52 protein-coding genes (2 of these 52 cut by a window edge) are annotated in these 57,671 nt (G+C 64.0%); 33 read left to right on the forward strand and 19 right to left on the reverse strand.

Annotated features, from left to right (window positions below):
* The 3 genes in view from H4W01_RS20105 to H4W01_RS20115 are tightly spaced (at most 9 nt apart) and all read left to right on the forward strand, a layout consistent with a single transcriptional unit that may run on beyond the window.
* Positions 1-613, forward strand: partial view of a LysR family transcriptional regulator gene (locus tag H4W01_RS20105; protein ID WP_133722792.1) — the 3' portion only. It extends 236 nt beyond the left edge of the window; the window shows 613 of its 849 coding nt (coding positions 237-849); its start codon lies beyond the left edge, outside the window; the stop codon is at positions 611-613.
* Positions 610-1,095 (forward strand): DUF6306 domain-containing protein, encoded by a 486-nt coding sequence (locus H4W01_RS20110; protein ID WP_133722791.1) that lies wholly within the window; start codon positions 610-612, stop codon positions 1,093-1,095. The genes H4W01_RS20105 and H4W01_RS20110 overlap by 4 nt, the downstream gene beginning before the upstream one ends.
* Before the next feature lie 9 nt (positions 1,096-1,104).
* Positions 1,105-1,467: a DUF488 domain-containing protein gene (locus tag H4W01_RS20115; protein ID WP_137903131.1), complete on the forward strand. Its 363-nt coding sequence runs from the start codon at positions 1,105-1,107 to the stop codon at positions 1,465-1,467.
* A gap of 38 nt (positions 1,468-1,505) precedes the next feature.
* Here H4W01_RS20115 and H4W01_RS20120 read toward each other — a convergent pair whose 3' ends face one another.
* A complete protein-coding gene (locus H4W01_RS20120; protein ID WP_133722789.1) occupies positions 1,506-1,952 on the reverse strand; it encodes an Rrf2 family transcriptional regulator in 447 nt (148 codons plus the stop codon).
* Positions 1,953-2,043: 91 nt separating this feature from the next.
* Between H4W01_RS20120 and H4W01_RS20125 the strand changes: the two genes are divergently transcribed.
* From H4W01_RS20125 to H4W01_RS20160, 8 genes are all read left to right on the forward strand, one after another.
* On the forward strand, positions 2,044-2,448 hold the full coding sequence (locus H4W01_RS20125; protein ID WP_137903130.1) for a group III truncated hemoglobin: 405 nt from the start codon (positions 2,044-2,046) through the stop codon (positions 2,446-2,448).
* Positions 2,449-2,465: 17 nt separating this feature from the next.
* Positions 2,466-3,155 (forward strand): alternative oxidase, encoded by a 690-nt coding sequence (locus H4W01_RS20130; protein ID WP_133722787.1) that lies wholly within the window; start codon positions 2,466-2,468, stop codon positions 3,153-3,155.
* Between the two features lies 1 nt (position 3,156).
* Positions 3,157-3,426: a DUF1971 domain-containing protein gene (locus H4W01_RS20135; RefSeq protein WP_137903129.1), complete on the forward strand. Its 270-nt coding sequence runs from the start codon at positions 3,157-3,159 to the stop codon at positions 3,424-3,426.
* A gap of 45 nt (positions 3,427-3,471) precedes the next feature.
* Positions 3,472-4,683: an NO-inducible flavohemoprotein gene (gene hmpA / locus H4W01_RS20140; protein WP_137903128.1), complete on the forward strand. Its 1,212-nt coding sequence runs from the start codon at positions 3,472-3,474 to the stop codon at positions 4,681-4,683.
* A 14-nt stretch (positions 4,684-4,697) separates the two neighbouring features.
* On the forward strand, positions 4,698-5,171 hold the full coding sequence (locus H4W01_RS20145) for a hypothetical protein (protein WP_133722785.1): 474 nt from the start codon (positions 4,698-4,700) through the stop codon (positions 5,169-5,171).
* Positions 5,172-5,197: 26 nt separating this feature from the next.
* A complete protein-coding gene (locus tag H4W01_RS20150) occupies positions 5,198-5,512 on the forward strand; it encodes a hypothetical protein (RefSeq protein WP_133722784.1) in 315 nt (104 codons plus the stop codon).
* Between the two features lie 33 nt (positions 5,513-5,545).
* A complete protein-coding gene (locus tag H4W01_RS20155) occupies positions 5,546-5,896 on the forward strand; it encodes a cupin domain-containing protein (protein WP_209612920.1) in 351 nt (116 codons plus the stop codon).
* Positions 5,897-6,098: 202 nt separating this feature from the next.
* Complete coding sequence (locus tag H4W01_RS20160) at positions 6,099-8,426, forward strand: nitric-oxide reductase large subunit (RefSeq protein ID WP_137903127.1); 2,328 nt, start codon at positions 6,099-6,101, stop codon at positions 8,424-8,426.
* Positions 8,427-8,624: 198 nt separating this feature from the next.
* Here the strand turns inward: H4W01_RS20160 and H4W01_RS22945 are convergent, their stop codons facing one another.
* Positions 8,625-8,861: an SDR family oxidoreductase gene (locus H4W01_RS22945; protein WP_249340886.1), complete on the reverse strand. Its 237-nt coding sequence runs from the start codon at positions 8,859-8,861 to the stop codon at positions 8,625-8,627.
* A 77-nt stretch (positions 8,862-8,938) separates the two neighbouring features.
* On the opposite strand from H4W01_RS22945, the gene H4W01_RS20170 reads away from it, so the two are divergent.
* The 3 genes from H4W01_RS20170 (at position 8,939) to H4W01_RS20185 (ending at position 12,183) form a co-directional block, all read left to right on the forward strand.
* Positions 8,939-11,320 (forward strand): heavy metal translocating P-type ATPase, encoded by a 2,382-nt coding sequence (locus H4W01_RS20170; protein WP_137903126.1) that lies wholly within the window; start codon positions 8,939-8,941, stop codon positions 11,318-11,320.
* Positions 11,317-11,703 (forward strand): Cu(I)-responsive transcriptional regulator, encoded by a 387-nt coding sequence (cueR, locus tag H4W01_RS20175; RefSeq protein ID WP_137903125.1) that lies wholly within the window; start codon positions 11,317-11,319, stop codon positions 11,701-11,703. Before H4W01_RS20170 ends, cueR begins: the two co-directional genes overlap by 4 nt.
* Positions 11,704-12,006: 303 nt before the next feature.
* Positions 12,007-12,183: a PAS domain-containing protein gene (locus H4W01_RS20185; protein WP_140356317.1), complete on the forward strand. Its 177-nt coding sequence runs from the start codon at positions 12,007-12,009 to the stop codon at positions 12,181-12,183.
* 40 nt (positions 12,184-12,223) lie between these two features.
* Here the strand turns inward: H4W01_RS20185 and H4W01_RS20190 are convergent, their stop codons facing one another.
* Both H4W01_RS20190 and H4W01_RS20195 read right to left on the reverse strand, forming a co-directional pair.
* Positions 12,224-13,435 (reverse strand): MFS transporter, encoded by a 1,212-nt coding sequence (locus H4W01_RS20190; RefSeq protein ID WP_087978939.1) that lies wholly within the window; start codon positions 13,433-13,435, stop codon positions 12,224-12,226.
* The gene (locus tag H4W01_RS20195; protein WP_029622716.1) at positions 13,432-14,064 is read right to left on the reverse strand and encodes a recombinase family protein; all 633 of its coding nucleotides are present in this window, start codon (positions 14,062-14,064) and stop codon (positions 13,432-13,434) included. The genes H4W01_RS20190 and H4W01_RS20195 overlap by 4 nt, the downstream gene beginning before the upstream one ends.
* Positions 14,065-14,201: 137 nt before the next feature.
* Here H4W01_RS20195 and H4W01_RS20200 point away from each other — a divergent pair, with 137 nt between their 5' ends.
* On the forward strand, positions 14,202-17,171 hold the full coding sequence (locus tag H4W01_RS20200; protein ID WP_209612921.1) for a Tn3 family transposase: 2,970 nt from the start codon (positions 14,202-14,204) through the stop codon (positions 17,169-17,171).
* Here H4W01_RS20200 and H4W01_RS22950 read toward each other — a convergent pair.
* Both H4W01_RS22950 and H4W01_RS20210 read right to left on the reverse strand, forming a co-directional pair.
* Entirely contained in the window at positions 17,160-17,351 is a 192-nt protein-coding gene (locus H4W01_RS22950; protein ID WP_443024803.1) for a hypothetical protein, read from the reverse strand. The genes H4W01_RS20200 and H4W01_RS22950 overlap by 12 nt on opposite strands.
* Positions 17,352-17,426: 75 nt before the next feature.
* Positions 17,427-18,005, reverse strand: coding sequence for a TetR/AcrR family transcriptional regulator (locus H4W01_RS20210; protein ID WP_334685375.1), 579 nt, complete (start codon positions 18,003-18,005; stop codon positions 17,427-17,429).
* A 138-nt stretch (positions 18,006-18,143) separates the two neighbouring features.
* Here H4W01_RS20210 and H4W01_RS20215 point away from each other — a divergent pair, with 138 nt between their 5' ends.
* The 4 genes from H4W01_RS20215 (at position 18,144) to H4W01_RS20230 (ending at position 24,005) form a co-directional block, all read left to right on the forward strand.
* A complete protein-coding gene (locus H4W01_RS20215) occupies positions 18,144-19,133 on the forward strand; it encodes a zinc-dependent alcohol dehydrogenase family protein (RefSeq protein WP_209612923.1) in 990 nt (329 codons plus the stop codon).
* 201 nt (positions 19,134-19,334) lie between these two features.
* Positions 19,335-19,625, forward strand: a complete 291-nt coding sequence (locus H4W01_RS20220) for a metal/formaldehyde-sensitive transcriptional repressor (RefSeq protein ID WP_109462186.1) — start codon at positions 19,335-19,337, stop codon at positions 19,623-19,625.
* Between the two features lie 215 nt (positions 19,626-19,840).
* Positions 19,841-20,950 carry an S-(hydroxymethyl)glutathione dehydrogenase/class III alcohol dehydrogenase gene (locus H4W01_RS20225; RefSeq protein WP_043061438.1) on the forward strand — a complete coding sequence of 370 codons (1,110 nt, stop codon included), beginning with the start codon at positions 19,841-19,843 and terminating at the stop codon, positions 20,948-20,950.
* A gap of 394 nt (positions 20,951-21,344) precedes the next feature.
* Positions 21,345-24,005, forward strand: a complete 2,661-nt coding sequence (locus tag H4W01_RS20230) for an excinuclease ABC subunit A (protein ID WP_443024804.1) — start codon at positions 21,345-21,347, stop codon at positions 24,003-24,005.
* A gap of 292 nt (positions 24,006-24,297) precedes the next feature.
* On the opposite strand, the gene H4W01_RS20235 is transcribed toward H4W01_RS20230, so the two are convergent.
* Positions 24,298-25,427, reverse strand: a protein-coding gene (locus H4W01_RS20235; RefSeq protein ID WP_128082060.1) for an IS3 family transposase whose coding sequence is annotated in 2 segments (ribosomal slippage) — positions 24,298-25,166 and positions 25,166-25,427 — 1,131 coding nt in all. Because the reading frame shifts where the segments join, the coding sequence is not laid out codon by codon here.
* A 162-nt stretch (positions 25,428-25,589) separates the two neighbouring features.
* Between H4W01_RS20235 and H4W01_RS20240 the strand changes: the two genes are divergently transcribed.
* Positions 25,590-26,615, forward strand: coding sequence for an IS110 family transposase (locus H4W01_RS20240; protein WP_159513066.1), 1,026 nt, complete (start codon positions 25,590-25,592; stop codon positions 26,613-26,615).
* A 589-nt stretch (positions 26,616-27,204) separates the two neighbouring features.
* Here the strand turns inward: H4W01_RS20240 and H4W01_RS23000 are convergent.
* Positions 27,205-27,420: a DUF6771 family protein gene (locus H4W01_RS23000; protein WP_443024805.1), complete on the reverse strand. Its 216-nt coding sequence runs from the start codon at positions 27,418-27,420 to the stop codon at positions 27,205-27,207.
* Between the two features lie 231 nt (positions 27,421-27,651).
* On the opposite strand from H4W01_RS23000, the gene H4W01_RS20245 reads away from it, so the two are divergent.
* Both H4W01_RS20245 and H4W01_RS20250 read left to right on the forward strand, forming a co-directional pair.
* On the forward strand, positions 27,652-28,557 hold the full coding sequence (locus tag H4W01_RS20245; protein WP_209609416.1) for a tyrosine-type recombinase/integrase: 906 nt from the start codon (positions 27,652-27,654) through the stop codon (positions 28,555-28,557).
* Positions 28,558-28,561: 4 nt separating this feature from the next.
* Positions 28,562-29,755: an IS91 family transposase gene (locus tag H4W01_RS20250; protein WP_209609414.1), complete on the forward strand. Its 1,194-nt coding sequence runs from the start codon at positions 28,562-28,564 to the stop codon at positions 29,753-29,755.
* Positions 29,756-30,116: 361 nt separating this feature from the next.
* Here the strand turns inward: H4W01_RS20250 and H4W01_RS20255 are convergent, their stop codons facing one another.
* The gene (locus tag H4W01_RS20255; protein WP_209612924.1) at positions 30,117-30,401 is read right to left on the reverse strand and encodes a hypothetical protein; all 285 of its coding nucleotides are present in this window, start codon (positions 30,399-30,401) and stop codon (positions 30,117-30,119) included.
* Positions 30,402-30,570: 169 nt separating this feature from the next.
* On the opposite strand from H4W01_RS20255, the gene H4W01_RS20260 reads away from it, so the two are divergent.
* Positions 30,571-31,566, forward strand: coding sequence for a polysaccharide deacetylase family protein (locus tag H4W01_RS20260; protein ID WP_209612925.1), 996 nt, complete (start codon positions 30,571-30,573; stop codon positions 31,564-31,566).
* A gap of 138 nt (positions 31,567-31,704) precedes the next feature.
* Here the strand turns inward: H4W01_RS20260 and lldD are convergent, their stop codons facing one another.
* The 3 genes from lldD to H4W01_RS20275 are packed head-to-tail and all read right to left on the reverse strand — an operon-like array spanning position 31,705 to position 34,449.
* Positions 31,705-32,856 (reverse strand): FMN-dependent L-lactate dehydrogenase LldD, encoded by a 1,152-nt coding sequence (gene lldD / locus H4W01_RS20265; protein WP_209612926.1) that lies wholly within the window; start codon positions 32,854-32,856, stop codon positions 31,705-31,707.
* Positions 32,853-33,617 (reverse strand): SDR family NAD(P)-dependent oxidoreductase, encoded by a 765-nt coding sequence (locus H4W01_RS20270; protein WP_334685376.1) that lies wholly within the window; start codon positions 33,615-33,617, stop codon positions 32,853-32,855. The genes lldD and H4W01_RS20270 overlap by 4 nt, the downstream gene beginning before the upstream one ends.
* A gap of 34 nt (positions 33,618-33,651) precedes the next feature.
* A complete protein-coding gene (locus tag H4W01_RS20275) occupies positions 33,652-34,449 on the reverse strand; it encodes an IclR family transcriptional regulator (protein ID WP_209612928.1) in 798 nt (265 codons plus the stop codon).
* A gap of 92 nt (positions 34,450-34,541) precedes the next feature.
* Here H4W01_RS20275 and rhmD point away from each other — a divergent pair, with 92 nt between their 5' ends.
* Genes rhmD through H4W01_RS20315 form a run of 8 tightly spaced genes read left to right on the forward strand, consistent with a single transcriptional unit; the run spans position 34,542 to position 42,946 of the window.
* Positions 34,542-35,726, forward strand: a complete 1,185-nt coding sequence (gene rhmD, locus H4W01_RS20280) for an L-rhamnonate dehydratase (protein WP_209612929.1) — start codon at positions 34,542-34,544, stop codon at positions 35,724-35,726.
* Between the two features lie 10 nt (positions 35,727-35,736).
* The gene (locus tag H4W01_RS20285) at positions 35,737-36,600 is read left to right on the forward strand and encodes a fumarylacetoacetate hydrolase family protein (RefSeq protein ID WP_209612930.1); all 864 of its coding nucleotides are present in this window, start codon (positions 35,737-35,739) and stop codon (positions 36,598-36,600) included.
* Complete coding sequence (locus H4W01_RS20290; RefSeq protein WP_209612931.1) at positions 36,597-37,346, forward strand: SDR family NAD(P)-dependent oxidoreductase; 750 nt, start codon at positions 36,597-36,599, stop codon at positions 37,344-37,346. Before H4W01_RS20285 ends, H4W01_RS20290 begins: the two co-directional genes overlap by 4 nt.
* A gap of 56 nt (positions 37,347-37,402) precedes the next feature.
* Positions 37,403-38,353 (forward strand): amidohydrolase family protein, encoded by a 951-nt coding sequence (locus tag H4W01_RS20295; protein ID WP_209612932.1) that lies wholly within the window; start codon positions 37,403-37,405, stop codon positions 38,351-38,353.
* A complete protein-coding gene (locus tag H4W01_RS20300) occupies positions 38,350-38,667 on the forward strand; it encodes an L-rhamnose mutarotase (RefSeq protein ID WP_334685377.1) in 318 nt (105 codons plus the stop codon). The genes H4W01_RS20295 and H4W01_RS20300 overlap by 4 nt, the downstream gene beginning before the upstream one ends.
* 43 nt (positions 38,668-38,710) lie before the next feature.
* A complete protein-coding gene (gene rhaT, locus H4W01_RS20305) occupies positions 38,711-39,784 on the forward strand; it encodes an L-rhamnose/proton symporter RhaT (protein WP_209612934.1) in 1,074 nt (357 codons plus the stop codon).
* Positions 39,781-41,373: a glycoside hydrolase family 43 protein gene (locus H4W01_RS20310; protein ID WP_209612935.1), complete on the forward strand. Its 1,593-nt coding sequence runs from the start codon at positions 39,781-39,783 to the stop codon at positions 41,371-41,373. Before rhaT ends, H4W01_RS20310 begins: the two co-directional genes overlap by 4 nt.
* Complete coding sequence (locus tag H4W01_RS20315) at positions 41,366-42,946, forward strand: rhamnogalacturonidase (protein WP_209612936.1); 1,581 nt, start codon at positions 41,366-41,368, stop codon at positions 42,944-42,946. Before H4W01_RS20310 ends, H4W01_RS20315 begins: the two co-directional genes overlap by 8 nt.
* A gap of 27 nt (positions 42,947-42,973) precedes the next feature.
* Here H4W01_RS20315 and H4W01_RS20320 read toward each other — a convergent pair whose 3' ends face one another.
* The 5 genes from H4W01_RS20320 to H4W01_RS20340 all read right to left on the reverse strand — a co-directional run bounded on the left by H4W01_RS20320 (position 42,974) and on the right by H4W01_RS20340 (position 51,624).
* The gene (locus tag H4W01_RS20320) at positions 42,974-44,248 is read right to left on the reverse strand and encodes an MFS transporter (RefSeq protein WP_209612937.1); all 1,275 of its coding nucleotides are present in this window, start codon (positions 44,246-44,248) and stop codon (positions 42,974-42,976) included.
* Positions 44,249-44,284: 36 nt separating this feature from the next.
* Positions 44,285-45,745, reverse strand: coding sequence for a mannitol dehydrogenase family protein (locus H4W01_RS20325; RefSeq protein ID WP_209612938.1), 1,461 nt, complete (start codon positions 45,743-45,745; stop codon positions 44,285-44,287).
* Positions 45,721-47,250: a UxaA family hydrolase gene (locus H4W01_RS20330; protein ID WP_209613481.1), complete on the reverse strand. Its 1,530-nt coding sequence runs from the start codon at positions 47,248-47,250 to the stop codon at positions 45,721-45,723. Before H4W01_RS20330 ends, H4W01_RS20325 begins: the two co-directional genes overlap by 25 nt.
* A gap of 93 nt (positions 47,251-47,343) precedes the next feature.
* Positions 47,344-48,402 (reverse strand): LacI family DNA-binding transcriptional regulator, encoded by a 1,059-nt coding sequence (locus tag H4W01_RS20335; protein WP_334685379.1) that lies wholly within the window; start codon positions 48,400-48,402, stop codon positions 47,344-47,346.
* A gap of 75 nt (positions 48,403-48,477) precedes the next feature.
* Positions 48,478-51,624, reverse strand: a complete 3,147-nt coding sequence (locus tag H4W01_RS20340; RefSeq protein ID WP_334685380.1) for a TonB-dependent receptor domain-containing protein — start codon at positions 51,622-51,624, stop codon at positions 48,478-48,480.
* A 204-nt stretch (positions 51,625-51,828) separates the two neighbouring features.
* Between H4W01_RS20340 and H4W01_RS20345 the strand changes: the two genes are divergently transcribed.
* On the forward strand, positions 51,829-53,109 hold the full coding sequence (locus H4W01_RS20345) for a glycoside hydrolase family 28 protein (protein ID WP_209612939.1): 1,281 nt from the start codon (positions 51,829-51,831) through the stop codon (positions 53,107-53,109).
* A gap of 20 nt (positions 53,110-53,129) precedes the next feature.
* Here the strand turns inward: H4W01_RS20345 and H4W01_RS20350 are convergent, their stop codons facing one another.
* Together H4W01_RS20350 and uxaC are read right to left on the reverse strand one after the other, a co-directional pair.
* Positions 53,130-54,281, reverse strand: coding sequence for an endo-1,4-beta-xylanase (locus H4W01_RS20350; RefSeq protein WP_209612940.1), 1,152 nt, complete (start codon positions 54,279-54,281; stop codon positions 53,130-53,132).
* Positions 54,278-55,732 (reverse strand): glucuronate isomerase, encoded by a 1,455-nt coding sequence (uxaC, locus tag H4W01_RS20355; RefSeq protein WP_209612941.1) that lies wholly within the window; start codon positions 55,730-55,732, stop codon positions 54,278-54,280. Before uxaC ends, H4W01_RS20350 begins: the two co-directional genes overlap by 4 nt.
* Positions 55,733-55,828: 96 nt before the next feature.
* Between uxaC and H4W01_RS20360 the strand changes: the two genes are divergently transcribed.
* A protein-coding gene (locus H4W01_RS20360; RefSeq protein ID WP_334685381.1) for a hypothetical protein crosses the window boundary here: on the forward strand, positions 55,829-57,671 show its 5' portion. The gene runs 365 nt beyond the window's last position; the window shows 1,843 of its 2,208 coding nt (coding positions 1-1,843); it begins with the start codon at positions 55,829-55,831; the stop codon falls past the right edge of the window.

Genomic DNA, 57,671 nt, shown 5'->3' on the forward strand with positions numbered 1-57,671 from the left:
CAGGTCGGTCGCATTGCCTCCCGGGCGCGAGAGCGTGGTGACCATCGGCGCTGAGCTCAGCTTGTGGAGCCCATTGCTACGTCACTGGCTGTTGTGGATGCGCCGCGAATGTCCCGAGTTCGCGGTAAGCACGCAGATCGATAGCGCGGAAAGTCTCATGGAGCAGGTCCAGGATGGCTCTCTCGATGTCGCGATCCTCTATGGCGCACCACGCCGCCCCGGTGTGATTGCAGAACTGCTTTTCGAAGAAAAACTGGTGTTGGTGCGCACCACGCCTACCGATCGGGTGCTAGGCGCTGAAGATCATGTCCTTATCGACTGGGGCGAAGAATTCGCTGCGAGCTATCAGGCGGCGTATCCCGATCAACCCAATTCCGTCGTTGCAATCAGCTACGGTCCGCTGGCCCTCGACTATATCCTCGCCACCGGTGGAACCGGTTACTTCCGCAAAGGCTTCGTACGGTCCTATCTCGAGGAAGGCCGGCTCGCGCTGGTGCCCGATAGTCCCGAGTTCTCTTATTCTGCCTATGCCGTGCATTCCACCAAGGCCGACGAAGGCGTCATGGCGCGCATTAGAACCGGTTTGCGGGCCGCTGCGGCTATTGCGTCATGAACGACGAGCCTGCCTCCCCTGTATGTTATGCATCCCAAGGCGATGACATCTACATGGGCTATGGTGGCCGTGACGAGATCGCTGCCGCGCTCAATGTCTTGCTAGAGGCCGAGCGCGCAGGGGCGCGTGTTACCCTCGAAAGCGCAAACGACGCCCGTCATCCGCCGACGAAGCATCTGATAAAGGCGGTCTATGAGGATGAAGCAAAGTGGTGCGGGATGCTGTCTGCCCAGATCAAGCGTATTGGGGTGATCCCATCTACGCATTGTGGCGCATTCTATGACAAGGCCATGGCCATCGCCGATTCACATGAACGACTCGCGTTCCTCAATCGCGGCCAGGCCTGGGTGGTGCGCAAGCTAGAAGAGCTGCTTCCACGCGTGCGCGACGATATTCTGCATGCTGCTCTGAGCGAGATGAGGGCCAGCCATGTCGAGAATATCCAGCGCACGGAAGAGTGCATCGCCGAGACGAAAACCTGAGCCGGGCCCATGGCTGTCCCACCCCCAGTCCGGATCAAACGCGTCTATGCTCCTCCCGCTGAAAGCGATGGTAGCCGGATCCTTGTCGACCGGCTCTGGCCCCGCGGTCTGGGACGAGACACGGCAGCTTTAACGTCGTGGTGCAAGAGTATCGCCCCGAGTACTGAACTGCGCAAATGGTTTGGTCATGATCCGCAGCGTTGGGCTGAATTCAACCGCCGCTATTGCCAGGAGCTGGATGCCAACGGCGCTGCGGTCACTGAACTGGCGTCACTGCTCGATCGGGGGCCCGGCATTCTGCTGTACGCAGCCCATGACGAGCAACACAATCACGCGATCGTCCTTGCAGACTATATGGCAAAGCATCGCTGAACCGGCTTGGCGGTTCGCAATGGCCACAACACCCCATTTTAACCGGTCTGGGGCAAATCCCGATTCCTTGCGGCGCTAAATAGCATCCCAAGTTCTGCCGGTTTTGTGATGAGATCTGCCAGCGTGTAACCGTCCAGCACGTTTAGAAACGCGGCCAGCGCCTGCCGCAAAGCGCCCGTCAGCCCGCAAGCCGGGGCGATGATGCACTCACCGCAATCGACCAGGTCGAAACCATCCTCGGTGTGCCGTATGACCGCGCCCACTTTGATTTCCACTGCAGGCCTGGCGAGCTTGATGCCGCCAAAGCGGCCCCGTGCACTGGCCAGATAGCCCGCGTTCACCAGATCGTTGACCACTTTCATCAGGTGATTCTGCGAGATGTCATAGGCGCGCGATATCTCGGCGATGGAGCACAACGCATCGGGCCGCGCGCCCAGGTAAATGAGCACCCGCAGGGCATAGTCCGTGTAGCGCGTAAGCCGCATGCAATCTCCTTGCATTCATATATGCATTTTTCTTGCATCTTTCAAAGCCGCCTTATAGATGCATTCTCGATACATGAATTGGAGTCGGTCGATGGACGACGGGAATGAGATCACGGAGGAAGGCCTCAAGCGGCTTGTCTCCCTGTTCTACGAGCGCGTCCGCGAAGACGAATCGCTGGGTCCGATCTTCAACGATGCGATCGAAAACTGGCCCGAACATCTCGACAAGCTGGTTACCTTCTGGTCGTCGGTGATGCTGACCACTGGCCGCTACAAGGGCAACCCCGTGGCCGCGCATCTCAAGCACCGGACGCGCATAAGTCCCGAGCTGTTCCAGCGCTGGCTGGCGCTTTGGAACAGCACCACGGCCGAGGTGTTGGAGCCCGGTGCAGCCGCTGCGCTGCAGAGCAAGGCCGCGCGGATCGCAGAAAGCCTGCAACTGGCGCTCTTCTTCAAGCTCGATACAAAAACCAAACCAGACCGCGCGGCGGCCTGACCGTCAAGGAATCCGTCATGCCAACCGCTCCCTTTGTTGACCTTAGCGTCCACTGCAAACCGCGCGGTCCGTCCGATCGCATCGCGCTGGCCTTCACCAAGATACTGCGGTTCACGGCCGACACATTCTTCGCCAAGCGCTACGGCCACCGTGCCATCGTGCTTGAGACTGTAGCGGCGGTGCCGGGCATGGTCGGCGCAACGCTGACGCACCTGCGTTGCCTGCGGCGCATGTGCGATGACAAGGGCTGGATCCGCACCTTGATGGAGGAAGCGGAGAACGAACGGATGCACCTGATGACCTTCATCGAGGTGGCCAAGCCGACGATGTTCGAGCGGCTCGTGATTCTGGCCGTTCAGTGGGTCTTCTACCTCGCCTTCTTCACGCTCTACCTGGTCAGCGCCAAGACCGCACACCGCGTGGTCGGATATTTCGAGGAAGAGGCGGTGATCAGCTACACGCTCTATCTCGCCGAACTTGACGAGGGCCGTTCCCCCAATGGCCCGGCGCCAGCAATCGCGCGGCATTATTGGAAGCTTGGAGACGATGCGACCTTGCGCGACGTGGTGCTCCTGGTCCGCGCCGATGAGGCACATCACCGCGATATCAATCATAGCTTTGCAAACGAACTAGCCGGATTGCCGGTCAACCATGCGGCGGTGGCGCCCTATCCGGACCACGCCGACGACATTCGGTTGGCAGCCTGACATGGCCGAACCCTATCGCTCAACCCCGGTGTTCGACGAGACCAGCCTCCCTGCGGCGCTGCGCGCGCGACACACGACCAAGGCCGGGGTCTGGGGCATGGTTCGCGTGCTCGAAGGCACAGTGAAACTGACCTATCTCGAGCCGACTTCCGAACATCTGCTTGATCCCGACACCCCGGGACCATTGCTTCCCGAACAGCCCCATTTTGTCGAACCAATCGGCGCGATGAAGATGCGGGTCGATTTCTACAGTGAACCGCCGGGCGGCTAACCCCGCCCGCCCCGGCCTACCCCATTATCACGACAGGAGACGTTGATGTCACAGACACTCAGCGAGCGCACGATCGCGCTCGTCAAAGCCACGGTTCCCGCACTCGAAGCCCATGGTCTCGATATTGTCCATGAGATGTACGCGCGGATGTTCGAAAATCCCGAGATTCGCGACCTGTTCAACCAGTCGCACCATGGTGACGCGGGGTCACAGCCGCGAGCCTTGACCGCCGCGATCCTCGCTTATGCGGCGAACATCGAGAATCTGGGCGCTCTTGCCCCAGCGGTCGAGCGGATTGCGCAAAAGCATGTCGGTCTGCAGATCCTGCCCGAACATTATCCCCATGTCGGTGAAGCGCTGCTCGGTGCCATCAAGGCCGTGCTCGGCGATGCCGCCACCGAAGAGATTCTCGCTGCCTGGGGCGAAGCCTATTGGTTCCTGGCCCATATCCTGATTGCACGCGAAGAGCGGCTTTACAAGGAGCACAGCACGGCCGACGGCGGTTGGGCGGGCTGGCGCACGTTCGCGGTCGACGAGGTCCGTCCCGAGAGCAGCGTCATCACCTCGTTCATCCTGCGCCCCACCGATGGGCGTCCGGTTATTCGCCACAAGCCCGGTCAATATCTGACCTTCTGGCTCGAGATCCCCGGGCATCCTCCGGTCAAACGCAATTATAGCATTTCACAAGCAGCCAATGGCGAGACCTATCGTATCTCGGTCAAACGCGAGCAGATGGGTCTCGCCTCGGGCTGGCTGCACGACCAGGCGAAGCCCGGCACCGTGCTCAAGGTGGCCGCGCCCGCAGGCGAGTTCTTCCTGACGGACAATCCCGAACGCCCGGTCGTGCTGATGTCCGGCGGAGTCGGCCTGACCCCGATGGTGGCAATGCTCGAAGCCATAGCGCAACAGCATCCTGACCTTCCCGTCCAATATCTTCATGGAACACTGGATGGCTCGACCCACGCACTGGCCAATGACGTCCACGCGCTCGCAACCGGTCACCCGAACATCCGCGTCACGAATTTCTACCAGACACCACGGGCAGAAGACGTTGCGGGCCGGGACTATGACCATGATGGCTTGATCGACGAGCCGTGGCTCACGGCCCATACGCCGATCGAAGAAGCAGACTATTACCTATGCGGCCCGCGACCGTTCCTGCGCGCGTTCGTCGCCACCTTGTCGCTCGCTGGCGTCGCATCGGACAGAATTCATTATGAGTTCTTCGGCCCCGCCGACGAACTACTCGCCGCCTGAAGGGACCGACCGACATGGATGACCTCACCATCGCGCGCATGATCCATATCCTGGCCGTCATTTGCTGGATCGGCGGGGTTGCGTTTGCAACCACCGTGGTCATCCCGTCGGTCAAAGCCCTGCCGTCATCGGAGCGGCTGACTGCCTTTCACCGCATTGAAAGCCGGTTCGCGCCGCAAGCGCGCATCTGGCTTCTCTTCGCGGGCGCAAGCGGCCTGTGGATGATCCAGCGCGGAGGAATGTGGGATCGCTTCGGTGATCTCCATTTCTGGTGGATGCACGCCATGCTATGCGTGTGGTCGATCTTCTTTGTGGTGCTGTTTATCGTTGAACCGCTGATCTTGCGTCGCCGGTTCGAGGTTTGGGCGGCAAGATCTCCGGATGGAGCGTTCAGGCTGCTCCACCGCGCGCATGTCCTTCTACTTGGTCTCAGCCTGGTTACCGTAATCGGTGCGGTTGCCGGAAGCCGCGGGTTTTCGCCACTTTAGATAGCCGATGAAGGAGTCCGACCGTTGTGCCTGATACCGAAAACAGATCGATAGATCCCGAACGCATCGAGGCGGTCGCGCACGCCGTCCATGCGCTTTGCCACGGACGATCCGATGTATCGCTAGCGGCGCATGTGGCGGCGGCGGTCGCCCAGCATTTTGCAGGCACCGCACCGATGACGGATTCTATTCTCGCGCAACGCGCTGCGCTGGAAACGGCCGTAACAAAGAGGGTGGAGCAGCTACAAGAGAGCCAAGCCGAGTCCGACGCAATCGACGAGGCATCGCGGGAATCCTTTCCTGCCAGCGACCCGCCCGCATGGATTTCAGGCCGACATTGACCGCTTCAGACAACGGTAGAAAGATAATTGATCATGGCACTTCATCACGCGCAGCACGGCGAGATCGTACATCTCTCAGGCTTGGGTGTGGGCGTAGATGATGCCCACACGACCGCCCTCGTCAAAACCGAGGCCTTCGAGGCGATCCACCTCCTCGTGCACGCTGGCGCCGTAATCCCGCCGCACCACGTTGCCGGGCAAGCGACGCTCCACTGCCTGCGTGGCAGAGTGCATGTATTGCTCGGAGACGCGAAGGCCATCCTGGAGATCGGCGACTGGATGTATCTCGATCGCGGCGAGGAGCATGGCATCGAAGGCATTGAAGATGGAGCCTTGCTGCTCACGATATTGTTCGAGCACCCAACTGTCTCAACCGTAAGCTGAGCGCATGCGAACTGCGATCATCATCAGCCGTTTTCGGCTGTTCTTTATGAGAGGCACCTTCCACTCTCCGCGCTGCCCTGCCTTCAACCGCCAATGGCGGGGCGTCTATCAGTCTACGGTCAGCTGGGCCCATTTCGGATGTTGAACGTGTGCCGGACCGTTCAACTCTTTCTAACCCTTCGGTTTCGCCAGGAGACGCGCAATGGACGAAGCCGCCCAACCCAAATTTGATCCTGAAGTCAGTCCCTTGTCGAAATGGTGGCTGCGATCGGTCCTGATGGTGATGATCCTTGGCTTTGCGGGGCTTCTGGCGATCACCATGCTCTCCTACCGGAACGCGCCACCCATCCCCGATACCGTGATTGATGCTCACGGAGAGACCCTGTTCACAGGTGATCAGATCCGCTCGGGACAGGCCATATTTCTGCGCTATGGCTTGATGGACAATGGCACGATCTGGGGACATGGGGCCTATCTTGGCCCTGATTTTTCAGCCGAAACGCTGCATCAGATTGGTGAGAGCCTAGCCACCTCCCTGGCACAACAACAATTCGCCAAGGCTTTGAACGCACTTACCCCTATCGAGACAGGGTCGATCCGCGGTCAGGTCGCCGTCACGCTGAAAACCAATCGTTTCGATCCTGCCAGCAACACTCTTCGCCTGACTGCGCCGGAGGCTATTGCCTACCGCGCGCAGACAGCCCGCTGGACATCCTATTTCATCAACCCAGCGCGCAACGGCGGTCTCGCGCCCAAGCTCATCACCGATCCGGCAGAATTGCGCGACTTGACTGCGTTTTTCTGCTGGACGGCCTGGGCGTCGGTCACCGATCGGCCTGGGGCGGATTATTCCTATACCAACAATTTTCCCTATGATCCCGGCGTTGGCAATGTCGCTCCGGCCGGGGCGCTCCTCTGGAGCACGCTTAGTCTGATCGCCCTGCTCGGCGGCATCGCGGCAGTACTGCTTGCATTCGGCAAATTCGATTATCTGGGCTGGATTACGCGGGGCCATAGCGCCACGCCGCAGGTGATCCCGGGACAGGCAAGCCCCGGCCAGCGCGCCCTCGTCAAATTCTTCGTTGTCGTTTCCTTGCTGTTTCTGATGCAGACGCTCGTAGGTGCTGCGGTTGCGCATTATCGCGCCGATCCAGGAAGTTTCTACGGCTTCCAGCTTGAGACTATCTTTCCGAGCAACCTGATGCGCATCTGGCACTTGCAGACCGCAATCTTCTGGATCGCAACGGCCTATGTAGCCGCCGCGCTGTTTTTGGGCCGCTCGCTGCGCGCCGACGAACCCCGCTGGCTGCCCGCAGCCATCCATCTTCTGTTCGCGGCTTTCGCCATCGTCATCGGCGCCAGTCTCCTTGGCGAATGGGCGGGCATCTCCGGGTGGCTTGGCGACTGGTGGTTCCTGTTCGGAAACCAGGGCTGGGAATATCTCGAGATCGGCCGCTTCTGGCAGTATCTGCTCGTTGTGGGACTATTGGCGTGGTTCGCGCTGCTCTGGCGGATTGCGCGGCCCAGCCAGGTCTCCAACGTCCATGCACGGCCGATCGCCCGGATGTTTCTGTTCGGCGCGCTGGCCATCCCCGTCTTCTACGTTCCCGCCCTCTTTTTTGGCGCCAAGACCAACTTTACCGTGGTCGATACCTGGCGCTTCTGGATCATCCATCTGTGGGTTGAAGGATTCTTCGAATTCTTCGCAACCACCGTAGTCGCGCTGATGTTGTTCCAATTGGGCCTCACGGGCCGGAACACAGCGCTGCGGGTAATTTATCTCGACGCGATCCTCTATTTCCTCGGCGGGCTGATGGGGACGGGGCATCACTGGTATTTTTCAGGACAGACCCAGATCAACATGGCGGCATCAGCGCTTTTCTCCGCGCTGGAGGTCGTGCCTCTGACATTGCTGACGCTCGACGCATGGGATTTTGTCCGCACGACGCGCAGCGAAACCGACAAAAGTGGCGTCGCCTCGGCGCTACCCCATAAATGGACGTTTTATTTCCTCATGGCCGTGGGATTCTGGAATTTCCTCGGCGCCGGAGTCTTCGGATTCATGATTAATCTGCCGATCGTGAGCTATTATGAGGTTGGAACCATCCTGACGCCCAATCATGGCCATGCCGCTATGATGGGCGTCTTCGGCATGCTAGCCCTTGCCCTGATGGTGTTTGTGCTACGCCAGACGACTGACGTCGCGCGCTGGCCGAGCATCGAGAGATACGTCCGCATCGGGTTCTGGGGGAGCAACATCGGGCTCGCCTTGATGGTAATCCTGAGCTTGTTCCCTGCCGGAGTTTTGCAGGTATGGGATGTGCTGCAACATGGCTATTGGCACGCACGAAGCATCGCTTACACTGGCAGCAATATCGCGCGGCAGCTCGAATGGATGCGCTTACCCGCCGATCTGATCTTCATCATTTTTGGCGCCATTCCACTGATGATCGCTGCGCTGAAGGCCTATTGGGGGCTCTACATCAGGCCGCTCGATTCTCTTCAGATTAAGCTGCCCCCTCCACACTGACAGTCACTCCATTTGCCGAGTGTCGGATTGGTTCTCGTGGAGCAGCCAATTCTGCTATCCAGCCAGCTGCTGAGCGCGCAGGCATCAATCAGACCTTACGGAGCAAATAATGCGGACCGCTCTGTGGGGAAGCCCGCCCAGGACCTTGAGAATGGCCTATGTGCTCTCGAGAACGCTATCAGAGTCGCCTTGTCGCGGTCAGAGCGACCGTCCGCCATCGACCGAGATAGATGCACCAGTGACGAACGCACCAAGGTCGGTGCTCATCCAGAGCACGGCGTCGGCGATCTCCTCCGGCTTGCCCAGTCGGCCAAACGCCGCGAGGTCGATCGCCAGTCCGTTGATCTGCAGCGCGATGCGCTGATCGCGACAGGGGCGTAGATGAGCGGTACGTGTATTCGGCCAGTTCGCCGCGATGACGCCCCTCGCCGCCAAATAGATAATTACTCGCGGCCCTTGACCCTGACACGATGTCAAACCCTAGATAGGGGGCGTCGATAAGGAGAACGGGAATGTCCGAGCCAAAATCCACGGCACATGACAGCCAAAATCATGTCTGCTGCGCGGGTCACGCGAAGAATGCGGTCGATCCCGCGGGTTCTCAGCAAGCCGTCGATCCTGTTTGCGGGATGACCGTCGATCCGGCGACGACTCAGCATCACGCCGAACATGACAGCACGGCCTATCATTTCTGCAGTGCCGGCTGCCGCGCCAAGTTCGTTACCGACCCGGCACGCTATCTTTCGAAGGGCGGGCAATCGCAGCCGGAAGTGTCTACGACCGCGATCTGGACCTGTCCGATGCATCCCGAAATCCGTCGGCCGGGACCAGGAGCCTGTCCGATCTGCGGCATGGCGCTCGAACCCGAGGTCGCGACGGCCGAGGCCGGACTCAGTCCCGAACTCGTCGATATGACGCGGCGCTTCTGGATCGCTCTGGCGCTCACTGCGCCCGTGTTCCTGCTCGAGATGGGCGGGCATCTGTTCCCGGCACTGCACCACCTCGTCTCCGAGCGGATATCGGGCTGGATCCAGTTCGCGCTGGCGACCCCCGTTGTGATCTGGGCGGGCTGGCCGTTTTTTGAGCGCGGCTGGGCATCGCTCCAGACGCGAAACCTCAACATGTTTACGCTGATCGCGATGGGAACAGGGGTCGCCTGGGCTTATAGCGTGGTGGCAACGCTCGCACCCGGTATATTCCCTGCGGCGTTCCGCATGATGGACGGTACGGTCGCGATCTATTTCGAGGCCGCTGCGGTCATCACCGTCCTTGTGCTTCTCGGACAGGTTTTGGAATTGCGCGCCCGCGAGCGCACCTCGGGTGCGATCAAGGCGCTCCTCAATCTCGCGCCGAAGACCGCCCGCCGGATCATGGCAGACGGTGGCGACGAGGAAGTCGCGGTCGACCTGATCGCCGTGGGCGACAGACTGCGCATTCGCCCCGGCGAAAAGGTGCCCGTGGATGCCGTGGTTGAGGATGGCCGCTCTTCGATCGACGAGTCGATGGTCACAGGCGAATCCATGCCGGTGACGAAAACTGTCGATGCTCATGTGGTCGCGGGAACGATGAACCAGACCGGATCGCTCATCGTGCGGGCCGACAAGGTTGGCCGCGATACGATGCTGGCGCGGATCGTCCAGATGGTGGCGGACGCGCAGCGTTCGCGCGCGCCGATCCAGCGCATGGCCGACAAGGTCGCGGGCTGGTTTGTCCCGGCGGTGCTCGGCGTCGCGCTGCTCTCGTTCGCAATATGGGCGATATGGGGTCCGGAGCCGCGACTGGCGCATGGCCTTGTAGCCGCTGTCGCGGTGCTGATCATCGCCTGCCCCTGCGCCCTGGGCCTCGCGACGCCGATGTCGATCATGGTCGGTATCGGCCGGGGTGCGGGCCTTGGCGTCCTGATCAAGAATGCCGAGGCGCTGGAGCGTATGGAGAAGGTCGATACGATCGTCGTCGACAAGACCGGCACGCTGACCGAAGGGCGACCTTCGGTGACAAGCATCGTGGCGATGGATGGCTTTTCGGAGCACGATCTTCTTCGTCTTGCGGCGAGCGTCGAGCGGGCGTCGGAGCATCCCCTGGCGCTCGCGATCGTTGCGGCCGCGAAGGATCGTGGCATCCCAGTTCCCGAGGTCTCCGACTTCGACTCGCCCACGGGCAAGGGCGCGGTCGGCACCGTGGACGGCAAGCGCATCTTTCTGGGCGGCGCGGCCTATCTCCAAGAGAGTGGCATCGACGTGTCGCCAGCGGCAGCAAGGGCCGATGAGTTGCGGGCGGACGGGGCGACGGCGATTTTTGCCGCCATTGACGGCCGGGTCGCCGGGATCCTGGCCATTGCCGATCCGATCAAGACGACTACGGCGAAGGCGCTGGTCGCCTTGCGGAAGGAGGGCGTGCGCGTGGTCATGCTGACGGGCGACAACCGGACGACCGCCGAGGCGGTGGCCCGGAAACTCGGCATCGACGCGGTTGAAGCAGAGGTGCTGCCCGAACAAAAGAGCGCCGTCGTCCTGCGCCTGCAACGTGAAGGCCATGTCGTCGCCATGGCCGGCGATGGGGTGAACGACGCGCCGGCGCTGGCGGCAGCGGACGTCGGCATTGCCATGGGCTCGGGCACCGATGTTGCCATTGAAAGCGCCGGAATAACGCTACTCAAGGGCGATCTCAATGGCATCGTGCGGGCGCGACGGCTGAGCGAGGCGACGATGGCCAACATCCGCCAGAACCTGTTCTTCGCCTTCATCTACAATGCGGCTGGCGTCCCCATTGCCGCCGGGCTTCTATACCCAGTCTTCGGCATCGTTCTGTCGCCAGTGATCGCCGCTGCCGCGATGGCCCTGTCATCGGTCAGCGTCGTCACCAACGCGCTGCGTCTCAATCGGGTAAAGCTGTGAACATCGGCGGCGCGGCGGCGGCGAGCGGGGTCTCGCAGCGGATGATCCGCCACTACGAGAAGATCGGGCTTATCCCGTCGCCACCGCGACGTGACAGCGGATATCGTGACTATTCGGAAGCGGACATACATCGCCTGCAGTTTATCGCGAATGCCCGGGATCTGGGATTTCCGATCGAGGAAATCCGCGTGTTGCTCGATCTCTGGTCCGATCGCGATCGCGCCAGCGCCGAGGTCAAGGCGCTGGCGGAATCGCGCGCCGCAGACCTCGGTCGGAAGGCGGATGCGCTCAACGCCATGCGCGGAGCATTGCTAGACTTGGCGAAAGACTGCCACGGCAATGATCGACCAGAATGTCCGATACTCACGCGTTTGGCTTCCTGACGCTCCAGCTCGTCGAGAAGCGTGCCAATCAGCATGGGGCCAGTCGCTCCGATCGGATGACCGAGCGCGGATGCGGGACCACCGATAGCAAGCTCGAAGATCCAATGTCGTCGCCTAAAATAGGGTAAGCATAGGCAAGGCGTCGGCAGCGTGGTAGGTTGATTTATCACCCGACCTCCTCTGCAGGCGTCCTGTGACAGAGGGATCATCGTGCCTTCGCCTGCAAGTGCAAGGCCGGACAATGACGTTTGCCGAATCCCTCAACATCGCAACGGGCTGACCGGAGTGCCGACAACACTTCCTGTGCGGAACCTCGAAGAGGCGAATCTGCTCGCTCATGCGATTGTGAACACGATCCCCGAGCCCTTTCTCGTCCTCGACGCCGATCTACGGGTGCTTGAGGCAAGCCGCTCCTTCTACGAGATTTTCAAGGTTGCGCCTGGGCAGACGCAGGGCTGCCTGCTCTATGGGGACCGGTGAGAAAAGGCCCAAAAACGTACGCTAAGCATCACGTCCAGCCTCAGCGGCTGCGGTGGCCAATGCTTCCCCCTCCGGCCGCCACCAGTGCGACGACACCCGACAGGATGTATGCGATGAGGACACGCGCTGGTCCAAGCAGGCCGCCAATTGCAAACCCGCTACCCTCGCTGATGCGGGTTCCAGCACCATAAAGCGCGGCGGCGCGGCCGTGGAGCTCGGGCCTCACAGTGGTATGTAGGATCGTGCGAACCGATACGTTGTAGATGGCATTGCCCGCACCGCCGATGAGGAACGCCATGGCGACGACCGCCAGGGGAAGCGATGGGGCGAGCGCACCGGTCAGACCTATTGCCAGAAATGAAGCCGCGATGCTTCCCAGTCCGACAAGGGCCGTCCAGCGGGCGTTACGTTCGACATAGCCACCCGCGGCCCATGCAGAGATGAGATAGGCTCCTGCCCAGACGGCAATGAACGCCCCGTATGCGAACGGACCTCGGCTGAGAACGTTGGTTACGAGAAACACATAGACACCGTCCGCAATCGCGAGCGCCATAATAACGACCCAGAAACTGGCGAGCAGAAGCATGATGCGTCGCTGGCGGGCAATCGGCGCATAGCCCCGGAACACGGCCACCGGCGTCCAGCCAGGATTGTCGGCATCGGGTGCGCCCGGCCGGCTGAGGTGGGAGAGTACGATGACGAGCCCAAGCAGCAGGAAGCTGGCTGCGTCGAAGAGAAGCGCAACTGCGGTACCGCCGGACGCGACCAGCAGCCCACCCGCGAGCGGCCCGAACACGGAGCCGCCGCCACTCGCGAACTCGGTCGCGGCATTAACGCGGGCAACCGAAAGCCCGGCCGCCCGGCCCACGATCGGTACCAGCGTGAACGTCGCGGCACCGCTAAACGCGAACAGGAAGCTGAGCATGGCCGCGCCGGTGAGCGCTGCGGTCACGCCTCCTGTGAACGCGATCACGCCCGAGACGAACGCCTGCGCCAACGAGGTCGCGGCGAGGATTTTTGCAGCATCGTGGTGATCGACCAGCTTGCCCGCGTACGGCGCGACCAAAGCACCGGGCAGCAGAAGCGCAATCAGCAGGGCTGCTATTTGCGGACCAGAGCCGGCCGGAGCTACCCGGAACACGAGCGCCACCTGCGTAATCTCATCGCCGATGGTGGATGCGAGAAGCACACCGAAGAGGAGACGTTCAAACCCTGGGCGAAGCGCAATTGTCTCAGAGATCGGTTGGCTCACGACGTGCGGTTTCGTCGAGCAAGCAGCTTCTCACCGTCCGGTCTAATCCGCCCATCGGGCGTGACATGCCGGTAGAGCGTCTGCCGAGTGACGCCCAACTCGGCACATAGCTCGGCAACTTTGGTTTCAGGCTTTCCCATAGCCGCCTGTGCAAGCCGTAGCTTGGCCGGTGTCATCTTAAACGGTCGTCCGCCCTGCCGGCCGCGGGCACGCGCGGACGCGAGCCCCGCCTTGGTGCGTTCGACGATCAACTCGCGCTCGAACTCCGCCAGCCCTGCGAAGATGGCGAAGATCAGTCGGCCGTTTGCGGTGGTGGTATCGATCGAAGCACCTTCACCAGTCAGCACCTTTAGTCCGACTCCGCGTTTGGTGAGGTCGCCGACTGTGTTCACCAAATGCCGCAAATCGCGCCCGAGCCGGTCGAGCTTCCAAATGACGAGTGTATCGCCAGAGCGCAGCGCCTTGAGACCGGCCGCAAGCCCGGGACGATCATCGCGGCGGCCTGAAGCCGTATCCTGATAGATGTGGTCGGGATCGACGCCAGCCACCAGCAGGGCATCGCGCTGCAAGTCGTGGAGCTGGCTGCCGTCGGCTTTCGAGACCCGCGCGTAGCCGATGAGTGTTGTCACATATACGTCCGTTTATAGAGCGCAGTTGCCAGCACCCTGCCACTGCATAGGATAGTGTCACATAATCCGTCATTTTGTCTATGGATGATAAAGGGTTCTCAATATGAATAAGTGACACGTGAAATCGGGAATCGCACATGGCGGGCAAAACCATCCTCACTCCCGGGCAGCGGGCTGCGCTGTTCGATCCCCCGACAGACCCTTCCATCATTGAGCGGGTCTACACGCTGGGCAGTGCGGAGCTGGCGGAGATCTTTCGTCGGCGTCGTCCCGCTAACCGGATCGGCTTTGCCGTCCAGCTTTGCTATTTACGAGAACCGGGGCGAGCCCTTCGTGGCGATGAGGCACCGCCCTTGCCGATGCTGGCGCTGCTCGCCGAACAGATCACCTGCACAGTCAGTGATTTTGACCTCTATGCAGATCGATCCCCGACGCTGCGCGAACATCGCGCTCAAGCAGAAGCGTGGCTGGGCATGCGCCCGTTCGTGGTTTCAGATAGGCGTGCCCTGTTCGAAATCGCCGTCGATGTGGCTGCATCGACAGACAGGGGCGAAGCGATCGTCGCGGCAATGATGCGGGCCATGCGCGACAACAATGTTACCTTGCCGGCAAGCGATACCTTTGAACGTATTGCTTTGGTCGCCCGCGCCCGTGCGCGAAAATCGGCCTATTCCGGAATTGCGCACGGCCTTTCGGGCGACCAAAAAGACAATCTCGCACAATTGCTGATCGCGGGCCCAGTTCTTGGCCGGACGACGTTGGCCTGGCTGCGCGAATATCCGGAAGCCCCGAGCGCCGGCAACCTCGCCGCAGTGATTGCAAGGCTGGAAATAACGCGGGGTCTGGCCATCGAGCCGGAGCGAGCCCGTACCATTCACGCCAATCGCTATGCCGTTATGGCACGCGAAGCGGCAATTATGAGCGCACAGCATTTGTCGAGGCTGGATGAAATCCGCCGTACCGCGACACTCTGCGCGTTCGCCATCGAAATTGAGGTGGCCCTGACCGATGCCGCCGTCTTCATGATGGAAAAAATGATCGGGTCGTTGTTTCGCCGCGCCGCTCGATCACGCTCCGACCGGCTTGTCGAGGAAGCTGGCCGCCTGAAGGAAATTGGCAAAATCTATGCAGCCCTCGGACGCCTGTTGATCGAAGGGCGCTGGAATCCCGAAGATCCCAGGGATGCAATTGACCGGGAAATTGGATGGACGAACATCGAGCGCAGCGTTCGCGAAACCGAGTTGCTCACTGGTGGGAGCGAAGATGGCCTTGAGGATGTGCTTGAACGCTATCCATCGGTACGACGTTTCGCCCCTTCTTTTCTGGCGGCCTTTACGTTCAGGGCAGCGAAGTCGAACGAACCCGTTCTCGCGGCACTCGCTATTCTCAATGACATGTATGCGGCCAACCGGCGCGCTCTTCCGCCCAACGTGCCCCTAGGGTTTCTTCGGGTTCGCTGGCGCAAGCTCGTTCTTCAGGACGGCACGGTGGATCGCCGGGCCTATGAGATCGCAGTCATTGTGCATTTGCGGGAGCGCTTGGCGTCGGGCGCGATCTGGGTCGAGGGCAGCCGGGCATATCGGACGCTGAGTGACTATTTGCTCCCAAAGTCCGCGTTCGAAACGATGCTCCTCGAGCAGTATGTCCCCGTCGCGGTCGATACCTCATTTGCTGCTTGGCTCGCCGATCGACGCCAAAGGCTCGGTGCGCGCATGGCCGAGGTCAACCGCAAAGCGTTGAAAGGCCAATTGCCCGACGTAACCCTCGACGCTGGCGGTCTCAAAATTTCCCCGCTCCGCAACACCGTTCCCGAAGAAGCCGAGGAACTCAAAGCCCAGCTTTACGGCCTATTGCCGCGGATCCGCATCACCGATCTGCTCTCCGAAGTCGCGGTATCGACAAGGTTTGGAGATCGCTTCGCTCACGTGCGCAGCGGCGAGCCGCCCCAGGATGGGCCAGCCTTGATGGCAGCCATCCTGGCCGATGCCACCAATCTCGGGTTGGGGCGCATGGCAGAAAGTTCGCAAGGGTTGACCCACGCCCGCCTGATCTGGACCGCGCAGTGGCACATCCGCGACGAAACCTATGCGGCCGCTCTGGCGGCTATCGTCGATTACCATCATGTTCTGCCTCATTCGGCGATCTGGGGACCGGGCACCGGGTCGTCGTCAGATGGTCAGTTTTACCGCGCCGGCGCCAAGGGCGAAGGCCGCGCCGACTACAATGCCAAATACGGCTCAGAGTCCGGGGTCCTATTCTACACCCACGTGTCAGACCGCTATGCTCCATTTTACAACAAGGTCATCGCCGCCAATGCTGGCGAGGCGGCGCATGTGATCGATGGGCTGCTCAACCATGAGAGCCAACTGGAGATCAAGGAGCATGCCACCGACACCGCCGGCGCTGTCGATCATGTGTTCGGGCTTTGCCATTTGCTGGGGTTCCGGTTTGCCCCGCGTATTCGCGACCTCAGCGAGCGACGGCTCTACACGTTTACGCCCAGCGCCGAATTCGCCGCGCTCGATCAATTGATCGGCGGGACCATCAATGTGAAGGCCATCGAGGATGACTGGAAGGAGGTGCTGCATCTGGCCGCGTCAATCCGCACCGGCACAGTCAGCGCGTCCGTCATGCTGAAGAAGCTCGCGGGCTATTCGCGGCAGAATTCATTGTCACGGGCGCTGCGGGAAATTGGCCGTGTAGAACGATCTCTGTTCATGCTCGACTGGCTTGATGACATCGATCTGCGCCGCCGCACCAACGCCAATCTCAACAAAGGTGAGGCCCGCAACGCCCTGGCCCGTGCCGTATTCTTCAATCGGCTCGGTGAGATACGGGATCGCACATTTGAAAATCAGCGGCACCGGGCCTCGGGCCTCAATCTCGTATCGGCGTCGATCATCCTGTGGAACACCGTCTATCTGGGGCGAGCGGCAGATTATCTTCGACGGCAAGGCCGCGATATCGACGATGCATTGCTCAGCCATGCGGCGCCCTTGGGCTGGGAGCACATCAGCCTCACGGGCGATTACCTCTGGAGTGATATGAAATTGCCGGAAGATGGATTCCGTCCATTACGCACACAAAACCGCCAGTCAGAAGCTTAGCGTACGTTTACGACCAGATTCTGCGATGCCCCCTGTATCGACGAGCGTCATACCCAGCTCGACACCGGCGCGCAGCGCGGCGATTTCATCGGATCGCCGCTCGGCACGCTCACCCATCTTCCAGGTGCCTTGACCCATTGAAGGAACCACTTCCCCGCCGGGCAATGTCACGTGTTTCATGTGCTTTCGTCCTATGAGATGAGTTCGACTGTTCGGTCGCGGGAGGCGGATTGGCAGATGACCACCATGTAACGATCATATCCCGGCCGGCCATCGATCGAGTGCCATTTTGGCGATGGAGAGCAGTTCGTTGATCGTAGCGCCGTCGCGCGCCTGAACGGACATGCCTTCCATGACCGTATTGATGAATTTGCCTAGCACGGCCGGATCGGTGTTGGCCGCAAGCTCGCCCTGCGCGGCGCCGCGTTGCAGACGCTCGATCAGGAGGGCCTCCGCCGCGATACGCTTGTCGCGCAGCAGGCATTCGATGGCGGCGGACGCCGGCGAAACGGCTACCGCTGCCGAATACATGAAGCAGCCGGCCGGCGTTCCAGGTTCCGAGAATGATGACGCCGCTCGTTCCAGCAGGCCTTTGACGGCCTCGTAGGTGGACAACGCCGGATCGTTGATGGGTGCATAGAGGTGGACGCTGAACGTCGCGGCGTAGCGCTCGATCACCGCCGCAAACAGCCCCGCCTTGTTGTCAAACGCTGCATAGAGACTGGCGGCGGCGACGCCAGTCTCCGCCACCAGATCGGCCATCGATGTCGCCTCGTAGCCGCGCTGCCAGAACAGCCGCACCGCCTTGTCGAGCGCAGCGTCAGTGTCGAACACACGAGGGCGACCTGCGCGGCGACGGGCTTTCGTCTCTGTCATCTCTGGTGCACGATATAGAACGATCGATAAATAATATCTTGAAACTGGTGGTCCGCTCCCTTACAGAACGATCATTCAATAATCAAGGAGTTTCCAATGAGCCGCATCGTCCGTATCCACGAATATGGCGACGCCAGCGTCCTCAGGATTGAAGATGTGGCAGTCCCCGCGCCCGCGGCCGACGAAGTGCAGATCGCGGTGAAGGCGATAGGCATAAACCGCGCCGAGGTGATGTTCCGCAACCATGCCTACCTTCAGGAAGCCGAGTTCCCGAGCCGCCTTGGCTATGAGGCTGCCGGCACTGTCGTTACGGTCGGCGCGGACGTGACCGGGTTTGCGGAAGGCGAAGCCGTCAGCGTCATCCCCCCGCTCGATATCGCGCGCTGGGGCACTTATGGCGAGGTCGCCAACGTGCCCGCCCGCCTCGTCGTCAAGCATCCGGCGGCGCTGTCGTTCGAGGAAGCGGCGGCCGTGTGGATGCAGTATGTCACCGCCTGGGGTGCGCTGGTGGAGCAGGCGAAACTCGGCGAGGGCGATTTCGTCATCGTCACTGCTGCCTCCAGCAGCGTCGGCCTTGCTGCCTTCCAGATTGCGCGGATGGTCGGCGCGACGGTAATCGCGACGACGCGTACCGGTGCCAAGCGCCAGGCCCTGATCGATGCCGGTGCACATCATGTCGTCGCGACCGGGGAAGAGGATCTGGTAGCGAGGGTGATGGAGATAACCGATGGTCAGGGTGCGCGCGTGGTGCTCGATCCGGTCGGAGGCCCGTCGTTCGAGCCGCTGACCGAGAGCATGACACGCGGCGGCATCCTGCTCGAATATGGCGCGCTCAGCGGCGAACCGACGCCGTTCCCGTTGTTCTCCGTGCTGGGCAAGAGCCTCACGCTCAAGGGGTATCTCTACAGCGAGATCGTCTCGGACGATGCCGCCCTCGATCGCGCCAAGGCGTTCATCGTGGCGGGTCTGGAATCGGGCGCGCTCAAGCCGCGGATCGCGCGCACTTTCCCGCTCGACGCCATCCAGGACGCTCACCGCTTCCTCGAATCGAACGACCAGATCGGCAAGGTCGTCGTTACGGTCTGACCGGCATACCGGGGGGAGTGAGCGATCGCTCCCCCCTTCCTCGACAGAGGATCGGACCCTCGGCGTCCATGCCAAGGCTGCTCGTGGCGCAGGCTTGAGAGCATGACCGGAACCTCGCCCGATTAGAAAACGCCCGGCTCTGTGCAGGATTGAAACTCCCCCCCTGTATAGTATGCTGGAGCGATTTCTCGGGGAAACGCGATGCCACATTCATCAGAGGACAAGAAGCGAGCCATCACACGCTTGCGGCGTATCAAGGGTCAGGCGGACGCTCTGGAACGCGCGATCGAAGCGGGAGCCGATTGCGCTCCCCTGCTGCAGCAAATTGTCGCCATGCGTGGTGCGACAAATGGACTGATGGCAGAAGTGATGCAGAGTCATCTCAGGGAAACATTCGGTGCGGGCGCAGATCGGGCCGTCGGAGGCGCAGGTGGCGATCACGATGACGGCGTGGAGGGCGTAATGAAGATTCTGCGTACTTATCTTAAATGACAATTTCAGGCTCAGTTTCTTGCCCGTGTTCTCCCGCACTTGGAAGCCAGCCCCTGCTGCCTTCTCTGGTTTGAGATCCTCGTTAGGACACCCCTTTTATACTGCTAGGGAGTATGATAAAAATACTCCCTGCCAGTATGAGAATGTCGACGAATTTGCGCTGACGCAACGGCCTCGCACCAGCAATCGGTTTAACTCAACGAGGGTATCCCAACATGAAATCTCGCGCCGCTGTAGCCTTCGAGGCGGGCAAGCCACTCGAAATCGTCGAGATCGATGTCGCCCCACCCCGGAAAGGCGAAGTCCTCATACGGGTGACGCACACCGGTGTGTGCCACACCGACGCGTACACGCTGGCGGGGAGTGATCCGGAGGGTGTTTTCCCGGTGGTTCTGGGCCACGAGGGCGCGGGCATCGTTGTCGAGGTCGGTGAAGGCGTCACCAGCGTCGGGCCGGGCGATCACGTGATTCCGCTCTACACCGCCGAGTGCGGCAAGTGCGACTTCTGCCTGTCGGGCAAGACCAACCTGTGCGTCGCTGTCCGCGAAACGCAGGGCAAGGGCTTGATGCCCGATGGGACCACCCGCTTTTCGTACAATGGTCAGCCCCTCTATCATTACATGGGCTGTTCAACCTTCAGTGAATATACTGTCGTTGCCGAAGTCTCGCTCGCCAAGATCAATCCCGAGGCAAACCCCGAACATGTCTGCCTGCTCGGCTGCGGCGTCACGACCGGCATCGGCGCAGTCCACAATACCGCCAAGGTCCAGCCCGGAGACTCGGTCGCCGTGTTCGGCCTCGGCGGCATCGGCCTCGCGGCGATTCAGGGTGCGCGCCAGGCGAAGGCGGGTCGCATCATCGCCATCGACACCAATCCGTCCAAGTTCGAGCTGGCACGCCAGTTCGGTGCGACCGAGTGCATCAACCCCAAGGACCATGACAAGCCCATCCAGCAAGTGCTGATCGAGATGACGGGCTGGGGCATCGATCATACCTTCGAGTGCATCGGCAACGTCCACGTCATGCGCGCCGCGCTTGAATCAGCGCACCGTGGCTGGGGTCAGTCGATCGTGATTGGCGTTGCCGGCGCGGGCGAGGAAATCTCCACCCGCCCATTCCAGCTCGTCACGGGCCGCGTATGGAAGGGGTCCGCTTTCGGTGGCGTCAAGGGACGGACACAGCTCCCCGGCATGGTCGAGGACGCGATGAGAGGCGATATCGATCTGGCCCCATTCGTAACCCACACGATGGGTTTGGAGGAGATCAACGAGGCCTTCGAACTGATGCACGAAGGCAAGTCGATCCGCACGGTCATTCACTACTGACCCGCCGATCCGAAGCGGCGCGAGACGCTCGAATCGACAACTCGGCCGTCATCATGGCCCGACCCCGGCCATGATGAAGCGCGGTCTGGCAAATGGGCAACGCGTCGCGATGCGGTAACAAGCGCCGAAGTGCGGAGTTTACATGCCGATAGCGGCACGGACCAGGGCCGCCTGGCCCAGGCGCTTACCAGCGGAGTGTGTGTGGCCTCGCCGCGCGACTGAAGGGGAAAAATGGTTTTGTCGTAACCTTTGTCTAATGCTGGAAAAATATTTCAACGGCGCCGAACATCGGGCCAGCCTGGCCGTTGGATGTATTGAGTCGGAAATGCATTCATCTGTTACCCAACTGTGATGAACCACAGGCCGCACGGGCGTATAGGGCAGGAAGACTGAATTGAAGAGCAAGGACATTCACGCGACGACGCCGGCCACCGATCATGGGCATACGGGGCCGCCCGCTTGCGTGCAGGTTCGCGGCGCGCGCCAGAATAACCTCAAAAATATTGACGTCGATGTACCGCGCGACGCCTTCGTGGTGTTCACCGGCATATCGGGCTCGGGCAAGTCATCGCTCGCGTTCGGCACCCTTTATGCCGAAGCGCAGCGGCGTTATCTGGAATCGGTTGCGCCCTATGCCCGTCGCCTGATCGACCAGGCCGGCGTGTCGGAGGTCGACGCGATCGACGGTTTGCCGCCTGCGGTCGCGTTGCAGCAGCAGCGCGGCTCGGCCAACGCGCGATCCTCGGTCGGCAGCGTGACGACGCTCTCCAGCCTGGTGCGGATGCTCTATTCGCGCGTCGGCGAATATCCGCGCCATCAGCCGATGCTCTTTGCGGAGGATTTCTCCCCCAACACGGTCGCCGGCGCCTGCCCGACCTGTCACGGCATCGGGCGCGTCTATGACGCGACCGAAGAAACGATGGTGCCCGACGACACGCTGACGATCCGGGAACGCGCAGTCGCCGCTTGGCCGGCGGCATGGCATGGCCAGAACCTGCGCGATATCCTCGTGTCGCTCGGCTATGACGTCGACACGCCGTGGCGCGATCTGCCGAAGAAGGACCGCGACTGGATTCTCTTTACCGACGAGGCGCCGACGGTGCCGGTCTATGCGGGCCTGACGCCCGAACAGACCCGCGTGGCGCTGAAGCGCCGCATGGAACCGAGCTATCAGGGCACCTTCACCGGCGCCCGCCGCTATGTGCTGGAGACCTTCGCCAACACGAAAAGCGCGCTGATGAAGAAGCGCGTCTCGCAATACATCATCGGACGCGATTGCCCGACCTGCGAAGGCAAGCGGCTGAAGCGCGAAGCCCTGTCCGTGAAGTTCGCGGGCCTCGACATCGCCGAGTTCGGCGATCTGACGGTGTTGAAACTCCGGGACTTGCTCACGCCCGTCGCGCATGGCGAATATGGGGGCGCCGCGGCGGTCCCGAAGGGCCATGTCCTCGGCAAGGCGGCCCGCGATGCGGCGGTCGAACGGCGGGTCGCGGCAGGAGGTTCGGCGCACAAGGCTGCGCCCGACGTGCGCCGCACGCCCAATCTTTCCGATGAAAAGCGGGTCGCCGCACAGCGTCTCGCCTGCGAATTGCTCGAACGGCTCGAGCCACTGATCGATCTTGGCCTTGGCTATATCTCGCTCGACCGCAGCACGCCGACGCTCTCCTCCGGGGAGCTGCAACGCCTGCGCCTCGCCACCCAATTGTCGTCGCAGCTTTTCGGCGTGGTCTATGTGCTGGACGAGCCCTCGGCGGGGCTGCACCCGGCAGACAGCGAAGCCCTGCTGACCATCCTTCAGCGGCTGAAGGCGGCGGGCAACTCGCTGTTCGTCGTCGAACATGATCTCAACGTCATCCGCCATGCCGAATGGCTGGTCGATGTCGGCCCGGGTGCCGGCGAAAAGGGCGGCGAAGTGCTTTACAGCGGGCCGATCGCGGGACTGGCCGATGTCGAGGAATCGATCACCCGCCGCTATCTGTTCGCAGAGCCCGTCGCCCATGATCGGACCCCGCGTGAAGCCAAGGCATGGCTTCGTCTCGAAGGCGTGACGCGCAACAATCTTCACAGCCTCGACGTCGAGCTTCCGATAGGCTGCTTCACCGCCGTCACAGGGGTCTCCGGATCGGGCAAGTCCAGTCTGGTCAGCCAGGCGCTACCGGAGCTTGTCGCGGAACAGCTCGGCAGCTCGGCAGCCGTTGAAGAGGATGAGGTCGATCCGCTGCTCGATGTCGCGCAGGACGATACCGAAGGCCGCATCGTGGCCGGCATGGAGCATGTCCGAAGGCTGGTGCGGGTCGATCAGCGGCCGATCGGCCGCACCCCGCGCTCGAACCTCGCCACCTACAGCGGCCTGTTCGATCATGTCCGCAAGATCTTCGCCGACACGCCGCTTGCCCGCCGGCGCCACTACAGCCCGGGCAGGTTCTCGTTCAACGTCGCACAGGGCCGCTGCCCGGTATGTGAGGGCGAGGGCTTCGTCATGGTGGAGCTGCTGTTCCTGCCGAGCGTCTATGCGCCTTGCTCGACCTGCCACGGCAGTCGCTACAATCCGCAAACGCTCGAAGTCGAATGGAACGGCCGCAACATCGCTCAGGTGCTAGAGCTGACGGTGGACGAAGCGTGCGACTTCTTCGCAAGCGAGGCATCCGTCATGCGCTCGCTCGATGTGCTGCGGGAAATCGGTCTTGGCTATCTGCGGCTCGGGCAGCCGGCGACGGAACTGTCAGGCGGCGAGGCGCAGCGCATCAAGCTCGCGACGGAGCTGCAACGCGCGCAGCGGGGGAACACGATCTACATTCTCGACGAGCCGACGTCGGGGCTTCACCCCTCCGATGCGGATCGGCTGATGCGGCACCTGCAGGGTCTTGTCGATGTCGGAAATACGGTCGTGGTGGTCGAACATGACATGCGCGCCATCGCACAGGTCGATTGGGTCATCGATCTGGGGCCGGGGGCCGGGGAAGATGGTGGCCAAATCATCGCCAGCGGCGTCCCTAGCGATGTTGCGGAGGCGGAAGGCAGTCTTACCGCCCCCTATCTCAAAACGGCCCTGTAGCCGCCTGTAAGCCCGCCACAGGGGAGGGGGTGGACATGATAAGCCTCGTGGGTTGGATCGCCACGATCGCGACGATGATCGCGGCCATGATGACAGCTTCCAATCTCGGCGCGCGCGTGACGGGTTGGGGCTTCGTCGTGTTCAGCGTCAGCTCGGTTTGCTGGACGACGCTCGGCTATGCGACGGGGCAGACGGCCTTGGTCGCCACCAACGGATTTCTGATGGTGACGAGAGGTGGCCCCGGTTGTCTGAACAGGCTCGCGGTCTGGATAAGTGGATCGCCGCTGGTTGATCATGCCGCTGCGAGAAGCGGCTGGTCGAAGTATACCTGGTCCGGTGTCCTGGTACCAAGGGCTGAATGTGGCCGGATGCTGTTATAAAATGCAAAGTATCGGCCGATGCCGGCGCGTGCTTCCGGGACTGAGGTGTATGCGTTGAGGTACACGTCCTCGTATTTCACCGAGCGCCAGAGGCGCTCCACGAACACGTTGTCGCGCCAGCAACCCTTTCCATCCATGCTAATGGCGATCTTCTCTCGGTGAAGGACAGCGGTGAAAGCCGCACTGGTAAATTGCGAGCCCTGGTCGCTGTTGAAGATCGTAGGCTTGCCATAACGGGCGAGCGCTTCCTCCAGTGCCTCGATACAAAACGCGACATCCATTGAGATCGACACCCGCCAAGCCAGCACCCGCCGGGTAAACCAATCGACGATAGCGACCAGATAGACGAAACCGCGCGCCATGGGCACATACGTGATATCGGTCGCCCAAACTTGGTTCGGCCGCGTCACCGCCAGCTTGCGCAGCAGATAGGGATAGATCTTGTGACCCGTCGCCGGTTTCGACGTGTTCGGACGGCGGTAGATCGCCTCTAGCCCCATCCGCTTCATCAGCGTCGCAACATGCCGTCGTCCGATGCTCACATCCTCCTGACGGAGCAGATCGCGCAGCATCCGGCTCCCGGCGAACGGATAGAGCAGATGAAGTTCGTCGATCCGGCGCATGATCGCCAGGTCAGCCGAGGATACAGGCCGCGGAAGATAGTAGATGCTGCCGCGGCTGATCTCGAGCTGCTGCGCCTGATGGGTCAGCGGCAACTCATGGTCACGGTCGATCATCGCTTTGCGCTCGGCAACAGACCGGCCTTCCCGAGCGCACCGGCCAAAAAATCGTTCGCCAGCGTCAGCTCACCAATCTTGGCGTGCAGCACGGTTATATCGACCGCTGGTTCGCTCGCTGCCGGAACCGCTCCGAACACGTCTGCCGCCCCCTCCAGCAGCTTGGACCGCCACTGGTTGATGAGGTTCGGGTGCACCTCATACTCCTGCGCCAGCTCGGCCAGCGTCTTCTCACCCTTCACAGCAGCCAGCGCCACCTTGGCCTTGAATGCCGGACTGTGGTTCCGGCGGGGTCGCTTGCTCATCTTGCTTCCTCTTCGCGGCCAGCATGGCCGCTGTCAGATCGGCAATCCACTTATCCCCGCTGTTCAGATTCCTAGAACCACCTCTCTTTATGGATGGCTCGCCCCTTATCCGAATCGTTGTCATCCTACGACAGCAGGTCGTTTGAGGAAGGAGCGAAGGTCATGGACGTATCGGTTCTGGGAATTGATCTAGGCAAGAACAGCTGCAGCGTGGTTGGGCTGGATGCGACCGGCAAGGTCGTCGTCCGCCGACGGATGCGCCGCGACACGGTCATCACATACGCCGCAGGTCTGCCGGCTTGCGTCGTGGCGATGGAGGCCTGCTGCGGAGCTCATCACATGGGACGGGCGCTGGCACGACAAGGCCATGCCGTTCGGCTGATGTCGCCGGAATATGTCCGTCCATACGTTAAGGCGCAGAAGAACGACGACCGCGACGCTGAGGCGATCGCGGAAGCGGCAACACGGCCGACCATGCGGTTCGTCGAGTTGAAAACCGAGGAACAACTCGACATGCAAACGCTGCATCGCATCCGTGACCAGCTTGTCGGTGATCGCACCTCGTTGATGAACCAGATCAGAAGTCTTCTTCTGGAGCGCGGCTACATAGTCCCGCAAGGACGCGCAAAGCTTGCCGTCCGGCTGGGTGAGATGCTCGATGGTGACGAGCCAGTGCTGGGCTCTCGTATCCACCGGCTCGTCAGTGATATGCGTCTGCGCTGGATTGCCCTTGATGACCGGATCGCAGATCTCAATGCCGAGTTTACCGAGGCTGCCCGCTCGGATGAGCGAACGCGGCGCCTCCTGACTATTCCTGGTATCGGCGCGCTGAACGCGACGGCGCTGGTAGCTGCAGTTGGCGACGCTCGAACATTCGGACGGGGCAGGGATCTTGCCGCGTGGCTTGGGCTCGTGCCGCGTCAAGCAACGACCGGGGGTAAACCGCGATTGCTCGGCATTACCAAGCGCGGAAGCCGCTATCTGCGGAAAAACCTGATCCAGGGTGCCCGGGCATCACTACCGACGATGAGCAAGAGCGACACACGACTTGGCGCCTGGCTACGCGGCCTTTTGTCGCGTTCCCATCACAACACCGTCGTGGTGGCGCTAGCGGCCAAGATGGCGCGCATCGTCTGGGCGCTGCTGCGTCATGAGCGTACTTACGATCCAGCCGCACAAGCGGCGTGAACGAGATCAGCCGATGCACCTTGCACCGGCTGGATGATGTCTGCGGGAGGTAAGTGAAAGATGGCCTGACAGTCGACCGGTGACCTGGAACCCTATGGCTTAAAATGGCACTCGATGCCGGCCCCTTTATGAGGACCAGGACGCGCGGATCTCCATCTTGGCCAACGACCTCGCGTCGAAAGGCCGGATACGTTTTCGCAGACTGCTCAGAACATCAGACACAAACCGCTTGCCGACGGGGCGAGCCATACGTTTATGCCCGGCAGCTGCCTTCCTCATTTATCCACGCAGGCGTTTTAGAAGCGCAACCCAAGCTTCTTCCGACCTCGGCCATCGCTGGCTTGAAGGTCCGTATGGAGCGTGGAACGTGACGCTGCATCGCTCAGGCCGGGCAAAGCACCTGCTGCATCTGAGATGGCCTCCAACGGACGCCAGGCCGCAGCCCCAGCGGTGGACCATAAACCATCGTTAGAGCGGCTCTGCGGCAATAATGGACTGATTGTCGCAGTGGAAATGACATCGCGCGTGGATGTTGGCCTTTCGAGAGACGACATCATCAAGCGAGTGGAACCTGATATTGGCGCCCACGTCACAGCGAAAGGTCGAGTTGGTCAGGATGGGAGTGACCGTGTTCGCCTGCGATCCTCTCGAAGATCGACTGTGCGATGAATTCTGCGGCGCTTGATCGCATGCGCTCATCAGGAGCCGATGGACCTACGCGAACCCAGCCGGGAAGCGTCGGGACGGTTGCAGCGAGGTCGTCGGGCGTGACAACCGGTTCGGATTGATGATCGAAGCGAGCCATCCTCGTATTAGAACAAATGAAGAACGCCTCCACAAGCCGATTCGCTGCGAGGCGATCAACGGACCGTAGATGACCGCAATCCTCACGACCGCTTCGTGGCCGGCACGGCCCAAAGCACGAAGCCGCTGCGCGGCAGTGGTGTTGGCGGTGAGGTAGCGCGCCGGCGCTGAGGTTTGGCCGCGCGGGAGCGGTGGCGGACGATGGAGTTCCTTCAACAAGAGGAACTTCGCTATGACGCCTCAACCGACCAAGCGACCCTTCACCCCGCTGCGTCAGCGCATGCTCGACGATATGGCGATGCGTGCCATGCGCGCGCGGACCCAGCACGACTATGTCCGTCACGTCCGCGCCTTCGCGGCCTTCCTCGGACGTTCGCCCGACACCGCGACCGCCGAGGATGTACGCCGCTTCCAGCTTCACCAGCGCGAGCATGGTGTCGGGGAAGGCTCGATCAACGGCTCGGTGTCGGCGCTGCGCTTCCTGTTCGAGGTGACACTCGAGCGACCTGATCTGTCGCGGCGGCTGGTGCTGGCGCGTCGTCCCAGGAAGCTCCCCGACGTGCTGAGCGTTGATGAGGTGGCCAAGCTGCTCGAGGCGGCACCGGGCATCAAGTACCGCGCGGCGCTGGGCGTTGCCTATGGCGCCGGCCTGCGCGTGTCGGAAGTCGCGCATCTCAAGGCCGACGATATCGACAGCAAGCGGATGCTGATCCGGATCGAGGAGGGCAAGGGGCGCAAGGACCGCAACGCGATGCTGTCGCCGCAACTGCTCGAGCTGCTGCGGCTGTGGTGGCGCGAGGGCAAGCGGCGCAGCGTCCTGCTGCCGCACGGCTGGCTGTTCCCCGGGCGCAGCTACACCGATCCGATCTCGACGCGGCAGCTCCACCGCGCCGTCTGCGAGGCAGCTGAGGCGGCCGGGATCCGCAAGCGCGTGAGCCCGCACACGCTGAGGCACAGCTTCGCCACCCACCTGCTCGAACAGGATGTCGATATCCGCGTGATCCAGGTGTTGCTCGGGCACAGCAAGCTCGAGACGACCGCGCTCTACACCAAGGTCGCCACCCGCACGATCCGCGCGGTCACCAGTCCGCTCGATCGGCTGATGGCGCTGATGGAGGGCAAGACACCGGCCGGTTGAACCGGTGCGCGCCTCGCTCGAGGTCGCCGACATCTTCCGTGCTGCCGGGCCTGCGTACCGGGCAACCCATGCCGGGCATCTGAGCCTGCACCAGCTCAAGGTCATGTCGGCGATCGAGCATTGTCGCACCGCCGTCATGGGCGGGCACGTCGAGGCCTGCACCGACTGCGGGCATTGGCGGGTTGCCTATAACAGTTGTCGTAACCGGCATTGTCCCAGGTGCCAGGGTGCCGCCGCGCGCGCCTGGCTCGCAGAGCGCGAGGCCGACCTGCTGCCGGTCGGATACTTCCATGTCGTGTTCACGCTGCCCGCCGAGGTCGCTGACATCGCGTTCCACAACAAGGCGCTGGTCTACGACCTGCTGTTCAAGGCCGCGTCCGAGACGATGCTGACGATCGCCGCCGACCCGAAGCATCTCGGCGCCCGCATCGGCATCACCGCGGTGCTGCACACCTGGGGGTCCGCGATGACCCACCATCCGCATGTCCACATGATCGTGCCCGGCGGCGGCATCGCGCGGGACGGCACGCGCTGGATATCCTCACGGCCGGCGTTCCTGCTGCCGGTCAAGGTGTTGGGCAAGCTGTTCCGCCGCCTGTTCCTGACCCGGCTGATGGCGCTGCACGCGGCGGGGCGGCTCGCGTTCTACGGCACCCTCGCGCAGCTGGCCGATAGGCGTGCGTTCCTTCGCCACCTGTCTCCGATCCGCAAAAAGAACTGGGTGGTCTACGCCAAGCCGCCGTTCGCTGGGCCGCAAGCAGTGCTCGCCTATCTGTCGCGCTACACCCACCGGGTCGCGATCTCGAACAGTCGGCTGCTCGCCTTCGACGGGGCCGGCGTCACCATGCGCTACAAAGACTATCGCCGCGACGGTGCCGATCGGCAGCAGGTGATGACGCTGGCGACGGACGAGTTCATCCGCCGCTTCCTGCTCCATGTCCTGCCGCGCGGGTTCCACCGCATCCGCCATTACGGCCTGCTCGCCGGCGCCACCCGCAAGGCGCATCTCGAACACGCCCGCCAGTTGCTCGGCGTCGCGCCGCCGCTCGATAACGAGACGCCCGACGAGCCGACCGATGTCCGCCCACCATGCCCCTGCTGTGGCGGGCACATGGTCATCATCGAGACCTTCGAGCGCTGGCGCCAGCCGCGCGCACCGCCACACTCCACCGCATCGACCGGGACCACCGCGCCATGACCCGGCATGGCTCAGCCCAACCGTGCTCCGAAAGTCCCGTGCTTCCGGCGGCGATGTCGCTCGCGCTGGCAACAACGCCAGCCGAGCCGGCGCCGATCTCAAGCCCCAACCCTGGTTACCAGCTACGCGGTACATCGCCCCTGCACCCTACGTTCCGACCGCCGATGCGAGTCCCGCACGCCGATGCGACCACCGCACGACAGGGCGAAAACCGAAATCCCCATAGGTAAGCGCTCGTGGTCCGCGGCTTCCTGCTTTGGAGGATATCGTTCGCCTGCCGGCATCCGATATCCTTCACAATCCCCGCCGTTCACACCGCCCATTCCATCTTCCGAAAACGGTCATTCGTTCATGCCGCCGATCAACCGCTTTTTGTGCTGCGAGCCAAGCGCTCGAAACGGCTTAAAGTGGGACTTTCCGGTCGTTCCACATGGTGCCGGCCAAGGGCCGCTTCCGTCAGAAGCGGACATCGTTGTTCGGCCGCGCCCGTAGCCGGAGAATCCACCACGTCGACGCGCCCGCCCAGCTTGATGGTGTGGCCATCGCCGCTGAAGGTGAAATGACCAGGGCTGCCTGTCTGCCGACGGGCCGCTTCTCCCTGAAACAGCAAGAGTCCCTTTTTTTGTGCGCAGGTTTCGAAATACACTTCCCACATTTCGCAGAATGAGCGGTTCGCGTTAGACCGACAGCACGACTCGGACTCCTTGCGCCGGTCGCCACGTCGCTGGCGACTGAGCCACCTTTAACATCAGTTGACTGCTCTGCCCGATCACCGATGTTAATCCTGAAACGATGCCAAAAAAAGAGATATTGGGATGGTCAAACAGAAATGGAGCACCGCAGCCGGACTGGCTGCGATGCTATGTTGCGCGCCCATCTGCGGCCTGACTGCGAAAACCACCAGCCAAGCGCGCCCGCAGTTGGGGCGGAACTTTGGGCTCGTCCATCAACTCGACAGTTCGGTCATGCGAGCGCCTCCGCAAATCGCACTGACCTTTGACGACATTCCTGCACACGGCCCTTTGCCGATCGGTGACAATCGCCTGGCGATCGCAAACGCGATCATAGCCGCGCTTGCTGCTCAACATGTACCTGCCTTCGGCTTTATGAACGCCAGTTTCGGACGGGGCGACCCGGACCGAGAGAAGGTGCTCGCGGCTTGGCACGCTGCAGGTCTGTCGATCGGAAATCACACCTTCAGCCATTTCAACCTTGATCTGGTCGGTGCACGCGCCTTCCTGTTCGACGCCAAGCGCAACGAGCCCGCGCTCTCCGCTACTGCCGGCATACGCAACTGGCACTGGTTCCGCTATCCGTTTCTTGCCGAGGGAAGTGATCCGACAGCACGCGAAAACGTTCGCGCCGGCTTGCGTAGTGCAAACTATCGCGTTGCGGCGGTGACGATGAGCTTCGGGGATTTTGCCTGGAACGATGCCTATGCCCGGTGTGTAGCTAAGCATGACGATGCTGCGATACGCGGATTAGAGACGAGCTACCTCGCCGCCGCCCATACACAGGCGCAGCGCTCGCGCGACATCGCCAGTGCCGCGCTGGGGCATGATATCCCCTATGTGCTTTTGATGCACCTCGGCGCTTTCGATGCGCGAATGCTGCCGCGGCTGCTTTCACTTTACACTGCAATGGGGTTTGGCTTCACGACGCTCCCCTTGGCCGAGGCCGACCCGTTTTATGCCGCAGCAGTCGATCTGTCGTTGCCGGGCCCCAGCCCGACGCTGGAAGCGGCCGCCGCTGCCAAAGGCATGCCGATCCCGCCCAACGCACCGCTGCCGGCCTCAAGCATCTGCGCGTGAGCACACGGATATGCGAACTGACTTTAGCGAGACTGTGCCCGGCCGTTGTCGTTGCGGACGGGAGATCGAGGCGGTCGATCTGACGGTGGTGGGTGCGGATGATCTAATCCGAGCGCGGGGCTTAAGGAAGCTTCGCTGCTAACGGTCGAACCCGACCAGCGCGGTCCGGTCGATCGCGGCGATGTCGATGCGGGCGGTCAGCGCCATCGCGACGCGCATTTCGGCCTCGACCAGTTGCAGCATGTGGGTCACGCCCGCCTCGCCGGCTGCCGCGAGCGCATAGACCCAGGCGCGGCCGAGCAGCACGCCCTTCGCGCCGAGCGCGAGCAGGCGCACGACGTCGAGACCGGAGCGGACGCCGCCATCGGCCAGCACGGTCAGCCGGTCACCAACCGCATCGGCGATCGCTGGCAGCGCGCGTGCGGTCGAGGGGACGCCGTCGAGCTGGCGACCGCCATGGTTCGACACGACGATGCCGTCGGCGCCGAGCGCAGCCGCGTTCTTCGCATCCTCGGCATCGAGGATCCCCTTGATGATCAGCGGGCCATCCCACTCCGCCCGGATGAAATCCAGGTCGCGCCAGCTCACCGTCGGGTCGAAATTGTTGCGCATCCACGCGAAGAAATCCTCGAGCCCGGTGTTCTTGCCGAGCACCGGCGCGACATTGCCGAGCTGGTGCGGACGGCCATGCACGCCGACGTCCCACGCCCAGCCGGGCTTGGTCAGCGCCTGCCAGATGCGCCGCAATGACCCCATCGGACCAGCCGCCCCCGCAAGCCCCGAATGATAATCGCGGTAGCGCGAGCCCGGCACCGGCATGTCGACGGTAAAGACCAGGGCGGAGCAGTGCGCCGCCCTGGCCTGCGCCAACAAGTCCTTCATGAAGCCGCGGTCGCGGATCATGTAGAGCTGGAACCAGAACGGCGCCTGCGTTCCGCGCGCGACTTCGTCGATCGGGCACGCCGACACGGTCGACAGGCAGAACGGGATGCCCGCTTTCTCCGCCGCACGCGCCGCCTGCACTTCGCCGCGCCGCGCGTTCAGGCCCGCGAGTCCGATCGGCGCGAGCGCGACCGGAAGGTGCATTTTCCGGCCGAATAATTCGGTCGACAGGTCGAGGTGGGAAACGTCGGTCAGCACGCGCTGGCGCAGCGCGATGTCCTTCAGATCGGCGATGTTCCGTCGCAGCGTTACCTCGGCATAGGAACCCCCATCGATATATTCGAACAGGAAATGCGGCAGCCGGCGCCGCGCGAGCTCGCGATAGTCAAGCGCCGACGCAGCCCTCACTGCAGGTTCACGAACATGCCGCCATCGACCAGCAAGGCAGCACCCGTCACGTATTTCGCCATGTCGGAGGCAAGGAAGACGATCGGCCCGGCAAGATCGTCGGGCTGGCCGAGCCGCCCGAGCGGGATGCGCTTTTCCATGTAGGCGCGCTTGTCGGCGTCAGCGAGATCCTCCTTGTTGATGTCGGTCAGGATCGTGCCGGGTAGCACCGAATTGCAGCGAATGCCGTGGCGCCCGAGCGCGATCGCGGCGGATTGCATCAGCGAATGCACGCCAGCCTTGGTCGGAGTGTAATGCGTCTGGAATTCGCCGCCGACCAGCGCCGAAATCGACGATACCGCGACGATCGCGCCGCCGTCGCCTTGCGCCACCATCTGGTTCGCGGCGGCCTGCACCATGTAATAGGCGCCGTGCAGATTGACGCGCATCGTGCGCTCGAACGTCTCGGCCGGCATGTCGAGAAAGGCATGGAACGGGCAGATGCCGGCATTGTTGACGAACACGTCGACCCGACCGAGCGCTTCGGTCGCCTGCGCGACAAAGGCCTTGGCGGTTTCGGCCTCGGCGACGTCGCCCTTGATCGCCACGCCCTTGCGCCCGAGCGCCTCGATCTCGGCGACGCACGCGGCGGCGCCGGCATCGTCCGAATTGAAGTTGATCGCGACGTCCGCGCCGTTGCGCGCGGCGCCGATCGCGGCGGCACGCCCGATTCCGGCAGAAGCGCCGGTTACCAGCACGGTCTTTCCTTCAAGCAGCATCACCGATCCTCTTCTGGTCATTGGTTATTGGTAGGCGTCAGGTCTTCGGCACCCAGCCAAGGTCGTGGCTGATCGCGCGCGCCGTGTCACCGACTTCGGTCGACAGCGCGTCCATCCGCTCGTCGCTCATATATTGCGCGGCACTCGACACGCTGATCGCAGCGACGATGCCGCCGCGCGCATCACGGATCGGCGCCGCGACGCAGCGGATCTGGTCCTCATTCTCCTCGAGATCGAAGGCACGGCCGGCGATCACATAGGCCTTCATCCGCTCGGTCCACAGTGCCGCATCGACCGGATGTCCGCCGTCCGCGCTGTCTGCTGCCAGCCGCTCCGCCCAATAGCTTGCGGGGTGATCGAGCATCAGCGCCTTGCCGAGACCGGTCGAGGTGAGTGGCTGACGATCGCCGACGCGGCTGGAGATGTTGATCCGCCGCCGTCCGGGCATCTTGTCGAGATACAGCGCGCGGTCCCCGTCGAGGATGCCGAAATGCACCGTATCCTCGGTCGTGCCGGCAAGGGCTTCGAGATGCGGGCGGGCGACCTGGATCAAATCGGCCTGGGCTTGCGCGAGAAAGCCGAGTTCGAGCAGTTTGGGGCCGAGCCGGTAGCCGGCGCGCGGCGTGAAGGCGAGAAACCCACGATCGACCAGCGCGCTCGCTAGTCGGTGCGTCGTGCTCTTGGTCAGATCCAGCCGCTCGGCAAGATCGCCAAGCGCGAGCGGCTGCTGCGCGATTGCCTCGATCACGTCGAGCCCGCGCATCAAAGTCTGGCTGCCGGCCCCGATCGACGGTTCCGCCGGGCTTGCCGGGCTTGTCTCTGTTGACGACTTCATTTCCACTCCTTAAGACATTCTCTCATAATATGGCAACACTGCACGGCCGATTCAAAGCCGTGGAAGACGCCAGGATAGGGGCAGGACGCGCGATGGTGCTACCTAAGATCAAGCATGTGCGCGCTTTCGTCGTGCGCGGCGGCGGCGCCGATTATCACGATCAGGGCGCTGGCCACTGGATCGACGATCACATCGCGACGCCGATGAGTCGCTACCCCGAGTATCGCCAGTCGCGCCAGAGCTTCGGCATCAACGTGCTCGGCACGCTGGTGGTCGAGCTCGAGGCCGAAGACGGCATGATCGGGTTTGCCGTCACGACCGGCGGCGAGCCGGCGGCGTACATCGTCGAGAAGCACCTCGCACGCTTCCTCGAAGGCGCGAACCCGACCGATTACGAAAAAATCTGGGACCAGATGTACTTCTCGACCCAATATTACGGCCGCAAGGGGCTGGTGATCAACGCGATTTCCGGCGTCGACCTGGCGCTATGGGACTTGCTCGGCAAGCTGCGGCAGGAGCCGGTCTATCACATGCTCGGCGGCGCGGTGCGCGACGAACTGCAATTCTATGCGACCGGCGCGCGGCCCGACATCGCCAAAGAACTCGGCTTCATCGGCGGCAAGATGGCGTTGCACCACGGGCCGGCCGAAGGGCTGGAAGGACTGCACAAGAATATCGCGACGCTCGCCGACATGCGCGAGAAGGTCGGACCGGATTTCTGGCTGATGCTCGACTGCTGGATGGCGCTCGACGTCGACTATGCGACGCGGCTCGCCCTCGCGGCGCACGAGCATGGCCTGAAGTGGATCGAGGAGGCGCTCAGCCCCGACGATTATTGGGGCTATGCCGAGCTGAAGCGTAACGTCCCCAAGGGCATGCTGGTCACCACCGGCGAGCATGAAGCGACGCGCTGGGGCTTCCGCATGCTGCTCGAGATGGAATGCTGCGACATCATCCAGCCCGACGTCGGCTGGTGCGGCGGCGTGACCGAGCTGCTCAAGATTTCGGCGCTGGCCGACGCGCACGGCAAGATGGTCGTGCCGCATGGATCATCGGTCTATTCGTACCATTTCGTCGTCACGCGCCACAATTCGCCCTTTGCCGAATTCCTGATGATGCATCCCGGGCCGACCGAGGTGGTGCCGATGTTCGCGCCGCAATTGCTAGGCGAGCCGGTGCCGGTCAACGGCCGGATCAAGGCGTCCGCACTCGACAAGCCCGGCTTCGGCGTCGAGCTCAATCCGGCGGTGCCGATGCACCGCCCCTATACGCACTGAGGATATCCAGATGAAGCTCTGCCGCTATGGTCCCGTGGGCACCGAGAAGCCCGGCCTGGTCGACGCCGACGGTCGGATCCGCGACCTGTCGGGTGTCATCCCCGATCTTACGCCTGCCGAAGTGACGCTTTCCGCCATCGAAAAGCTGAAGGGCATCGACCCGACGACGCTTCCCTTGGTCGAAGGCTCCCCGCGCTACGGCGTGCCGGTCGCCGGAATCGGCAAGTTCATCGCGGTCGGCCTCAATTATGCCGATCACGCCGCGGAAGCCGGCCTGCCCGTGCCGCCTGAGCCGATCTTCTTCACCAAGGCGATCTCGTGCCTGGTCGGCCCCGACGATGCCGTGATGATCCCGAAGGGTGCACAGAAGACCGATTGGGAAGTCGAGCTCGGCATCATCATCGGCAAGACCTGCCGCTATGTCGAGCAGGCCGACGCGCTCGACCATGTCGCAGGCTATGTGCTCGTCAACGACGTGTCCGAACGCGCCTTCCAGAAGGAACTCGGCAGCCAGTGGGACAAGGGCAAGGGCTGCGACACGTTCGGCCCGACCGGCCCGTGGCTCGTCACCCCGGACGAGGTCGGCGACGTGCAGGCGCTCGCCATGTTCCTCGACGTCAACGGCACGCGCCGCCAGACCGGCAACACGCGCACGATGATCTTCCCGGTCGCCGAATGCATCGCCTATGTCAGCCGCTTCATCACGCTGCATCCGGGCGATTTGCTGATCACCGGCACGCCCCCCGGCGTCGGCGAGGGCCAGAAGCCGGCCGCGATCTTCCTGAAGGCGGGCGATACGATGCATCTCGGCGTCGAGAAGCTCGGCGAGCAGCGCCAGACCGTCATCGCCTTCTCGCTGGATGCTGCGGCATGACCCTGTTCGCAGGCCGCTATGCCGGGCGTAGCGCGATCGTCACCGGTGGCGCGTCGGGGCTCGGCAAGGCCGTCGCCGCGCGCATCGTCGCCGAGGGCGGCACGGTCGCCCTGTGGGACCTCGATGCCGAGGCACTGGGCGCCGCGCAAGCCGAAACCGGCGCCAGTTTCGTCGTCGCGCTCGATGTCGCCGATGCCGCCGCCGTTGCGCAAGCGGCGAGCGACAGCGTCGCCGCGCTCGGCAAGATCGACGTGCTGGTATGCTCGGCCGGCATTACCGGCGCGACCGTGCCGGTCCATGAATTCCCGATCGACAGCTGGCTCCGCGTGATCGACATCAACGTCAACGGGCTCTTCTATTGCAACCGCGCGGTCGTGCCGCATCTGCTGGCGAACGGCTACGGCCGGATCGTCAACGTGTCGTCAGTCGCGGGCAAGGAGGGCAACCCCAACGCCTCGGCTTACTCGGCATCGAAGGCGGCGGTGATCGGCTTCACCAAGAGCCTCGGCAAGGAACTCGCCGGCAAGGGCGTCATCGCCAATGCGATCACGCCCGCCACCTTCGAGAGTCCGATCCTCGCGCAATTGCCGCAAAGCCAGGTCGATTACATGCGGTCCAAGATCCCGATGGGGCGTCTGGGCGAGATCGAGGAATCGGCGGCGATGATCTGCTTCATGGCGTCGGAGGAATGCAGCTTCACCACGGCTTCTACTTTCGACACGTCGGGTGGCCGCACCACCTTCTGAACCCTTTGGCGCAAAGCTTCCCGCACGAGGAGGCACGCGCCCGGAGAGATGCTCGCATGGATGCCGCCCCGCCCGCCCCTGTACCTCCTGCCCCTGGCCTGCCCGCGCCTATCCCCTTCGTGGACGCGCACGTCCATCTGTGGGACCTTGCGCAGATCCGCTACCCCTGGCTGACGGCGCCCTTTACCGAGGGGCCGGCCGGGGTCACCGAGCCGATCGCGCATGATTATCTGCTCGCGGATTATCTGGCGGATGCGGCACGCTGGAACGTCGTCGGCCTCGTCCATATCGACGCCGGTGCCGATCCGGCGCAGGCGCTGGACGAGACCCGCTGGCTGGAAGGCGTGGCCGACCACGGCGGGATGCCCAACGGCATCGTCGCCTTCGCCCCGCTCGACGATCCCGCGGTCGAGGCGTTGCTCGAGGCGCAGGCGGCACACTCCCGCGTCCGCGGCATCCGCCAGATCGTCAACTGGCACGTCAATCCGCTGCGCGCCTACGGCCCGAGCGACGTCACGCAGAATGACGATTGGTGGCGCGGCTTCGGGCTGCTCGGCCGCTATGGCCTGTCGTTCGACCTGCAATGCTATGCCGGACAGATGGCGGCGCTCGCGCCACTGGTGCAGCGCCACCCGGAAGTGCCGGTGATCATCAACCATGTCGGCATGCCGATCCCGGCCGACCGCGAAGGCATCACCCGCTGGCGCCACGGCATCCGCGCGCTCGCCGCATCGCCGCACGTCAACATCAAGCTGTCGGGCGTCGGTTTCATCGACCGCGAGTGGACGGCCGAAAGCATCCGGCCCTATCTGCTCGAAACGATCGACGTGTTCGGCGTCGAGCGCTGCCTGTTCGCGAGCGATTCCCCGACCGACAAATTGTTCGCGCCGTTCGACCGCCACCTCGAAGCCTATCACGCGATCACCGCCGATTTTTCGGATCACGAGCGCCGCGCCTTGTTCGGCCGCAACGCCAACCGCGTCTATCGGCTCGAACTCGATCTGTGAGAGAAAAGATCGCCTTCCGCATGACGCTCAAGCCCGGCATGCTCCAAGCCTATCGCGAGCGGCATGATGCGATCTGGCCCGATTTGGTCGAGGCGCTGAAAGCCGCCGGCGTGCACGATTATTCCATCCATCACGATCCCGACAGCAACGCTCTGTTCGCGACCTTATGGCGCGAAGAGGCGCACGGCATGGACGCCTTGCCGATGCTCGACATGATGCAACGCTGGTGGGCATGGATGGCACCGCTGATGGAAACGAACCCCGACGGATCACCGGTCTCGGTCCCGCTCGACACCGTATTCCACCTCGCATGACCCCAGCCGGCCGCCAGAGCCTGCGCCCCTCAAGGAGACGATGATGCCCCCCAATCCCCTGATCGGCGTGCTGTTCCACTGGCTCGGCGGGCTCTCGTCGGCGAGCTTCTACGTGCCTTTTCGCGGCGTTAAACGCTGGAGCTGGGAAATCTTCTGGCTGACCGGCGGCATCTTCTCCTGGGTGATCGCGCCGTGGCTGTTCGCTGCGATCCAGACCAACGATCTGCTTGGCGTCGTCGCGCAGGTGCCGGCGTCGGTCGCCGGCTATTGCATCCTATTCGGCATCCTCTGGGGTTTTGGGGGCCTAACCTACGGCCTCACCATGCGCTATCTCGGCCTGTCGCTCGGCATGGCGGTGGTGCTCGGGCTGTGCACCGTGTTCGGCACGCTGATCCCGCCGATCTTCAACGGGGATTTCCACGCGAAATTGCTGGCGACGCCGTCGGGGCGGACGATCCTGCTCGGGCTGGTCATCACGCTCGCGGGCATCATCGTCGTCGCGCTGGCAGGCGCGCGAAAAGACGCGGCGCTTTCCCAGTCGCAGAAAAGCGCGGTCGTCGCCGAGTTCGATTTCCGCAAGGGCGTCGCGGTCGCGGTGTTTTCCGGGATCATGTCGTCGTGTTTCGCCTTCGGCCTTGCTGCCGGCGAACCGATCAAGGCGCTCTCGGCTGCGGCCGGCACCGGACCATTATGGACCGGCCTGCCGACGCTGTGCTTCGTGATGTTCGGCGGGTTGCTGACCAATGCCGCGTGGTGCGGCTATCTGATCGCGCGCAATCGCTCCGCCGGCCAATGGATCGGCCGTGCCGCCGCCGCCGGGACCGAAGTCAGCCGCCCACCGCTCCTGGCGAACTTCCTATTGTGCGCGCTCGCCGGCACCCTGTGGTACTTCCAGTTCTTCTTCTACACGATGGGCGAGAGCCAGATGGGGTCATACGGCTTCTCGTCCTGGACGCTCCACATGGCGTCGATCATCATCTTCGGCACGATCTGGGGCTTCGCCTTGCGCGAGTGGAAAGATGCCGCGCCCCGCATCCGCGCGATGGTGTGGGGCGGGATCGCCCTGCTGGTCGTCGCGACGATCGTGATCGGCTATGGCAACATGCTCGCGGCATGAGGCGCGTCTCCGCCTCGTTCGCCCTGGTCGCCCCTCTCGCGCTGGTCGCCGTGCCAGCACTCGGTCGTGCGGCGCCGCCGCGCTATACCAATCCGATACTCTATGCCGACTATTCGGATCCCGACGTGATCCGCGTCGGCGCTGATTATTATCTCGTCGCCTCCAGCTTCCACCTTTCGCCTGGACTACCGGTGCTGCGCTCGCGCGATCTCGTCCACTGGACGATCGTCGCCAACGCCCTGCCCCGTCTTCCTTTCTCACCGCTCTACAATATGCCGGGCCCGCACGCCCTGACCGACGCCATTTCCAAACCGATCGGCGGCACCAAATATGCGAGCGGCGTGTGGGCGCCCGCGATCCGCCACCATGCGGGCCGCTTCTTTATCTATTTCCCGACCCCCGACGAGGGCATCTTCATGACCAGCGCGACGCGCGTCGAAGGGCCGTGGAGCGCGCCCGTCGCGGTGATCGCCGGTGCTGGGCTCGAAGACCCATGCCCATTCTGGGATGACGACGGCAGCGCCTGGCTGATCCACGGCAAGGTCGGCGCCGGGCCGCTGATCCTCCACCGGATGAGCGCGGATGGCACCCGCGTGCTCGACGCTGGGATCGTCGTCGCCGACGATCCCAAGGCGCTACCGGTGCTGGAGGGGCCCAAGCTCTACAAGCGGGACGGCTGGTACTATATCTGGGCGCCGATCGGCGGCGTCGACAAAGGCGACCAGGCGGTCGGCCGCGCGCGCCACATCACTGGTCCCTATGAGTGGCGCACCGTGCTCACGCAGGGCACCACAGCCGTGCAGGGACCGCATCAGGGCGCCTGGGTGGAGACACCATCGGGCCAAGGCTGGTTCGCGCATTTCAACAGCACGGGCGCATTCGGCCGGATCACCTATCTCGAACCGGTGCACTGGAAGGATGGCTGGCCGATCGTCGGCGATCCGCCCGGCCAGCCGGTGACGACCTATCCGTTCCCGGACACCGGCAATGCGCCGACCCGCGATCGCCTGCAGGATTCGGACGAGTTCGCGTCTCCCCGGCTCGGCCTGCAATGGTCGTGGAACCACAATCCCGATCCCGCCGGATGGAGCCTTACCGAACGCCCGGGTTGGCTACGTCTGCGCGCGCGGCCGGCCGAGCATCTCGTCACCGCTCGCGATACGCTGACTCAAGTCCTGCAAGGCCCCAACACGACCGCGAGCGCGCGGATCGACGTGCGTAACCTCGCGCCCGGGCAGCGCGCCGGCCTCGCGATGTTCGGCGTCCGGCCGAGCTGGATCGGCGTGGTCGGCACGGCTGCGGGCGGGCGCGTCACGCTCTCCGTGCAGGGTATTGAGACGCCCGGCCCCGTTGTCACAGGCACGGGCACGGGCACGGTCGTGTTTCGCGTGGCGGTCGGCCCCGAACAGACCGCGCGCTACGCCTACAGCCTCGATGACGGGCGACATTTCACGACAATGAGCGACGCGATCCCGCTCGCGCGTTTCTCGTGGTGGAAGGGGTCGCGGCCCGCACTCTTCAGCTATGGCGCCGCCGGCTGGGTCGACATCGACTGGTTCCACGTCGCCAAGGAGACTCCCCATGATTGACCGCCGTTCCGTGATGCTTGGGGCCGCAGGGGCGAGCGCGGCGGTCGGCGCGTCGCCCGCCATGGCCACCGCCGCACCGGCCGGGACGCCGGGCTGGCTCGACGCGCGACATTTTGGCGCAACCGGGAACGGCACTACGATCGACACGCCGGCGATCAACCGCGCCATCGATCACGCCGCGGCGCTGGGCGGTGGCACGGTGTTTCTGCCGGCGGGCACGTATGCCTGCTACACCATCCGCCTGAAGAGCCGCGTCGCGCTGCATCTCGATCACGGCGCGACGATCCTCGCCGCGCCCGCACCCGACAGCGGCCCTGGCGGCTACGACCATGCCGAGCCGCAGGACCCGGCGATCGAAGGATTTCAGGATTACGGCCACAACCATTGGCGCAACAGCCTGATCTGGGGCGATGGGCTTCACGATATTGCGATCACCGGCACCGGTCTGATCTGGGGCAAGGGGCTGGGTCGCGGCGACGGCAAGGATGCGTATCTCAGCGATCCCAACCATGCCGGCACGGCCAACAAGGCGATCGCGCTGAAGAGCTGCCGCAACGTCCTGTTGCGCGATTTCAAGGTGCTTGCGGGGGGCTGGTTCGCAGTGCTCGCGACGGGCGTCGACAATCTCGTGATCGACAATCTGCTGGTGGACACGAACCGCGACGGCTTCGACATCGACTGCTGCCGCAACGTGCGGGTCACACGCTGCACGGTCAACAGCCCGTGGGACGACGCCATCTGCCCAAAGAGCAGCTATGCGCTGGGCTATCCGCGCGCGACCGAGAACCTGACAATCTCGGATTGTTTCGTCACGGGCAACTACCAGATGGGATCGGTGATCGACGGCACCTGGAAGCCGATGCCGGCGTCGTTCGCGCCCACCGTCCACGGCCGGATCAAGTTCGGCACCGAATCGAACGGCGGGTTCCGCACGATCACGGTGACGAACTGCGTGTTCGAATCGAGCCAGGGTCTGGCGCTCGAGACGGTCGACGGCGCGGTGTTCGAGGACGTGACGATCACGAACATCGCGATGCGCGGGAGCTTCAGCTCGCCGCTGTTCATCCGCCTCGGCCGGCGGATGCGCGGGCCGGCAGGACGGCGGATCGGCACGATGCGGCGCATCCTGGTTTCGAACATCGTCAGTTCGGATGCGGCGTTGCTGCCCTCCATCATTGCAGGTCTGCCGGGCCATCCGATCGAGGACGTGCAGATCAGCGACTGCCATTTCCGCCAGCGCGGCGGTGCGCCCGCGCCCTGGAGCACGCTCTCGCCGCCGCTCAACGAACTCGCTTATCCCGAGCCGAACATGTTCGGCAATCTCCCTGCCACCGGCCTGTTCGTGCGGGACGTGCGCGGCTTGTCCGTCAGCAATGTCGAGGTGAGCGTCGCCGCACCCGATGCGCGGCCCGCCTTCTGGATGCAGGACGTCGCCGATGCCGACCTGTTCCGGATCCGCGCGCCGCGCGACGCGCCCGCGTTCGCGCTCGACCGCGTCAGCGACTTCCGGAGCACCGGCAGTCGCTGGATCGCGGATCGCCTGCTCGACGGCGTGCACTCCTACCGCGGGTGATGCGGCCCTACTGCGGGTGATCCGGCCCTACTGCGGCTGATCTGGCTCGGTGATCGGCCGCAAGCGCGGCACGATCAGGTGGAGGCAGGCCAGTGCGATCAGGTACAGCGTCCCGGCGCCGATGAAGATCAGCTGATAACTGCCGGTCGATTCGAGCAAATGCCCCGTCAACTGCGTCATGACCATGCCGCCGACCGCGCCGGCCGCCCCGCCGATGCCGATCAACGATCCCAGGGCGCGCTGCGGCACCATGTCCGATGGCAAGGTCATCAGGTTCGCCGACCACGCCTGATGCCCCGCAGCGGCCAGCGCGATCAGCAGCACCGCAGGCCACAGCCCGTCGACCCATTGCACCGCCATGATCGGGGTGACCGCGATCGCGGCGATCAGCATCGCCGTCTTTCGCGCGCGATTGGCGCTCGCCCCTGCCTTCATCAGCCGCGACGACAGCCACCCGCCGCCCACGCTACCCAGATCGGACAGGACATAGATCACCACCAGCGGCGGCCCAAAGCTCTTCAGGTCGAGCCCGTGGCGGCGATGGAGGAAATCGGGCAACCAGAACAGGAACAGCCACCACACCGGATCGGTCAGGAACTTCGCGAGCGCATAGCCCCAAGTCTCGCGCATGCCGAGCATCGCGCGCCAGGTGAGCTTATCAGCGGGGGCGGGCGCGGGCACGACCGCCACCGACAGGATCGCCTCGCGCCGGTGCGGCCGTCGGTACGCCCACAGCCACACCACGAGCCACGGCAGGCTGACGATCCCCGTCACCAGGAACGCCGCACGCCAGCCGAACGCCAGCGTGATCGCCGGCACCACCAGCGGCGTGACGATTGCGCCGATATTCGAGCCGGCGTTGAAGATGCCCGTCGCGAGCGCGCGTTCCTCGGCCGGAAACCATTCGGCGACGGCCTTGAGCCCGGCTGGAAAATTGCCCGATTCGCCGAGCCCCAGAAGAAACCGGACTGCGGCAAAGCCGGTAACGCCCTGCACCGTGGCGTGGAGAAGGTGCGCGAAGGTCCACAGACCAAAGGCGGCGGCATATCCGATCCGGGCGCCGAGCCGGTCGATGAACGATCCGAACGTCAGGTAGCCGACCGCATAGGCCGCCTGAAACCAGAAGACGATGTCGCCATAGCCAACCTCGCTAAAGCCGAACTCGGCCTGAAGCGTAGGCTTGAGCAACCCGATCATCTGCCGGTCGACATAGTTGATGCCGGTGGCGACGAACAACAGGCCGCAGATCAGCCAGCGCCGTCGGTTCGCCGGCGCATGCTGGCCGCTGGCTTCGTCAGTCACTTCCGTTCCTCTCCGTTTTGCGTGTCGGTGTTCCGCTCACGCCGTTTCGATCGACCCTCGCACGCCGGCCGGGCCGTCCATTGCCCGGAAAGCGCCACGAATCGCAGCGCGCAGCGCGGCGTCACCGCGCAGCGCCTCCGGCACGATACCGCTGTCGTCGATCAGCGCATCGACATTGCCAGTCGCCGCCAAGTCGAGCAGGCGATCGGCCAGCGGATCGATCAACTCGGGCGCAGGCGGCCGCGGCAGCGCCAAGAAACGGAACCACGCCGCGACTGCGATGGCCAGACGCCGGGCGTCGCCTCCTTGCGCGCGCGCCTCGACCATCGTGCCGAAGAGGCGGAATGGCAGCTTCTGCGATCCGTCCCATGCGATCTGCCATAGCGAGTGACGGATCGCGGGGTTGCGGAACCGTGTCAGGATCGCCACGACATAGGTCGAAAGGTCCAGGCCTTCGGCAGCGCCGAGCGTCGGCGCCACCTCGTCCCGCATCATCGCCTCGACGAAGCGCGCGAGCGATGGATCGTTCATCGCATCGCCGACGCTGTCATGGCCTAGCAACAGGCCGAGATACGCGAGCGCCGAATGGGCGCCGTTAAGCAGGCGCAGCTTGGCGTCCTCGAACGCAGCGACGTCGCGGACGAACTGCGCACCGGCGGCATCGAACGGTGGGCGTTCACCGGCAAAGTCATCTTCGATCACCCACTGCGTGAATGTCTCGCGCTGGATCGGCCAGGCATCCGTAATGCCCAGCACTCCCGCGACCCGGGCCCGCAGCGCATCGTCGGTGGCGGGCGTGATGGAATCGACCATCGACGAGGGGAAGCGCACTACGTCCGCGATCCAGCGCGCGAGATCAGGATCGCGGGCCTCGGCGAAGTCGAGGACCGCGCGCCGCTGGCGTCGGCCGTTCGCCGCCAGATTATCACACGACAGAATGGTGAGGCCCCCATTGCCGGCGCGGCGCCGTTCGGCCAGGCTGTGGACCAGCCATCCTATATAGCTCGTCGGCACGTCGGGTTCGGCGAGATCATGGACGATGGCGGGGTTGGCGAAATCAAGCCCGCCCTCGCCGGTCAACGCATAGCCTTTCTCGGTCACGGTCGCGGTAATGAGACGCGTGGTCGGCGCCGCGATCTGCGCGACAATTGCGGCGGGATTTCGCATCGTCGGAAATTGGAGCAGCGAGCCGATCACCCGCAACCGCGTCTCCGCGCCGAGCGTCGCGAGCGTATAGAGTCCGTCCTGCGGGACGAGGGCATCCGCAACGCCGGTCGAGTTGAGCGCGACCGCGGCGATCCCCCAACGCGGGTCGTCCGCCAGAACCGCATCGGCATAAGCGGCCTGATGCGCGCGGTGAAACGCGCCTGGACCAAAATGCACGATGCCGGGCACCAGGTCCGCCCGCGCATAAGCGGGGCGCTCGACCGCCAGGGGCAGGTCGGCAAGCGTCGCTTCGGACAATCGTTCGTTCAAAGTGTCACGCCGCGTTTCCATATAGCGATCTCTCGCTCATCGTTGATCTCGTTTCGAGCCGGTTCGCCCGACGCGACCGCGCAGATCCGCTCCAGCAGACGATCCGTGGTCGCGTCGAGCCCCCCGCCCTCGCCCACGTCCAGCACTCCGCCCGCGTCGAAGTCGATCCAGCCGGGCTTGCGCGTCGCCAGCGCATGGTTGGTCGCCAGCTTCATCGTCGGCACCGGACTGCCGAGCGGCGTGCCGCGGCCGGTCGAAAACAGCGTCAGTGTCGCGCCCGCCGCGGCCAGCGCGGTGGTCGACACCGCATCGTTGCCGGGCGCCTCCAGCACATTCAGCCCCTGCCGGCGCATCACCTCGCCATAGCGCAGCACATCGGCGACCGCGGCGCGGCCGCCCTTCTGCACGGCGCCGAGCGATTTCTCTTCCAGCGTGGTGATCCCACCCTCGACATTCCCCGGGCTCGGATTTTCCGACACCGGCTCGCCGTGATCGAGGAAGTAGCGCTTGAAGCCGTTCACCAGCGTGACCAGCCGGTCGAACACCGCTTCGTCCGAAGCGCGCGCCATCAGCAGCCGTTCCGCGCCGAACATTTCGGGAATCTCGGTCAGCAGTGCGGCGCCGCCCGCCGCCACCACCGCATCGGCGGCGCGCCCGATCAGCGGATTGGCGGTCAGGCCGCTCAACCCATCCGACCCGCCACATTTCAGGCCGAGCCGCAGCGCCCCGAGGCCGACCCGCTCGCGCCGGTCACTCGCCATCATCTCCGCCAGCGCATCGATCGCCCGCGCGCCCTCCTCATTCTCATCGAGGCTCATCTGCGCACCGAGCGTGCGGATGCGCGCGTGACGGTGCGCCGGCACGCGGTCCAAAAGAGGCGCGAGCTGGTTCTCCTCGCAGCCCAGGCCCAGCAGCAGCACGCCGCCGGCATTGGGGTTCTGCGCCAATGCCGCGAGCACGCCCGCAGTCGCATCGAGATCATCGCCGAGCTGTGAACAGCCGAACGGATGCGACAGCGCGAGCACGCCATCGACGCGGCCTGCCAGACGTCGCGCCGCATCCGCCGCCATCCGCTGCGCCGTACGACCGACGCAGCCGACGGTCGGGATGATCCAGATCTGGTTGCGCGTGCCCACCGAACCGTCTTCGCGACGATAGCCATGGAAGCCGCGCGTATCGGCCGAGGCCGCCAGCCGGGATTCGACCGGGCGGTAACTGTAGGGCTCTTCGCCGACCAAGCCGGTGGCGAGATTGTGGCTATGGACGTGATCCCCCGGCCGGATCGCCGCAGTGGCGCGACCGATCGGCCACCCATAGCGGCGCACCTCCTCGCCCGTCATGACCGGCACCAGCGCAATCTTGTGGCCGCTCGGAATGTCGGTGTGCGCGGTCACCACGATGCCGCCGACGCTCAGCGACTCGCCCGCCGCGAGCGGCCGCAGCGCGATTGCCACATGATCATCGGATGCAATACGGATGAGCGCCTGAAGCGCCGTGGAGCGCGACGTTGTCGGTGGTGATGTCATCATTTCCGCGCACTTATCATGCATGCCACCGCTGGCACAATAAGGCTGAAACACTGTGGTCGGGCTGTATCAGCCTCTCGAACAATCCGATCATCAAAGCTTCGCCTCGGCTACCGAGACCGTCGACTGACGCACCACGAGGGTGAGCTCGACATGGTGGTCCGGCACCCCCGATACCTCGCCCTCGGCCAGCGCAATCGCACGGCGCGTGGCTTCGCGCGCGATGTCACGAAGCGGCCGGCGGATGGTGGTGAGTGCAGGAGAGAGCATCGACGCGATATCGCTATCGTCGAACCCCGCCACCGCCAGATCGCCGGGCACGTCGAGGTCCAACGCGCGCGCGACCTTCAACACGGCCGCGGCCATGATGTCATTGGCCGCGAAGATCGCGGTCGGCCGCTCGGCCAAGGTCAGCAGGTCGGCGGCGGCGGCCAGCCCCGACTCGAAGCCGTAATCGCCCTCGCGCACATAGGACGGCGGGAGCGCGACGCCTGCGCTTTCGAGTGTAAGCCGAAAGCCCTTCTCGCGCTCGCTCGCCGAGAGAAAGTGCAACGGGCCGGTTACCATCGCGATCCGGCGATGGCCAGCCTCCAGCAGGTGCGCAGCCACCATCCCCGCCGCGGCGCGTTCACCGGTTACGAGCATCGCTGGATAGTTTGGCACCGGCACCGCAGCGATGCCGACCGCAGGAACGCCCAGCCGCGCTAGCAGGCGGGCCACGCTCGAATTCTCGGACACCGGCGGCAGCAGGACCAAGGCATCGACCTGTGTGCGACGGACGAAATCCTCCAGGTCTTCCGTCAGCCGGCTATCCTGCACCGACACGGGATGGACGAGAAGCTCATAGCCGGCCTCCGAGCATATTTCGACGATACCGTGCTGGAGTACGCCGACGACATGGGCATTCTGGTCCCCCTGCACGACTCCCAAAAGGAACGAGCGCCGCACCGCGAGGCCACGGGCGCGAAGACTGGGCCGAAAGTTCAGTGCGGCGATCGCGCGCTCGATCGTCCTACGCGTGTCTTCGCCGACCTTGGGCGACTTGTTGAGCACACGCGATACCGTCCGTACCGACACCCCCGCATCACGCGCGACATCGGTAATCGTGGCAGCGCGCACCGGAACGTCGAACTGTTCTGTCATGCGCGGCATTTGGGCAAGATCATCTCCGGAGGCAAGCCACGTCTCGGCTGGGCGCGGCATAACGTCGCGCGCCAGCCGAGAGGATCAGAACCTGGCCGTGGCGCCCACGAAGAATGTGCGGCCCTGCACATCGTAAGTCGCGGCGAAGGTGTTGTCCGAGGGCGCGGCCGAGCCGACGATCGGCGGATCGCGATCGGCGATGTTCGTCACCCCCATGTTGAGCTGGAACTGCTTGGACACGTCGATCGACGTCGAAAGATCGAAGTAATGCTGCGTCGGGATGACCGGGTTGGTCAGCGTGTTCAGTGCCGGCACCAGACCGCCGGCGCGCAGCGGCAGGATGTAGCTATCGACCGTTACCGCCCCGATGAAACGGTGACGCAGACTGAGCACAAACGGCCCGGATTTCCAGGTCACGCGCGTCACGCCCTTCCATTCCGGAATTGGCTGGCCGCAGGTCTGGCCGAACGAACCGACGCATTCATTCTTGGTCGAGAGTGCCGCCACCGGTACGCTGGTGAAGCTGCGCGTCCAGGACACGTCGGTGCCGATCTCGAAGCGGCTGCCGCCACTGCCCAGGCCCCAGTCGGTGTGGAAGCTGTAGCTGGTCGCGAAATCGACGCCCGAGGTCTTGAGCGCCCCGGTGTTGCCGTTGGTCGCCGTGATATAGCCTGGCGCCGCGATCTGCCCCGTCAGCGGATCACGCGTGATCGCCTGGCAGAACGGGCTGCTCGCCTGCTGGACGACGTTGTAGCACAGGTTGAGCACATTGGCCCCGTTGCCACCCAACGGCGCGATCGCGCCCTTCAGGTTGATATTGAAGTAATCGGCGCTGAAAGCGAAGCCGCGCAGGAAGGTCGGCGTAAGCACGACGCCTGCGGTCTTGGTGTCCGAAGTCTCCGGACCGACGCTCGGGTTGCCGCCCCCGATGACGTTGATGAACTGATTGGGCTGCACTTCGGAGGTGAAGACCAGACCTGCGGGTACGCCGGTGGCCACGCATAGCGCGCGCGTCGCCGCCGTCTGCCCCGATACCGGCTGGCGGCTTGAGCAAGGATCGGTCAGCGTCTGCCCCTGGGTCGAATTGCCGCCGAACAGCTCGCCGACGTTCGGCGCCCGGATCGAGCGCTGATACTGGCCGCGGAAGGTGACGCTGCGGTTCGGCGCATATTCGGCGCCGCCGGAATATGTCCAGACGCTGCCGACCCCGGTCAGGTCGTACTGCGAATGCCGGAATGCGCCGTTGACGGTCAGGCGCTCGGCGAAGCGGGTATGCGACAGCAACGGGATGCGGATTTCGGCGAATTCCTCCTTTGCCGTTTCGCTGCCCGAGGTGGGCAGCGAGGCGTTGAAGCCCGAAAGGTCGCCTGAGGCGAGCCGCGCATCTGGCGAGAAGCTCGCCGAGGCACGCCGCCATTCGAAACCAGCGCTGAAGTCGACTGGACCCGCCGGCATCTGGAACAGCTCGCCATTGATGCTGCCGGCCGCGACCTGCTGCGTCGCGCGCGTGACGTTGGTCGTTTTGACCGTGATCGCGGCAGCACCCGCCTGGCTGATGTTGGCGCCGAAGATGTTGAGCAGCGGCGCCGCGCCGTTCACCGAGAGCAGGCCGTTCTGGAAGCCGCTTAGCGAGATCGCGCCGCTGGCAGTGTCGGTCTGGACGGTACGCGCATAGCTGTAATAGACGTCATACGACAGGTTGGTGAGGAAATGATCCGACACGCTGCCGATCTTGCCACGCGCGCCAACCGCGCCGCGATAGGTGTCGATGTTGCTGAGATTGGTGCGAAAGCCGCCCTCATTGATGCGACGGTTGACGTTCAGCACCGCGAGCCCGTCGCCCGCGATCGTGGAGAGCCGGCTGGTGCCATTGGTGACGGTGGTGGAACCCGTCTCGCGCAGGTCGAGCTGACGCAGCACGTTCTGCAGCGGCGCCGAAAGATACGGATTGTTGACGTTGACGAGGAAGTTGCCGCTGACCCCGGTCGAGGGCAGCTGCGCCACGATCTTGTTATTGCCGATCGTGCCCTCGCCATAAACGGTGAACGCGTCCGAGAAATCATAATGTGCGAAGGCGTTGCCGAGCAGGCGCTCCTGCGGAACGATGATGTACGCATCGGGGCCCAGATCATAATCGTCGCCTGGCGTTGTCGCCGGCCGCGCGGTCGTACCAGCGTCGTTGAAGGTGAAGCCGCGCGCGGTGATCCCGCCCAAGCCCGCAGCGGTGAGCGCCGCATTGAGCGCCGGGTTCGACGCTGCCGAACCGACCGTGGGAATGTTGGCGAAGCGCCCGTTGGGCGTGGTGCCGCTGCCGCTGAAGATCAGCCCGGGACGACCGCCCGCGCCGAGGCAGGTCTGGCCGGCGGGGACCGCGAACGGTGTGCCCGGGCGCGTGCTGCTGAAGGAAGCGGCGGTGACACAACCGTCCGCCATCGAGGGCGTCGCCCAGCCGCCACGGTCGCCGCGCGTATAGCCGCCGCGGTTCAGATAGTTGAACGCAACGGTGACATTGCCGCGGTTGTCCGAGAAGTTGGTGCCGGCCGTCACGTCGACGCTCTGCGTGCCGGTGCTGGCATGCTGCGTCACGGTGTCCTGGGCGCTCACCTCGACACCTTGAAAATCGTCGCGTAGGATGAAGTTGACGACGCCCGAGATCGCATCGGAACCATAGATCGCCGACGATCCGCCGGTGACGACTTCGGTCCGCTTGATGAGTGCTGCAGGAATGGCGTTGATGTCGGTCGTCTGGGCCGGACCCGAGATCGCGAAGCGACGACCGTTGACCAGCACGAGGTTTCGCTGGTCGCCGAAGCCGCGCAGGTTGAGCGTGGCGACGCCGGCGGGGACCGTATTGGCGGTCGGACCCGACAGCTGCGAGCCGGTGAACTGCGGCGCATTGCCGAGCAACGTCTCGATGTTCTGCGTCCCCGACAGCTTCACGTCTTCCTGGCTGAAGACCGTCACCGGGGTCGGCGCCTTATAGCCGCGCGAGGCGAGGCGCGAGCCGGTGACGACGATATCCCCGCCGGTCTGTTGCGCGGGCGCGGCCGCAGCGGATTCCGTACCGGCGGCAGATGCGGCGGTCGATACGTCGCCGTCCTGCGACTGCGCCTGGGTAGCGGGGGCGGGTGTGGGCTGAGCGGATGCTGGAACGGAAAGCACGCCGGTTGCAACCAACGCCAGAGTGGCAACGCCCGAACTGAAAGCGGCAAACCTGTTCAAAGTCATCATCTCTCTCCCTACCGAAATTGCCATGTCTAACGCTGGCACCGACGAATTCGCATTTACTTGCCTATTTCACGATATGCAACGATAAATCAGAAAATGAACAACGCCCGAAATCCATGGCATCCCATCACGCGGCGGAACGCGCTCCTCGGCCTTGCGATTTGCGCAGCCGCGCGGGCAGTCGGTGCGGGCGCATGGCCGCGCGTCATGGCTACGCCGCTGCCCGCTCTGCCGCGACGAACCGGCGCAGACCACGACATCACACGTTACGGCGCGCGCCCCGATGGGACCTCCGCGACGGCAGCCATCGCCGCTGCGGTGGACGCCTGCGCCCGCGCCGGGGGTGGGCGCGTGGTGGTGCCCCGCGGGCGTTACCGGACCGCCGCCATTCGGCTGCAATCGAAGGTCGAATTGCATCTGGTACGCGGCGCGGTGCTGGCATTCAGCACCGATCCTGCAGACTATTCACTGGTGCCGACCCGTTGGGAGGGCGCGGAGCTGATGAACTACGCACCGCTGGTGGGCGCCTGGGACGCGCAGGACGTGGCGATCACCGGGGACGGCACACTCGACGGATGCGCCGGTGCGGACAATTGGTGGCCCTGGAGTAGCGGCGCGCAATTCGGTTGGCGGCCAGGTGCACCCAACCAGCGGGCAGACCGCGCCGCGCTGTTCGCGATGGCGGAGGCCGGCGTTCCGCCCGAGCGTCGCGTGTTCGGCGCCGGTCATTTCCTGCGGCCCATGTTCGTGCAGTTCCAGCGCTGCACGCGCGTGCTGATCGAAGGGGTGACGATCAAGGATTCGCCGTGCTGGGCGATCCACCCGGTGCTTTGCCGCGACGTTACGGTGCGCAACGTGACCGTCTTCGGCCATGGCCCCAACACCGACGGCTGCAATCCCGAATCGGTGGAGCGGATGCTGATCGAGCGCTGTACCTTCGACACCGGCGACGACTGCATCGCCATCAAGTCGGGCCGCGATGCCGATGGCAGGCGGATCGGCGTGCCGACGCGGGACGTGACCGTGCGCGACTGCACGATGCGCGCCGGGCATGGTGGCGTCACCATCGGCAGCGAGATGTCGGGCGGGGTGTTCGACGTTCTGGTCGAACGCTGTACGATGAGTTCGCCCGATCTTTGGTATGCGCTCCGGATCAAGACGAGCCCGCGCCGCGGCGGCCGGATCGCGGGCATCCACTTTCGCGACATCGCGGTCGGGAGGGTGGCACGCGCCGCAATCGGTTGCGACTTCAGCTATGAGGGGGTCGACGGTCCCTACCCGCCCAGCGTCCAAGACATCACCGTCGAGCGGCTGCACGCGATCGATGCCGAGCGCGTGCTGGAGCTGCACGGCATTCCCGGCACGCCGGTGACCGGCCTTTCGCTCCGCGATTGCCGGTTCGACCGGGTGCGCCAGCCCGACATCCTGGACCACGCCGCGCCCGTGGCGATCGAGCGCGTGCGCATCGCCGGCCTCCTGACGGGGTAGCAGCCCTAACGCGCAGCCTATCAAACCGCGCGCATCGGCATTGCCCGCAGCGCGCCGGCAACCGCGTCGCGCAACGGCTTGGCGCGCATTGCTGTGCTATAAGGGAGCGGGCGCTTGGGCAGGCCATCAGCGCGCGGCGAAGTGCCCTGCAACCAGCTATACCGGTCCGAAAGACCCCAACACATCAGCGTATCGACCTGCGGATGGGACAGAGTGACGTCGAGATAGGCACCGGCCAGTTCCCCCACCGCCTGGTCGCGCACGGCGATGTCTGCCGGCAGGCCCATGTCGTTGACGTCGAACTCGGTGATCAGCAGCCCGAAGCCCATGGCCGTCACCGCATCGAGGAAACTGCGCCATTCTTCGGTCTGCCGGCCGAGCGTCGTGGCGACGCCCGCACCGTTGCTGCCGATATGCCCCTGAATGCCGAGCGCATCGACGGGCACGTTCCGCGCCTTCAGCTCGCCCAGCAGCTTGAGCACTGCGGCACGGTGGAGTGCGCTGCTCGCGGCCCAGCTCATATAGTCGTTATAAACCAGCTGCGCGCGCGGCGCGGCCTGGCGCGCCGCATGGAAGGCGAGCGCGATCGTCTCGATCGTGCCGCCGATCGCACGCGACAGGCTCGTCTCGCGCAGGGTGCCGGTCTTCTCGTCGATCGCCTCGTTGACCACGTCGAAGCTGTGGACGACGTCGGCGAAGCGGCCCGCCACCTTGGTGACGTGTTCGGTCAGCATCTTCTCGCCCGCCACGCGCGGCTGGCTGCCGAAGTCATGCGCCGTTAGCCACTCGGGCGTCCAACGCGGATGCTGCCACAGCAGATTATGGCCTCGAACGCCCAGATTGTGCGCCTTCGCCCACGCGACCAACCGGTCAGCAGGCGCAAAATCGAACTGATCGGCCGACGGGCGCAGGACGCCCCACTTCATCTCGTTCTCGGGCACGATCAACCCGCACTGTGCCGCGATCAGTGTGCGATACGCCGGATCGGCGAATCCGCCCTCCAGAGTCCCCGGCTTGCCGAGCCCAAGCGCGCTACCGAAACGCATCCCCCGGGCCTTGGCGAGCGTGTCGAGCGACGGCACGACCTGCGCATCGGCCGCCGCTGCGGATATGAGCGACGGGAGCGCGAGCGTTGCGCCTGCGGCCGCGACGAACTGGCGGCGGTCCATCATGCCGCCACCCGCTTGGCTGGCAAGACGGAAGATGGGGCATCCAGCCGATAGGCCTTGCGCACGAGGTTATAGGTCAGATCGACCGCCAGTTCCTGCGCGTCGTCATCCCCCAACCGCCCCTCGGCGACGAGCCGGGCGAGGAATCCACAATCGACACGTCGCGCGACATCGTGCCGCGCCGGGATCGACAGGAACGCGCGCGTGTCGTCGTTGAAGCCGACGGTGTTGTAAAAGCCGGCCGACTCGGTCGTCATCTCGCGGAAGCGGCGCATGCCCTCGGGCGAATCGTGAAACCACCAGGCGGGTCCGAGCTTGAGGCAGGGATAATGGCCCGCCAGCGGTGCCAGTTCGCGTGCGTAGCTCGTCTCGTCCAGCGTGAAGAGGATGATCGACAGATCGCGCTCGTTGCCGAAAGCATCGAGCAACGGTTTCAGCGCGTGGACGTAATCGGTGCGGCCGGGGATGTCGGCGCCCTTGTCGCGGCCATAGGCACCATGCAGCCAGCGATTGTGGTTCCGTACCGAGCCGGGGTGGATCTGCATCACCAAGCCGTCGTCGAGGCTCATCCGTGCCATCTCGGTCAGCATCTCCGCGCGGAACAGTTCGGCATCGGCCAAGGTCCAGTCGTCCCGCATCACCTTGGCGAACAGCGCCTCGCTTTCGGCATCCGAAAGGTTCGCGGTGGCGGCGGTCGGGTGGCCGTGGTCGCTCGACGTGGCGCCCATTGCGATGAACGCGGCGCGGCGCGCGCGATGCGCGGCAAGATAGCCGCGCCAGTCCATCACATCCTCGCCGGTAAGTTCCGCAAAGCGCGCCAGCGCTGCGCGGAAATCCTCGTGCTCGGGATCGATCACAGCGTCCGGACGGTACGCAGTGATGACGCGGCCCTTCCACCCCGACGCGCGGATCGCCTCATGATGCTCCAGCGTGTCATGCGCGCCCTCGGTGGTGGCAATTACCTCGATTCCGAAGCGCTCGTACAGCGCACGCGGGCGAAAGGCAGGCGTAGCAAGGAGTTCATAAACCCGGTCGAAATAGAAATCGGCCGTGTTGGCATCCAGCTTCACCTCAAAGCCGAACACTTCGACGAAGACATGGTCGAGCCACAACCGCGAGGGCGTGCCGCGGAACAGATGCTGATGCTGTGCGAACAGCCTCCAGGCCGCACGCGGGTCGGTATCCGCCGGCTTACCGTGCGCGGGAATTCCCAGAGCCTCGAGCGACAGCCCTTGCGAATAGAGCATCCGAAACAGATAATGATCCGGCTGGAGCAGCAGCTCACTCGCGTTGTTCCAGGGCTGGTCATACGCGAACCAGCGCGGATCGGTGTGGCCGTGCGGCGATACGATCGGCAATGTCGCGATGCTGCCGTACAGCGCGCGCGCTATGTCGCGGGTTCGCGAATCCGCAGGAAAAAGGCGATCGGAGTCGAGGCGGAGCGGAGCGGTCACGAAGCTTGTTCCTATCAGGAGAATGATTATGCCAGCGTTGGCACGATCGTCGGCGGCATTACAAGCGCGGCGGCTTTTTAGCGAGGAAACACCCTGATGATCCGGCAGACGACTAAGTCCATGCTCGCGGCGGTAATAGCCGGCCTAACGGTCGTGGGGGCAGTCTCGGGGGCCGTCGCCGCAATTCCGATCGATCGGCATGCCTTGGTGGCGCGCCACGCGATCAACTTCGACGCGATCGATCCCCATGCTCCCGTCATGCTCGGCAACGGAGAACTCGGCTTTACCGCAGATATTACGGGATTGCAGACCTTCCCGGAACGCTACGCGCCGCAAGCGCCGCTGCTGACGATGGCGCAATGGGCATGGCACAGCTTCCCCAATGTAAAGGGATATACAGCGAAGGACGGCGAGACCGGAGTGCCGGTGCCCGGTCGCGGGTCCGAGCCCTTTGCCTATATCCGCAATTTAAGTGCCCAGACACCGGCGGTCGCTTGGCTGCGCGAGAACCCGCACCGTTTTTCGCTCGGCAAGATCGCGCTGGCGATGCGGCATGCCGACGGGCGTGCGGTTCGGTTCGAGGATTTGCACGCGACGACGCAGCGCCTCGATCTCTGGACGGGAACGCTGGTCAGCCACTTCATGCTCGACGGGCAGCCCGTCACCGTCACCACGAGAGTCGCCTGGCCGCAGGATTCGGTGATCGTTTCGATCGACTCGCCGTTGGTTGCCAAGGGACGGATCGGCATCGACGTGAGCTTCCCCGGCGTCTCGCACACCCTCAACCCCGATCCCTCGGACTGGAGCCACCCGGCGGATCACACGACCACGGTCGTGTCGCAGGGCGCTGGGCGGCTGGCCGTCGTCAGCCGGATCGATGGCACGCAGTACGCGACCACCATCGCGGCGCCGGGTGCCTCGGCGACGCTGGCGGAGGCTCATCGCGTGGCAATTCGCACGAGCGGCTCGAGCCGTCTCACCGCCACGATCGGGTTCGCGCAGGGCGACCGGCCACCAACGCCGGTCGAGCCCTCCGCCGCGGCCATCGCAGCGGAGCGCCACTGGCGCGCCTATTGGATGCACGGCGCGGCGATCGACTTGTCCGCTTCGGCCGACCCGCGCGCGCGCGAACTGGAACGGCGGATCATCCTCTCGCAATATCTCGCCGCGATCAACGAAGCCGGAAGCCTTCCGCCGCAGGAAGAGGGACTGTTTTCGAACAGCTGGAACGGCAAGTTCCACCTCGAGATGCACGCGTGGCATTCCGCACATTTCGCCCTGTGGGGGCGCCCTGCCCTGCTCGAACGGAGCATGGGCTGGTATGTGGGCCATCTTCCTCTCGCGCTGGCGGAAGGGCGCCGCCACGGTCTGGATGCCGCTTGGTGGCCCAAGATGTCCGGGCCGGAAGGTCGTAACAGCCCGAGTCCCATCAACCCCTTCATCATCTGGCAGCAGCCGCATCCGATCTATCTTGCGGAAAGCCTATGGCGCGCGCATCCGACGCGCGCGACGCTTGATCGCTATGCGCCGGTGGTGGAGGCGACCGCGCGGATGCTGGCGGGCGTGCCTCGCTACGATTTTGCTGACGGTCACTATCATCTGGGTGAACCCGTGGTGCCGGTGCAGGAAAATCACGATCCCTTCACCACACGCGATCCGGCGTTCGAACTCGAATATTTCCGTTGGGGCCTGCAGGTCGCGCAGGACTGGCGCATCCGCCGCGGATTGCCGCGCGATGTCGGCTGGGACCGCGTCATCGCGCAAATGGCCCCGATGCCGGTACAAGCCGGGCTCTATGCGCCCGTCGCCTCCGGTCCTGGCTTCTGGACGCAGGCCGCCTCGCCCGCGTGTCGCGGCGCGGCGGGCGCGGGATGCCTCAACCGCGACCACCCGTCCTTTCTCATGGCCTATGGCTTGATCGGCAGCGACCGAGTCGATC

It is taken from the genome of Sphingomonas sp. PL20 (assembly GCF_017875905.1).
Taxonomy (GTDB): Bacteria; Pseudomonadota; Alphaproteobacteria; order Sphingomonadales; family Sphingomonadaceae; genus Sphingomonas; species Sphingomonas echinoides.

What these genes read in the sequence shown, in the direction of transcription:
- H4W01_RS20110 (WP_133722791.1), top strand. Translation starts at nt 610, where the DNA reads ATGAACGACGAGCCTGCCTCCCCTGTATGTTATGCATCCCAAGGCGAT.
- H4W01_RS20115 (WP_137903131.1), top strand. Translation starts at nt 1,105, where the DNA reads ATGGCTGTCCCACCCCCAGTCCGGATCAAACGCGTCTATGCTCCTCCC.
- H4W01_RS20120 (WP_133722789.1), bottom strand. Translation starts at nt 1,952, where the DNA reads ATGCGGCTTACGCGCTACACGGACTATGCCCTGCGGGTGCTCATTTAC.
- H4W01_RS20125 (WP_137903130.1), top strand. Translation starts at nt 2,044, where the DNA reads ATGGACGACGGGAATGAGATCACGGAGGAAGGCCTCAAGCGGCTTGTC.
- H4W01_RS20130 (WP_133722787.1), top strand. Translation starts at nt 2,466, where the DNA reads ATGCCAACCGCTCCCTTTGTTGACCTTAGCGTCCACTGCAAACCGCGC.
- H4W01_RS20135 (WP_137903129.1), top strand. Translation starts at nt 3,157, where the DNA reads ATGGCCGAACCCTATCGCTCAACCCCGGTGTTCGACGAGACCAGCCTC.
- hmpA (WP_137903128.1), top strand. Translation starts at nt 3,472, where the DNA reads ATGTCACAGACACTCAGCGAGCGCACGATCGCGCTCGTCAAAGCCACG.
- H4W01_RS20145 (WP_133722785.1), top strand. Translation starts at nt 4,698, where the DNA reads ATGGATGACCTCACCATCGCGCGCATGATCCATATCCTGGCCGTCATT.
- H4W01_RS20155 (WP_209612920.1), top strand. Translation starts at nt 5,546, where the DNA reads ATGGCACTTCATCACGCGCAGCACGGCGAGATCGTACATCTCTCAGGC.
- H4W01_RS20160 (WP_137903127.1), top strand. Translation starts at nt 6,099, where the DNA reads ATGGACGAAGCCGCCCAACCCAAATTTGATCCTGAAGTCAGTCCCTTG.
- H4W01_RS20170 (WP_137903126.1), top strand. Translation starts at nt 8,939, where the DNA reads ATGTCCGAGCCAAAATCCACGGCACATGACAGCCAAAATCATGTCTGC.
- H4W01_RS20200 (WP_209612921.1), top strand. Translation starts at nt 14,202, where the DNA reads ATGGCGGGCAAAACCATCCTCACTCCCGGGCAGCGGGCTGCGCTGTTC.
- H4W01_RS22950 (WP_443024803.1), bottom strand. Translation starts at nt 17,351, where the DNA reads ATGAAACACGTGACATTGCCCGGCGGGGAAGTGGTTCCTTCAATGGGT.
- H4W01_RS20215 (WP_209612923.1), top strand. Translation starts at nt 18,144, where the DNA reads ATGAGCCGCATCGTCCGTATCCACGAATATGGCGACGCCAGCGTCCTC.
- H4W01_RS20220 (WP_109462186.1), top strand. Translation starts at nt 19,335, where the DNA reads ATGCCACATTCATCAGAGGACAAGAAGCGAGCCATCACACGCTTGCGG.
- H4W01_RS20225 (WP_043061438.1), top strand. Translation starts at nt 19,841, where the DNA reads ATGAAATCTCGCGCCGCTGTAGCCTTCGAGGCGGGCAAGCCACTCGAA.
- H4W01_RS20240 (WP_159513066.1), top strand. Translation starts at nt 25,590, where the DNA reads ATGGACGTATCGGTTCTGGGAATTGATCTAGGCAAGAACAGCTGCAGC.
- H4W01_RS23000 (WP_443024805.1), bottom strand. Translation starts at nt 27,420, where the DNA reads ATGGCTCGCTTCGATCATCAATCCGAACCGGTTGTCACGCCCGACGAC.
- H4W01_RS20245 (WP_209609416.1), top strand. Translation starts at nt 27,652, where the DNA reads ATGACGCCTCAACCGACCAAGCGACCCTTCACCCCGCTGCGTCAGCGC.
- H4W01_RS20260 (WP_209612925.1), top strand. Translation starts at nt 30,571, where the DNA reads ATGGTCAAACAGAAATGGAGCACCGCAGCCGGACTGGCTGCGATGCTA.
- H4W01_RS20275 (WP_209612928.1), bottom strand. Translation starts at nt 34,449, where the DNA reads ATGAAGTCGTCAACAGAGACAAGCCCGGCAAGCCCGGCGGAACCGTCG.
- rhmD (WP_209612929.1), top strand. Translation starts at nt 34,542, where the DNA reads ATGGTGCTACCTAAGATCAAGCATGTGCGCGCTTTCGTCGTGCGCGGC.
- H4W01_RS20285 (WP_209612930.1), top strand. Translation starts at nt 35,737, where the DNA reads ATGAAGCTCTGCCGCTATGGTCCCGTGGGCACCGAGAAGCCCGGCCTG.
- H4W01_RS20290 (WP_209612931.1), top strand. Translation starts at nt 36,597, where the DNA reads ATGACCCTGTTCGCAGGCCGCTATGCCGGGCGTAGCGCGATCGTCACC.
- H4W01_RS20295 (WP_209612932.1), top strand. Translation starts at nt 37,403, where the DNA reads ATGGATGCCGCCCCGCCCGCCCCTGTACCTCCTGCCCCTGGCCTGCCC.
- rhaT (WP_209612934.1), top strand. Translation starts at nt 38,711, where the DNA reads ATGCCCCCCAATCCCCTGATCGGCGTGCTGTTCCACTGGCTCGGCGGG.
- H4W01_RS20310 (WP_209612935.1), top strand. Translation starts at nt 39,781, where the DNA reads ATGAGGCGCGTCTCCGCCTCGTTCGCCCTGGTCGCCCCTCTCGCGCTG.
- H4W01_RS20315 (WP_209612936.1), top strand. Translation starts at nt 41,366, where the DNA reads ATGATTGACCGCCGTTCCGTGATGCTTGGGGCCGCAGGGGCGAGCGCG.
- H4W01_RS20325 (WP_209612938.1), bottom strand. Translation starts at nt 45,745, where the DNA reads ATGGAAACGCGGCGTGACACTTTGAACGAACGATTGTCCGAAGCGACG.
- H4W01_RS20330 (WP_209613481.1), bottom strand. Translation starts at nt 47,250, where the DNA reads ATGACATCACCACCGACAACGTCGCGCTCCACGGCGCTTCAGGCGCTC.
- H4W01_RS20335 (WP_334685379.1), bottom strand. Translation starts at nt 48,402, where the DNA reads ATGCCGCGCATGACAGAACAGTTCGACGTTCCGGTGCGCGCTGCCACG.
- H4W01_RS20340 (WP_334685380.1), bottom strand. Translation starts at nt 51,624, where the DNA reads ATGATGACTTTGAACAGGTTTGCCGCTTTCAGTTCGGGCGTTGCCACT.
- H4W01_RS20345 (WP_209612939.1), top strand. Translation starts at nt 51,829, where the DNA reads ATGGCTACGCCGCTGCCCGCTCTGCCGCGACGAACCGGCGCAGACCAC.
- H4W01_RS20350 (WP_209612940.1), bottom strand. Translation starts at nt 54,281, where the DNA reads ATGATGGACCGCCGCCAGTTCGTCGCGGCCGCAGGCGCAACGCTCGCG.